The organism is Paenibacillus sp. fava2, from assembly GCF_058313675.1.
This window is the reverse complement of the sequence record NZ_CM177755.1, coordinates 6,300,172-6,355,000: the sequence shown is the minus strand read 5'-3', so window position 1 is coordinate 6,355,000 and position 54,829 is coordinate 6,300,172. Positions and strand designations below refer to the sequence as shown.

Below are 54,829 nucleotides of genomic sequence, written 5' to 3'. Positions count from 1 at the left end.
CCCTATTTTTGTTGTCCATAAGCATTTCCTGCAAAATCTTCATTTTGAAAAACTGCTTAAATTTATCGGAGGTTAATAATTTGTCTTCCGGATTGGTAAGCATGTTAAACAGCGTTTTGTTTTGATAAATATAATCCGTAAGTTTATTTATAAAATGCATAATATCATGATGCTCCTTGATGGGAAAGGAATCATCATAAAACTGATTTAACTGATCAAACATCTCTGCTTCAATTTCATTATATAAATCGTAGATGTCCTGATAATGCAAATAAAAAGTACCTCTGCCGATATCAGCAAGCTCCGAGATTTCCGAAACGGTTATTTTAGAAATAACCTTAGTATTTAACAAGGTCAAAAATGCTTGTTTAATCGATGCTTTTGTTCGAATAGATCGTCTATCTCCCACAATTAACCCCGTTTCTGTACAATTAGCTTCCACCTGTTCATTAATAAACAAATCAAAAGAATTGACTATATTTTATTATGTGACTGCTTATTACAATAAGAAAAACAATAAAGGTAAAGGAGGTTCGTATGAAGTCATTTCGTTTGGCTAAAAAAGAGGAGTTGCGTGAAGTCGCTACCTTGTTTACTGAATCCTTTTTAGAGTATCCGTTGTTTTCGCTTATCTTACCAAAGGGCAGGGACTACAAGGATCACTTGTTTAGACTTAATTATACTAATACAAAATCGTATTATCAGCAAAATGCATGCTTTGTAGGAATCATGAATGGGAAAATTGTTTCTGCTGTTTTGTTGAAGAAAAGCGGGGCAAAGGGGCCTGGCTTTGTTCAGTATTTGTTTAATGGAGGGCTAACACTGGCGGGTCAGATTGGCATTAAGCGAATTTTTCATATACTGAAGACTCTGGATAAAATGAAGGAGGCTTGTAATCGTTACTGGAAGGAGAGCTGGTACATTGATTCCTTTGCCGTTGCGAAGGGCCATCAGGGAAAAAATCTGGGGAGTACATTGTTTAATGCGTTTCTGTTCCCTTTTATCAGTGAGCATGGGGGCGGCCGGATTACACTCGTTACCCACACCGAACTGAACAAAAAGTTTTATTGCAAGAACGGTTTTAAGGTTTTTAACGAATTTGGCATAGGACCAGGGGATAATTCATTAACCAATTATAGTTTCGAGCTGGTTGTAGAGCCAGGTTGAAGATCCATGAAGTACTTTGTTTTATCTGATCTGTTTATAGGTGTTCCAGCTTACAGTAAGATGTCCAATGGCAAAGACTACGGCAGCTGCAGCAAAGAGAAGAGAATTCATCCATAATGCCAGCAGACTGAAATACAGAACCGGGAATATGGCCAAAGGTAAATGAAGCGGGCCCAGCGGTTTATATAACATGCTGAATGCTCTGCCGGAACAGTAGTAGCGTACCCAGCACATATAATAAAAGATTAAGCAGATTAACATTAACCAGCTTAAAGAGGTTACGGGCTGAACAGCAATTCTGTGTCCAAACAGGATGGGCAAAGTAAAGCAGCTAATCTGACCGGCCCGTTCCAATATAGTAAAGATTACAGGCGGAGCAGTGACTGATGACGGGACATAACGCGGAGCAAAAAAGATAAACAGCAGATTCGGAAGCAAAATTAAAAGCGGCAGTATAAATCCTATATAATGTAGTCCCATTATCAGGCTCCGTTCTCCTATTGAATAATGAGTTAAAAATAGCGTATTGGACCGCAGGCTGTCAAAGCATTCTGTCACTGCCGTTAAAATGGAGCAAAGCAAAGAGTACTCCACCTGCCCCGGGGCTGGTAAGAGTACTCTTATTTTTATTTATAGGGGTGCTAAAGGGGCTTGTCCGCTGCTTAAGGCAGCTTGTTGCCGGCGGCACGGTAAATTTCGTACCATTCCTGACGGGTCAGGGTAATGTCTGAGGCCTTGGCAATGTCGAGCAGGCGCTGTGTATTGGTTGTTCCGACAATCGGCTGCATGCTGGCGGGATGTCTTAACAGCCAGGCGATGGCGATTGCGGTGTCAGCGACTCCTTTTTCAGCTGCCAAACGGTCGATTACTTCATTCAGCTCAGGGAATTTGTCATTCCCCAGGAATACGCCTTCAAAGAAGCCGTACTGGAATGGGGACCAAGGCTGAATTGTCATGTCGTGCAGACGGCTGTACTCCAGAATGCCGCCATCATGCACTACAGAAGCGGAGTTGGTCATATTCACATTGAAGCCGGCATCAATCATTCCGGACACCATGATGCTAAGCTGCAGCTGATTGAAGAGCAGGGGCTGCTTAACATTCTTTTTGAGCAGCTCGATTTGCAGCGGGTTCAGGTTGCTGACACCAAAGTGCTTGACCATGCCTTTTTGCTCCAGGTAATCAAAGGCTTCAGCGACCTCCTCAGGCTCCATCAGGGTATCCGGACGGTGCAGCAGCAGTACATCTACATAATCGGTCTTCAGCCGCTTCAGGCTGTTCTCAACCGACTGTACAATATGCTCCTTGGAAAAGTCGAAGAACCCGTGACGGATTCCGCATTTGGTCTGGATCATCAGCTGTTCACGCATACCGGGGCTGGCCGCCACGACATCTCCAAACACCTCTTCAGCTTTACCGCCGGCATAGATATCCGCATGGTCAAAAAAGTCGATTCCAGCTTCAATTGCACTGTGAATATGGACATCCGCTTCCTGCGGTGAAAGCTCGGTAATCCGCATGCACCCGAGCGAAATTTGTGCTACCTCAAGCTGGCTGCTGCCTGCTTTGATTTTTTTTACCACTGTACATTCACTCCTCATTTGTAAGGTTCCTCATTCAGTGTAGACCTTAGAGTTAAGTGTAAGTCAAACAGATTTTTGGAGCGCTTTTAATCGCAGAGAAATGGTGTTACCTTAGAGATGGGCCGTAGCCTTACGGCAGAAGGGAGCTGCAATCTTGGGATACAGCATAAAGACAATAGCACAAAAAAGCGGACTGAGCCAATATACACTGCGTTATTACGAAAGAGAGGGTGTACTGCCTGAAGTATCCCGGGACGAGCACGGAAACCGTTGTTTCCATGATGAGGATCTGGAGCTGATTTCGCTGATCTGCTGTCTGAAGGACACCGGGATGCCGATTGCCGATATTAAACAGTTCATCTCGCTCTCTAAGGAAGGGCATAGCTCACTACCCGAGCAGCGCAGACTGCTGCAGGAGCACAAAGTGCATATTGATGAGAAGATCAAATTTTTTCAGACCTTTGCGGAGAAGGTGGAGCATAAGATTGCTTATTTTGCTTCGCTGGAGGAGCAGGCAAAGGCAGAAAACAATTAATTCCAGAACGTGATGAATGTCGCTGATATGCTTGGAAATATACCGGGAAAAGCTTGATTTGTTAGGTAATATAACATATAAATTGGCTTTTTAATGACGAACGACTCAGATATCTTGACGATAATCCATCTGGTGATATGATTAGGGTAATTAAGAAAGGGAATTCAAGTTAATTACGTTACTAAACATAACATTTGCTTGAATAACCTTCCTGGATGTACTAACAGAATAAGCTCTTGTATAAGCTCATTAATCGGTTTGAGCGTTTCGACCAGGCGACCGTAAATTGCCCCAGGCTACAAGAGGTGCAGGAAAAAGGATTTACTGTTCTGTGTTAGGCAATTATGCCCGGCGCATGTATGGTGTCTGCCCTGTACCTTTTGTGACCTGGGGTTTATTTGTTGTGCGCAGATTTTAAAGAGCCGTGATGTTAGTACAGTCTAACGGATTACCCTATAAACTTGAAGAAGAGGTGCGTATTCATGAGTTATGATCTGATCATTAAAAATGCCAACATTCCGCAAGGCGACAGACAGGTGCTGACAGACATTCTGGTGAACAATGGTGTAATCGTGGGTTTTGCCAAGGATATTGAGGCGGATGCGGCCGAGGTCATAGATGCCGGGGGCAAGCTGGTGCTGCCGGGCGTTATTGATTCGCATACGCATTTTAATGATCCGGGGTTTACGCACCGTGAGGATTTCGTGACCGGAACGGCCAGTGCCGCAGCCGGCGGGGTTACGATGATTGTAGATATGCCTTGCTGCAGCGTTCCGTCAGTACGTTCAGCGGATAACCTGTTTAACAAGCTGAACGCGCTAGAAGGCAAAGGGATTGTCGATTACGCGATGTGGGGCGGTATTACGGGTGAAGACGTGCGCAACAACGTGCTGCCGGAGATTATCAGTGAGCAGGTAGCTAATGGGGTAGTTGCCTTTAAAGTATATATGACGCCATCGGTACCGAGCTATCCGCGTGTGACCGATCCGGAGATGCTGGAGGCTTTTGCCGCTGTATCGCCTACGGGGCTGCCGATCGGCATTCATGCCGAGAACTTTGCCATCTGCGATTATTTCACTAATAAGCTGAAGGGTGAAGGACGTCTGGACTACCCGGCCTGGGCAGAAGCGCGTATGGCGCTCGCGGAAAAAGCGGCGATCCAGCTCGGTATCAGCTTCGCTGAAGAGACGGGCGCCCGGCTGCATATTGTGCACATGAGCACAGGAGCAGGCAACGAGCTGATCCGTGAAGCCAAGCTCAAGGGAACTAAGGTGACTGCGGAATCCTGTCCGCATTACCTGACGCTGAATGCGGTAGACGCAATGACCGAGTTCGGTACGTTCGCGAAGATTGCACCGCCGCTGCGTACGGCAAAGGATAATGAAGTGCTGTGGCAGGGGCTGGCGGATGGAACGATCGATTTCATGGCTACTGACCATGCCCCGTATGAAATTGCCACTGAGAAGGATGCGCCGGGGATGGATGTCTGGACTTCTTTTCCGGGAATTCCGGGGGTAGAAACACTGGTGCCGATAATGATCAGCGAAGGCTATAACAAAGGCAGACTGAGCCTGTCCCGGCTGGTAGAGCTGCTGTGCACAAATCCGGCAGTCCACTACGGCCTGTATCCGAAAAAAGGTGCGCTAGAGATCGGTACGGACGCTGACTTCACCATTGTAGATCTGGAGAAAGAATGGACGCTGGATAAAGACCAGATGCACTGCAAGCCGAAATATACACCGTTCCACGGGATGAAGCTTAAAGGCAAGGTTGATAAAACCATCGTCCGCGGCACGCTTGTATACGACGAGGCACTGGGTGTTGTCGGCAAGCCGGGTCACGGGGAATATGTGAAACGCCAGATGATCAGCGAGCTTCCGCGCCTGCTGAAATACTAATCCGAAAGGAAAGTGATTAATATGGGAAAACATGCAATAGTGATCATAGATATGTTAAATGATTTTATTCATCCGGACGGAGCGCTGACTTGCCCGAATGGAGCGGGGATCGTACCTGCGCTGCAGGACCTGATAGCCTTCAGCCACGAAAATGAGATCCAGGTGATCTTCGTGCAGGAAGCGCACCGCAAAAACGATGCTGATTTCCGCGTCCGCCCGGTTCACGCCATCAAAGGCAGCTGGGGATCCGATTTCATCGCCGAGCTTACACCGGATGAGTCGAAGGGCGACTATGTGGTGCAAAAGAGACGCCATAGCGCGTTCAGCTACACGGATATGGATCTGTTCCTGCGGGAAGAGGGGATCGACACGGTAGCTGTCACCGGCGTATGGACCAATGTCTGTGTCCGCTCGACGGCGTCGGATGCGATGTATCACACGTACAAGGTAGTGTGCATCAGCGATTGCTGCGCCTCTAAGGATGAGGAGATGCATCAGTCGGGGCTGCGCGACATCGGGATCTTTGGCGAAGTGGTAACGCTGGAGCAGTATAAAGAGAAGTATGCGGTGGTAAAAGGCTAAACATAGAACAGTGGTGAAGCTGATCTGTTAAAAACAGCCCCTGTATCTCCCGGAGTGGATTCCGGAGATGCAGGGGCTGTATTGCGGTTCAAGAGAACCGCTGCCGGTACTGGCGCGGCGAAATGCCCTCTAGCTTCATGAAGCTGGAGCTGAAGTAAGGCGCCTGATTGAAGCCGACCTCCTCGGCGATCCGGGCAATGGGAAAGCTGGTCTGCATCAGCAGCAGCTTGCTCTGCTCGATCCGGTAGCGGAGCAGGTATTCCATCGGCGAGCAGCCATACTCCCGGTTCATGCAGCGGGCGATGTATACCGGATGGAAGTTGAGGCAGTCGCCCAGCATGCCGGTGGTGATCTCCTCGCGGTAGTGGGCGCGGAGGAAGGAGGCCGCCTGCTCCGCACAGGCGGTCGATTGAGACGCGGACCGCTCACGGTGCACGGAGGCGGAGAGCTGTTGCAGCACCTCCTGGAACAGCATCTGCTGCTTGAAGCGGACGGCATCCAGGTGGGCGTTAACCTTAAGGAGCTCAAGCTGGGCGAGCAGCTCCTCCATCCTGGCCGGCTGCAGCAGCGTCATATACTGCGACAGCCGGAGGCTAAAGGTACGGGCATTATACAAGCTGTAATGGGCCGACTCCTCCGTGGTATCCCGTTCACGGGGGGCTTCAGCATGACAGCTTACAGAGCACCACGGACCCGGGGTCTGAAAGTGGAGCCAGTAGTAGGAGCCGTCCTCACGGCAATCTGCGGTCCCGTAATGATGGCAGTCCGGACGGAGAATCAGTGCTTCTCCTGCCCGGACTTCATAGGTTCTGTCCTCTTCGCCAAGATAGAGGCAGCCCTCCCGGACGACCAGCAGGTCGAACACTTTGATGTTATGGCGGTTCACATGACGGAAGCCCTGCGAAAAATTTGTGAATCCGCTGATAATGTAATGCGGCAGCGGCGGGCTGGAGAATTGAAGCAGACTCATGGCATCCTCCTGCGGATCAGGTTTAGAAATTGAAAGTTTAGGTTGGGAATTTGGTACATTTCCCAGAGTATATCACCTATAATTTACTCCTAGCAAGGTAATCTGCAGGCAGGTTACAAGGATACTATCTAAGAGTGCAGCAGGATGAGGGGGAGTTCATTTAGTGAAACCCAACGTGAAATTGAAGACAGGGAATGTCGGGCTCTGGGTGCTGGCCTGGCCGATATTTATTGAGATTTTTCTGCAGACGCTGCTGGGAACCGTGGATACCATTATGGTCAGCCGCATTTCGGATGATGCGGTGGCGGTCGTCGGGATATCGAACCAGCTGTTCGGGGCGCTGACGACATTGTTCACCACCTTTGCCGGCGGGGCGGGCATTCTGATTGCCCAGCGGCTCGGATCAGGACGGCAGGAGGATGCGCGAGCCATAGCAATAATGGGGGTTACAGCAAGTACGGTGCTGGGACTTATCGTCAGCATCATTATGTTTCTGTTCGCCGATCCGATTGGCGGTGCGCTGAACATTTCTGGAGCACTGATCCCGCTTGCTCATGTTTATCTGACCTATGTCGGCGGCGGATTATTTCTGGTCGGACTGACCGCTTCCCTGGGCTCGGCTATCCGTAATACGGGTAATACCCGGGGGCCGATGTATACAGGGGTTGCAGTCAATGTGATCCACATTATTCTGAATTATATTTTTATCTTTGGCATGTTCGGACTGCCGCAGCTGGGACTTGGCGGAATCGCCATTTCCAATGTAATCAGCAGAGGGCTTGGCGCGATAGTCTTGCTGGTGATGTTCTGCGGCGCCTTTGAACGCAGAATCAGGCTGCGGGACTTCGCTACCTTCAAGCGGAAGCTGTTCGGGGAGATTGTGAAGATCAGCTGGCCGCTGGGGCTGAATTCTTCTGCCTGGGTAGTCTCGCAGCTGGCGATTTACTCCTTTCTGGCTATGCTGGGGGCAAAGGAGCTGGCGGCACGCACTTATCTGAACACGCTGGAATCCTTCTGCTTCACCCTGGGCTATGCGGTAGCCATGGCAGGCCAGATCCGGATTGCCACTCTGTTCGGCGCACGCCAGCTGTCCGAGGTCTACCGCAGCGCCTTTCGGACGCTTTATATCGGACTGGCGATTGTCAGTGCGAATGTGGTGCTGCTGTTCGCTTTTGGCAAAACGCTGCTTGGAATGTTTACGGTGGACGGGGAGATCATCTCCATCGGCGTGGCACTGCTGGCGCTGAACCTGCTGCTGCAGCCGTGCAAAATGCTTAATATGGCCATGGGCAACGCACTTAACGCCATCGGCGATACCCGCTATACGATGACAATCTCGCTGATCTGCATGACAGTAATCGGAATCGGCGGCTCTTACCTGCTCGGAATCAGCTGGGGCTGGGGGCTGGTCGGCATTTACTGCTGCATGATCGCCGATGAAGCGGCGAGAGGGCTCTTGGTGCTGCGGCGCTGGCGCGGGCGGAAGGTGCTGTATGCGGCAGAGTCGCAGGATGGAGGCCGGCAGGCTGTCCAGTGCAAGGCGGCAGAGGCTTCTTTTTAAATAAGTAAATCTAATATTTACCCCGGTGCTTTCTTCTGCGGAAGCGAGGCCGGGGCTTTTTGGCGTGCGTATATAGGCCATTATCCTGTGATCCTGCACAAAAGTTGTAAAAGTTCACCCGCGGAACCGCAACATAATGCAGGAATACCTTGAACGGCTACTGTCCGGGCGGACGGGGCTTTTCTATACTTGGGGCATATACAGGCATAGGAGAGTGAGGGCTTTGAGACAGAGCAAACGCAAGACCGGAACACCGCTGGCCATAGAGCTCCCTTTACAGGGAGGCACTCCGGCGGCTTCACCGCTGGGGGCTGGTACCATAAAGAAGAAAAAGAAGGGCTTTCTGCACGAGCTGATCCATAACCGGGTGTTATTCCTGATGCTGCTCCCGACATTGCTGTTTTTCCTAGTAAATTCGTATTTTCCGATGGTAGGCGTCTATTATGCGTTCACCCAGTTTGACTTCAATTCCGGGCTGTTCGATGCACCGTTCGTCGGGTTCAAGAACTTCGAGTTCTTATGGAAATCCGGCACGCTGGTGAAGCTCACCCTGAATACAATCGGCTACAATCTGGCTTTTATCCTGCTGGGCAACGTTCTGGCGATTGTCTGTGCAATCCTGCTCAGTGAGCTGCGCGTCAAATGGTTCAAAAAGCTGACCCAGTCAATCATGTTTCTGCCGTACTTTGTATCCTTCGTTATCCTGAGTGTTATCGTCTACAACGTATTCAATTATGATAGCGGTTTCCTAAATACGCTGCTGGCCAGGTTCGGAGCGGGTCCGGTCGATGTGTACAATAAGCCGCTGGTGTGGATTTTCCTGATCATTCTTTTTTACCTGTGGAAAAATCTCGGCTACAGCATGGTTATCTACCTCGCCGCCATTACCGGAATCAGCGATGAATACTACGAGGCAGCCAAAATCGACGGTGCGCATATTTTCCAGCGGATCTGGTATATCACGGTGCCGATGCTGAAGTCGACCTTCGTGGTGCTGCTGCTGTTCTCGCTCGGCAGTATTATGAAGGGGCAGTTTGACCTCTTTTACCAGCTGATCGGCAATAACGGGGTGCTCTACAATACAACGGATATTCTGGACACATATGTGTTCCGTTCACTCAAGGTGACGTTTGACATCGGGATGGCGACGGCGGCGGGGCTCTACCAATCCCTGTTCGGCTTCATTCTGATCATGACCGTAAACTACATTATCCGCAAAATAAACGATGACTACGCGCTGTTCTAGGAGGGGTGAAGACATATGCATATCAAAGACGATCATTATACAAGGCTTCTGCAAGGGCTGGCGTACGCGGTCATTATTATCTGCTCCCTGGCCTGCCTGATTCCGTTCCTGCTGATTATATCCGCCTCCCTGACGGCCAATGAGTCGATCATTAAGGATGGCTATCATCTGATACCGGCACAGTTTTCGGTCGAGGGCTACAAAACGGTATTCACCTTCCCGGACGAGGTGCTGCGGGCTTACGGGGTTACGCTGTTTACGACGGTGACGGGCACGCTGCTGGGGCTGTTTTTTATGACAATGGCCGGGTATGTGCTGGCCCGCAAGGATTTTAAATACCGTAATACGTTCTCCTTCTATATCTACTTCACGACGCTGTTCGGCGGCGGGCTGGTGCCCTGGTACATCATGATTACCAAGTACCTGCATCTGACGGATTCGTACGGGGCGCTGATTTTTCCGGGGCTGATGACCCCATTCCTGATTATTCTGATGAAAAACTTCATCCGTTCGGCGGTTCCCGAGGAGCTGTTCGAATCGGCCAAAATCGACGGGGCCGGCGATTTCCGGATCTACTGGCGCATTGTGATTCAGCTGTCGATGCCCGGTATCGCTACAGTTGGTTTGTTTCTCGCTCTGGCGTACTGGAACGACTGGTTCTCCTCCTCACTGTTCATCAATGATCCGCATAAATATCAGCTGCAGTTCCATCTGTACAATGTCATCAACTCTGCGGCGTTTATCGCCAACATGGGCGCGGGCACCGGGGTCAGCCTGGGCAGTGACCTGCCGACGGAATCCACCAAGATGGCCATGGCCATTGTGGTCACCGGACCGATTCTGTTCCTGTACCCGTTTATCCAGCGGTATTTCGTAAAAGGCTTGACGATCGGGGCGGTAAAAGGTTAGAACCGAATAGTGGAGCATGCTCTCACGGGTGTGCCTGTTGTCCGGCTGACATATAGGGAAGTTTGTAAATCAGGAGAACAAAACTTTTAGGAGGGTTCATGATGACAAAGAAAGCAGGCCGAAGATCTCTGGTTACGCTTACAACGGCGGCGCTGGCTTTATCGCTCCTTGCAGGCTGCGGAGGCAACAACAATGGCGGTAACAGTGCAAACGGGGCAAACAGCGGAGAGGGCGGCAATGCGGCTACTCCTGCGGCAACAGAAAGCACCAGTACAGCGGCCCCGGCAGAGACCGGAATCGATACGTCGAAGAAAGTGGAGCTTCAGTTCTATATGCTTGGTGACGCGCCAAAGGATCTGCCGATCATCCAGGACGAGATCAATAAAATGGCGCAGGAAGAGCTGAACGCCACCGTTAAATTCAACTACACCAGCTGGACGGACTGGGATCAGAAATATAAGCTGCTGCTGTCCTCCGGGCAGGCGATTGATCTGATTTTTACGGCGGACTGGACCCAATACCAATCGTATGCAAAACGCGGCGCCTTCCTGGCGATAGACGACCTGCTGCCTAAGGCTGCTCCTGAGCTGCAAAAGTTCGTTCCGGAATCGATGTGGGAGGATGTAAAGGTAGACGGCAAAATCTACACGGTACCTGCCACTTACAAGGAGTATGTAACTAACGGCTTTGTGTACCGCGAGGATCTGCGCAAGAAATATGATCTGCCGGTGCCAAAGGATCTGGCCAGCTATGAGGCTTACATGGACGGCATTGTCGCGAATGAGCCGGATCTGATGCCTATGTCCCTCAACAGCGATATCGGCAATAATCTCCACTACATTTATACCGAGCTTAACAAAATGGTTGGAGCGCTCCCTTACGGCATGGGCGTGAAGTATGAATCCCCGACTACGGTATATTCCTACTGGGGCTCGGATGAACAAAAAGAAGAGCTGAAAACAATGAAGCGCTGGGCGGACAAAGGCTTCATTCCTAAAAACGTGCTGAACATCAAGGATACGATGCAGGACCCGATTACATCCGGCAAAGCGGCCAGCATGTTCGGGGATAACCCGACCCGCTATAATGACATGAAGATGAAGATCAGCACGACCCATCCCGAGTGGGAGCTGGCGTATTCCCCGTTCGGTCTGACTACCGGTTATGCTACGCCTGTGCATCCGATTCATAACGGTTTTGCGATTCCGAAGAGCAGCAAGAATCCGGAACGCGCGCTGGCCTTCTATGAGAAGCTGGTGCTCGACAAGCGCTACAACCTGCTGACCCAGTACGGTATTGAGGGCAAGAACTACACCGTTGAAAACGGCTATTACAAGCTGGTCGGCACGAGCACCAGCAACGGCTTCTCCCGCGAAGGGATGAACGGCTGGGCCTGGCGGAATCCGGAGTATATGCTGTTTGACCAGGGCTTTGACGGGGTGAAGGCGATCTTCGATGAGTTGGACAAAATCCAGAAGCCGGACCTGTTCCTCGGCTTTGCTGAAGACTACTCCTCTTACCAGGCAGAAAAAGCGGCACTTGAGCAGGTTGAGAAGCAGTACCTCTTCCCGCTGCAGGCCGGACTTGTAGAGGACATCGACAAGGGGCTGGATACCTTCCTGCAGAAGGCCAAACAAGCCGGCCTGGAAAAGATCCAGGCGGAGTGGACGAAGCAGTGGAATGCGTACGTGGCGGAAAAAGGAATTAAATAACGGAGGATGCCCCGAAGGCCTATGGCTTTTGGGGCTTTTTTGTTGCCGGGTGCGTGCGGGATTATTGCTTAAGCGGTCGCTCCGGAGAGAGGCTTAAGCGGTCGCTCCGAAAATAGAATGTTGTTCCACCCGCTGTTGTGTCCAGATTTTCTGATTATACCTTGGCGGTAAAAATCCGGACACAAAGGCGGCCGCTGCCGCTGTTCCACAATCATTCTATTTTCTCCGCTGCTTTAAGCGTGGAATGACCAGCACAACCCGAACTAGCGCAGCCCGTCAGCCAACAGCCTCCGGGGCAGGAGGAGGGGGTAGCAGGAAAAGCCAGCCTCCGGTTACTTGGAGGCTGGATTAGGAAAAGTTGGTTTGGCTGTGGATGGGGAGCTTGGTTGGAGGTGGTATGAGATGCGTCAGAAATTGAGCAGAGGATAATGTTTGTAAGAGAAGGCGGGCAGCTCAAAGACAAACAGCTAATCTACGATTGCTTTTGAGGACTGGCCCAGATCAGGTGCACCATGCCCTGCCAGTGGCTCTCCACCTTGTTGATGGTGAGGCCCGACTCACGGACCAGGCTAAGAATGTCACGGGTATGGTGGCAGCCGTAGATCCGGTAGAGCAGGGGGTTAAGTGACCTGAGGGCCAGGGCTAGGGCCCGATTGGAGCTGATCCCGTGCTCCATGAGCAGGATTTGCCCGCCCGGTCTACACCAGCGGCTGAGTTGTTCCAGTACCGGTAACGGGCGGTCATAGCTGCAGAAGGATAATGTGGACACGATGGTATCATAAGAATTATCCGGGAAGCTTAGCTCTTCTATGTCTGAGCAGATAAAGGTGCTGTTAATCCGGTAGTGGGCTGCCGCCTGCCTGGCCTTCTCCAGCATCGCCCCGCTGAAGTCTGCAGCGGTAAGCTGTATGCCCGGAGGATAAAACGGGAAATTCGCGCCTGCTCCTACAGCCAGTTCAAGGACTTCGCCGCGGGCATGGCCTATGAGCTGCCGGCGCCAGCGCGTTTGCTGCGCATCTTCTCTCTGGTTGCCGTACCGGGCAGCCTGCTTGTCGAAGATCCGGATCAGCTTCTGCTTTTCCACCTGCCAGTCACCCCGTTCCAATGGTCTATCCATTTATTGTGCTGCAGGTAAACTTAAACGGCAATAACGTTCGTTACACTAAAAGGGGCGTGCGTCCAAGAGCTGCCTTTAGGCGTTCTTGGCACGCCGGTAATCACTCGGGGTCGTGCCGAAGCTGCGCTTGAACATCCTGTGCAGATAGGAGCTGCTGGTGAAGCCGCAGCGCTCTGCGATGACGGTTACCGGCAGGTCTGTATTTTCCAGCAGGCTGCATACCTCACGCATCCGTACTTCCAGGATTACATCAACTATGCTGTTCAGGGTCTGCTGCTTGTAGAGACGGCTGATATAGATCGGCGACATGTCCAGCTCATCAGCGATCTGGTTGAGGCTGAGATTCGGCTCCCGGTAGTTATCCTCAATTTTTTGATTAATCAGGCGGATCAGATCATGCTGCTTGGCATTCTTTTTCTCGGACAGCTGCTCCCGCATCTCACTGAACAAGGCAAAGAAGGCAGCCTCCAGCTCGTTTACGGTCTCTATGGAATCCAAGGCAGGCAGAGCAGGCGTACCGTCACCTTGTAAGCGATTACGTTTCTGTACAGTGCTGATGATTTCTTTTATCGTCACACTGAGTCTTGATACGGCAAGCTGCACGGTATGGTAGGGATAGCCCTGCGTTTCACGGATAATGGAGCTGAAATGCTCCATAGCTTCCTCTACTTTGCCGCACATCAGCGCATCGGCGAGGCGTTTTTCTTTATCCGTCGGATAATGGTACGTATGAGCCTGAAGCGCACTTATGGACTGCGCACTGATTATACACCCGTGTCCATAAAACAGGCGGTGATTTGAGGCGTCTCTCACCTGCTTATAGAGCTGGTGCAGCTGCTGGGCATTCCGGTCAATATGGCTGTAGGTGAGCGTGAGGCTGATTTTCAGATAATCGGAACAGGCCTGCTGAAGCTGGCGCAGGAGCGTCTCTATCAGCCCGGTATCGGTGTATTCGCTCGGATCAATGATGTTCAGAAGCACCAGGATGCCGTCATCGTTCATATCAACTGTTTCGACCCGGTAGGTCTGGCCGCAGATTTCCGAGGCAATGTTCATAATTGCAAATTTGTAAGCCAGCAGGTAAGAGGAGCGTTCATCCCTTAATTCCCTGTAATTATCTATCCGCAGCAGGATCAGCCGGTAATCGTCATTAAAAGTGAAATGGATGCCAAGCTGTCTCAGCTTCTCCATTTGCTGAATGGACTGCAGCGGCTTCAGGCCGAGAACGAGATCGCGCATTGTATTTTGCCTGATCGTGAACATGCTGTCCCTTTTCTCGGATTCCAGAATATTCATCTCCTTAACAATCCGGCTGATCGGCAGATACAGCGTTCTGGAGGTGATCCAGGATAAACCGACTCCCCCGATGAGGATCAGGGCGGCAATAAGCAGGGTGGCATTACGAATACTGTCCGTCTGCCTGGTGATGACGTCATACGGCGTGATCCGGACATACTGCCAGCTTAATGCGTCAGGTGCAGTGTAGGAGATGAGTGAATTAACACCCGCAAAGGTTCCGATAAAATAGCCCTCAGCGTCTCCCTTGATCTGCTGCTTCACCCACAATGCTTCTTCAGGACCGAGCTCCTGCTGCTCCAGGCTGTTTCCGGACAGAAAGGATCCGTTATCAGACAGAATAAAGGTAGCGCTTTCAGAATTTGCCGGAGTATTGATCTCCTTGTTGATCCAGGGTGCAGAGATGTTAACAATAACCGCTGAATTAATGGAACGGTCCCAGCCGATGGCGTCATAGCACAGAAAAGTATAGGCACGGACCTGGTCATTCTCCTTGGCGCCGTTTGAATAGACGCGGGGAATCGGGGTGAATGGCTTATATTCCTCATAATGGTTCAAAATATCGAGAATGCCCTTATCCACCAGCTCACGCTCGGTAAACACACCGTTCTGGCCGTGGGAGGAGGCAAGGTATAGCTTGGCGCTTTTCGGATTGTAGACATAGATGGACTCAATGTAAGGCATAGAGCTTAAGTAATTCCCGAGCTCGGACATGGCGGCGGTGACGTCGTAGATGTCGGGCTTGTCGTATAGAACGATTTTGGAGATGGTGCTGTTGCGGTAAATTTGAAAAGAAAGGGACTGTGCAGCCTCGTTCATGTTCACCACCTCTTTGCTGGTCTGGGTGAGATTACTGAGGTCAGAGCGGAAGGCCTGGGTTTTCTCGACGCCGATGTAGTAGTTGTAATAAATGATGGTGGAGGCAAGGAAGGTTAAGGATACGCAAAGCGTCATGCTGACCAATATCCGGCTGTACAGCGCTCTCCGGCTGCTGAGCTTGTTCAGTCTCATTGTCATCCCCCTGAATTCAATCTGTGTACCGGCAGCGAGGCTGCATCTGTATTGTTCACAGTACTAAGTATAAGCTTCACAGGGTGAACAGAACAGTGCAGCAAGCTGACAACCGTGCACAAACCGGAATTCCGGGGGTGTGAACAAAAGTGATATTCCTGTACAAAAGCGATTATACAAGCTGAACTTAAGTATGAAGCCTGGAGGAATCTTAAGCTGACTCTGTTTAACCGGTAATCTGCATCAAAAGCGGCGTGACCTTGAACCCGTTGACCGGAGCCAGGTCTTGCGAGCAGGAGGAGAGGGCGACGATCACATCTGTCAGAGCGAGTAGGGCGACATAATCACCGGGCCTCGAGAGCGGCTCTTCAATGACATAGTCGAGATTGTCGTCGAGCTTATTGTTCATGAACCAGTTGATCGGATCGGGCAGCTCGCGGTTCCCCAGGCCATATTTCTGCAATGCCTGCTGCAGGTTATCATGGCAGTTCGGATGCTCCTCCAGCCCGAAATCCACTTTATAACGGTAATAATCACACGCCGGGAAAAAGAAATCATGCCGCCCCACCGTATCCTGGGTCAGCTGCATCAGCGGCTGCCGGCGGTTACTGTACAGGCCGTCGCCGATCTTCAGGCGGATGCTGCTGAGCGAAGCCCGCATATGAACAGGGGAGACATGCTCATCCGGATCAGCGGCATTAAAGCAGACAAAATCACCGACCTGCTTGCCCTCCGCGTCGATAATATAGAGCGTCTGGCCTTTGCGGACGAGTGCGCTTCTGCCCTCGTAGGCCGGGACAGGGATTTCTTCGATTAATGTTCTGTTGCTCATCTGCTTCACCTGCTTCATCATTTATTCAATGAATACTGCTACAGCCCTTATGGGGGAGCCGGTGCCTTTGCGGATTTTGAGCGGGAGCCCGAAGTAGAGGAAGCGCTTCTGCGCGATTAGGTCGAGGTTGCACAGGTTCTCGGTGTTGGTCAGCTTGTATTTACGGCAGATCAGATGTCCGGCAAAGGTAGTGTCCAGCGGATTATCGATCGAAGGGGCATCAATGCCGATGTTGACAACGCCCTGCTGTGCCAGCCACTCAGCCGCAGTATAATCCAGCCCGGCGTGGCGGGTGAGCCATTCGTCCGTACCATACGCGCGGTTATAGTGGCCGGTGTAGAGCAGTACGATATCCCCTTTGTCGAGGTGGAGATAACCTTTGCTTAGCGCCTGCTCCAGATCGCTCCGGGTAATATAGGCATCCGGTGAAATATGCGAGAGATCGAGGCAGACAGCCGGGCCGTAAAAATACTCCAGCGGCATTTCGTCAATCGTTGCCCCCTGCGGGTCATATTCATAGACGGCGTCGCTATGGGTCGGTCCATGCTCGTTGATAATCAGGTTATTCGTAGCAAAAGCAAAGCCGAGCTTCTGGATGCTCTCCTCATGGCTCATATTCGGAAAGATCATGGTCTTCTGATGCGGCGGAAACACCGGCATCCCCTGATAGATTTCCTGGGACAGATCAATTACCTGGATTCCCATGGAAGATGCCTCCTTTTGTTTGTTATGGCAAAAGCAATGAGCCTGACCGGCCGGTGCCGGCGGGTAAAACGCTGCTTGAGCAGAGATGGGAAACAGCGGAAAGCACAGGTACCGGTCAGGCCAGCGGCGGCAGAACAGTAAAGGCATCCGCATCGATCAGGCCGATGTCAGTGATCTTCCATGCCGGGCTGGTGACGAGTGAGAGGAAGGAGAGGTGCATGAACGGGACATGCAGCGTACAGCCCAGCTCCTCGCGGGCCAGCCGGTGCAGCTCGGTGATTCGCGCGCTCATCTCTTTGCCGGTCAGCTCATCGGTCATCAGGCCGCCGATCCGCAGCGGCAGGTCACCGACCACCTTGCCGCCCTCAATCATCGCAATTCCACCGTCCATGGCAATAACCCGGTTGACGGCTGTCACCATATCGGCGTAATTGGTGCCGGTGACAATGATGTTGTGGGTGTCATGGGCCACGCTTTCGGCGATGGCCCCGGCCTTCAGCTTCATACCGCGGACAAAGGTTTTGCCGATTTTGCCGCTGCGGCCGTGCCTTTCAACGACAAGCAGGGGCAGGAGGTCATTTTCGACCGACGGCTGGACGACACCGTCTGTGACTTGGGCGGTGTAAATGCCGGCTCCGGTCAGATTCTGGTCCGGAATCACCTCAATAGCGCGGACCTGTACGCTGCCGTGCGCACCGCCGGAGGAGAGCTGCAGGTCCGTAAGCTTGACCGGCTTCCGCTTGACCGATTTTTTGACGGATTCAGGGTAGATATAGGACGGAATGTCACGGGTCAGCTCACCGTTCTCGGCCAGCTTGACTCCGCTGATATAGACCTGGGCAATGGTCATCTGCGCCAGGTCGCTGATGACGGCGATATCGGCTTTTTTGCCGGGAGCAAGCAGTCCGATATCCTGAAAGCCGAAATGAGTGGCCGGATTAATCGTTACCATCTGGATGGCTTCAACCGGATCAATGCCTACGGCGATCGTCCGGCGGACAATGTCGTTCATATGCCCGTACTTTAGCAGGTCCTCAGGGACCATATCGTCGGAGACGAGGATTGCACGCCGGGAGTCCATTCCTTCCTCGGTTATGGCGCGGATGCATTCGGCCATGTTGCGCTGCGAGGAGCCTTCGCGCATGAACACGCTGACCCCGTAGCGCAGCTTCTCCATCATTTCTTCTTTGGTGGTTGTCTCGTGGCAGGAGACATGGCCGCCGCCGCAGATGATGTGGGCCGCCAGCTCGGGACCTGACAGGCCGGGGGCGTTGCCCTCAATGGTTTTGCCGATAGACTTGGCGTAAGAGACAGAAGCCAGCAGATCATCTATCAGATAAGGTGCATTGTTATACACCGGATGGACATTGCTGAAGCCCTGCAGCTCACCGATGCCCTGCACGTAATCGTCATTCAGCAGGTCCTGCATATCCTTGGAGGTAATATCTGCGCCTGCTGTTTCCAGACCCGGCACATCGGGAGTGAGGCAGGGGACGGTGAACAGAACACGGTTAGGCAGCGTACGCGCCTCATCAATCATCGCCTTCATGCCGGGCACACCCAGGACGTTGCCGATCTCATGCGGGTCAGCCACCAGGGTGGTTGTCCCTGTAGGAATGGACAGCTTCGAGAATTCCGTAACCGTCAGCATTGCGCTCTCAAAGTGCATGTGGGAATCGATGAAGCCAGGGCTGATATACTTGCCGCTCACATCCTCGACGACAGTTGCCGGGCCGATCAGCTTATCGGCTGTGCCGACTAGCAGGATCCGGTCGCCTTTGATGGCAACATCGCCGGGATAGATTTCACGGGTAATCACGTTAATAATATAGCCGCCCTTCAGCACCAGGTCGGCATAAGCGCTGCCGGAGAGCAGCACATCAATCATCCGCCGGCGCTGGACAGCATCTTTTATTTCAGTTGTTAGCATCGGCTACACACCTCCTGGCTTGGCGCAATCTATACTGTCTACGATTCCGACAATCGCGGCATCAACCGGGGCATTCGGATGCTGTGCTGCTCTTGAGGCCACGCTGCCTACCGCATAAATGATCGTTTCGCCGATCCCCGCGCCCACTGTATCAACTGCAATAACCGGCTGACCAGAAGTTGTCCGGTCGGGTAGCACTGGCTGAACGATCAGCAGCTTGGCGCCGATGAGATTGTCATCTTTTCTCGTTGCAACGACATGCCCCGTAATGATTCCCAGCTTCATGTGATTGTCACCTCGTATGCTTGATGGTTGAATCTAAAGGATAATCTCAATGCCATATTGCCTGGCGAGATCAGCGGCCAGCGGAGTGATTACTGCCGGGGCTGCGGCATGGATGGACGTCCGGCCGAGCTTTACTGCGTTATGAATGTCCTCAGCGGTCAGTACCTGCTTGTGCAGCCGTGACTGTGCAGAGGTTATCCAATGGTCCACCTGATCCGGTTCAAGCAGTGTGATACCGAAGCCTTCAATAGCTTCCAGCTTGTGCTTCATTGCCTCCTTTAGCCCGGGAGGGGCATGCAGCAGGCCTTGTTCCCCCCAGCGGTAATGGCCCGGTTCGGCCCCCAGGGTCAGTGCCCCGGCAGGCCTGCCGGCACAGATAAAGCGGATCAACAGCTCCACGTAAGGATCACCGGCATCCAGCACGGATAAGCGGGATAGCAGGGGCAGTGAGAGAACCGGTATGAACAGAAGATCAGCAGCGTCCGGTGCAAGTGAGTGGAGCGCTGCGGAGGTGGTGATATCGTCGATCCCTGTTTTTGCCGCCAGCTGCTGAGCTGTGTACTTCTTGAGGAGCTGCTCATCTGCGGCAAGCTTCAGCCTCAATCCGGAACGGTTCAGCTGGCGGATGGCGGTATAGCCTTCCTCCATGCCGATGAAGTGGCCGGCCAGCAGAACGAGAACCCGGGGGAAGTTCTTATTCAGCTCCTCTTCTCTGGACCGGTAGGCCAGGCTGAGCAGGGTATTGGCCGCAACCGTACTATGCCGGCTGTCCACGGCCTTGATTATTCAATGCCCTTGGACAGAAGGGCACGTTCAACTTCACTGTGCGGACGCGGAATAACATGCACCGACACCAGCTCTCCGACACGTTTGGCTGCGGCTGCTCCTGCATCAGTGGCTGCCTTTACTGCACCGACATCTCCCCGGACCATGACGGTTACGAGACCGAAGCCAATTTTTTCGTAGCCGCAAATCTCTACGTTAGCTGCCTTTACCATTGCATCCGCAGCCTCAATTGCGCCTACCAGACCTTTTGTTTCGATCAAGCCGAGTGATTCTCCCATGTGAATAACCTCCGTTAATTTAGATTTAGGGTTAATGCGTTCTGAATCTGCTGAATTGGTTAGTCCGGTGAGTCCGGTGAGTCTGAAGATATATCTGCATCCTGTGAGTCTGGTGCTGTATCTGTTCCGGCTGCCTGGTCCGGTTTATCGGAGCCTGCAGCGGACGGCTGCGGAAGTGTAGCAGTGGCCGGGGCAGCAGTGGCCGGAGCAGCGGCTGCAGAAGTATCCATAACAGTTGCAGTGGAAGTGGAGACGGAAGTGCCATCAGCAGCCGGGATAGCGGTACCCTCCGGCAGCAGATAGTTGCCCAGTATTTTGCCGGTCACATCACTGTGCGCCTTGGCAATGACATGGGCGGATACGACGGTTCCTATCCGCTGTGCCTCCAATTTGCCGGCTTCAACGGATGAGGTTACGGCAGCAACATCGCCGCTGAAATGCAGGGTAACGCCCAGCGAGCCGCCGACTCCGATGACCCTCTCAACAGCTACGAGCTGCACATTTGCTGCCTTGAGTGCGGCATCTGCCGCCGAGACGGCGGTGGTGAACCCCAGCGTCTCGATTAAACCAAGTGCTTGCATACAGGGTGCCTCCTTGTTCTTTGATCTGCTGTGCGGCACCGGCTAAGCTCACCGGTGCGGAGCGGACAAGCCGGCAAGCCCCGGTGCAGCAGCAGCCATCTGTCCGGCGGTACCGGTGAGAATGCAGTAGCCGCGCTCCATGCTCAGGCGCAGGCCTGAGCCGGGGTTACGCTGCAGCCACTGCTCGGCGATGCCGATGCTGTTCCAGCGGGACGAACCGGCCACTACGGCAACGGCTTCCTGCGGTCCGCCGCTGAAGTAGCGGCGAAGCAGCCGGCCGGGCTCGCGGCTGATCCAGACCCGGATGGCTGAGCCTGAGCCATCTTGCATCCGGGTGCTGAGCTGCTTAAGCTTATCAGCGATCACAAGGTGGTCCGCGCCGAACAGCTTGAGCTCAAAGCCGCCGCCGTCTGTGCTCCAGCTGATATCGGCCTCCAGGCCAGAGTCCTGCGGGAGCAGCTCTTCGGCGGCAAACAGCTGGCCGGGGTGGCAGTTCGGTGCGCTGATGACCCCGGCTGCACTGTAATTCCGGCCCGGGCTGCCAAGCAGGGGGCGGAGTTCATCGCGGATGCGGGGGAACAGCCAGACCTCCATATCTGCGGCAGGGAGTCGGAGCGGCTCCAGCGGGTCCTGCGCTTCCGGCGGAAGGGAGGAGCGTGAAGGCGGGCTGCCTTGTGAGCTGTTATCCTGCTGCTCCGGCCAGGATAAGGTTCGCTGGAGCAGCGGAGACAGGTAGCGCTCCGCGAATTGTTGTCCCGGTTCGGGCGATTCACTAACCGATGTATGCACCGGAGGGGCGGGCTTTCCTGCTTGAGCTGCTGCAGCGGGGATAGACCCTGAGGCCGGCAGTGCCCTCTCAGCTCCAGCGGCTTTAGCCATGGTGGCGCCGCCAGAAGTCTGCTGCTGCACACTCCCGATAGCGGCAGCTGCTTCGGCACCCATTGAGGCCAGCCGCTTGGCCGCCTGCTCCTTCTGGTAATTGGTCCGTTTAAGCGGGAGCGTCAGCCCCGGCTTGGGGCAATTCCCGGGAGTAGAGCAGGTATGCCGGCAGTTTTCTTTGCTGGCGGCCGTGCAGGCTACAGCAGAAGCAGTAGCCGGGCCTAACGGAACCGGATTCGCAACTCGGTTCCGCTGCAGCACCTCGGACACAACATCTTTCATAAAGCTTGACAAAGGTAATCACCTCCCTGATGACTTGAATGCCGCTTAGAAGTTAAAGGAGCATTCTGGCGAGATCGGCATGCGGGCGCGGGATAACATTGGATGATACGAGCTGCCCGCCAGTCTTCGGATAAGCGGCAAGGCCGGCATCAACAGCAGCAGTTACCGCTGCGACATCACCTTCGACGATAACGGTAATCAGGCCGGAGCCGACCCGCTTGAACCCGGCCATCCGCACATTGGTGGCTTTGCACATGGCATCCAGCGCTTCCAGCGCCGGGGTCAGACCGCGTGTTTCGATTAAACCGATTGCTTGCATGATCCACCTCCTATACGTATTGGAGCGTAACTAACCTGATCTGTGAGCCTGTTAATCAGACTTTTGGATGAGAAGGGGACGGCGGATTTGAGCAGATAATCTAAGATTCTCCTGGAATGGGAAGATCGCAGATTTTAGCTGGATTCCGCCACTTCATTCTGCAAAATCCCGCTGTTTCTAATCACTAGTTGGAAAATCAACACTTATTTTAGAACGTAACCTCCATCGTGGACAAAATCGGCAGAAATAAGTGACGTTTATCCAATTAGAATCCTTTTTTCGGGCAGTTAGCCAAAAATAGATAACAATTTTCCACTTAGCTTAATCGGCCGCACAAGGTAGAACCAGCGCTATAAAGCAGCTACTCAAAAGCTACTCAAACTCTGTATAATTGCATTCCATACAACCAAAAAGGCTGTTTTTTCGCCCTGCATAGCCTGGTCGCTGCACATCCCCGCTCTGTATAGTCTCATCCCAGCCCATAACCAGTCGCTGCACATCCCGCTGCTACAAATAATCCGCCAGCCGGATCTCATCCTGGCCCGGGATGTGTGTTCTCCGGTAGTGCTCCTTATGGGCGAGCGGGCAGGTGGCGTCGATGCCCATTTTGGCCGATACGCCGCGCAGATTGTGTGAGGGCTCCAGCGGCGAGCCTTTGGCTCCCGGCACGATGAACAGGTCGAGATCGGCCTGCACCCGGGTAGCGATGGCCCACTCCACATCAAGCGGGTCCAGCAGATTGACATCCTCATCGACCACCACAACATGCTTGAGATCCTTATCCCCGGCAAAAGCGGCCAGCAGCGCTGTCATGCCGTCGCCCTCCTGAACCTTGCGGATCTGGATGACGGCATGATAGCGCCCGACACCTCCCATTGTGATGTGGACGGCCTGCACTCCCGGGACGACCTGGCGGACGGAGCCGAGCAGGGCGACCTCGCGGGCGATGGCCATCGGTAGCTTCTCCTCATAGCTGGCCGGCAGGATCGTCTGCCAGATAGGCTGGCTGCGGTGGGTGACGGCCGAGATTTCGACCACCGGCTGCTCGGTCCGCGGGCCGTAGTAGCCGCCCAGCTCGCCGAACGGACCCTCCGGCTGACGTACCCCGGGCAATATCCGGCCCTCGAACACAACCTCGGCCTCCGCCAGCACCTCCAGATCGACCGTCCGGCACCGGACGACTTCAAGCGGCTGCCCGAGCAGGGTAGAGGCCACCTCCAGCTTGTCGGTGTGGAACAGATGGGTGCTGATCTGCGAAGCCAGCACCACTGCCGGGACCACCCCGAACATAAAGGCACACTCCAGCGGCTCGCCGCGCGCTTCGAAATCCCTATACTGCTGGAACAGCTCCGGCGATGAGATCAGGATGCCGGTCCGGTTCCCGTCCAGCAGCTGCATCCGCCGGATAGAGGTGTACCGCTTGCGGCCGTCCTCACCCTTGACCACCATGACGCCGGAGACATAATAAGCGCCGCTGTCCTCCGCATGATACGTACAGACCGGGAACAGCTCCTTCAGGCTGATGCGGCTGGTGATCACCTGCTCCTGCACCGGAGCCTGCTGCACCAGCCGGGTTGGCGTAGGCTGAACGATCGCAGCTATCAGCCTGGACAGCAGCTCCTCCGGGGCCATATCCATGCTGTCAGCAAGCAGCTCCTTGGAGCCGCCAAGGCCGGCAGCCATCGGTCCGCTGTAGCCTTTAACCTTCTCGAACAGCAGTGCCTGTTTACCGCAGACGGCCTTCACCACAGCGCCAAGCTCGAAGCGCGGGTCAACCTCGCGGCGGATCCGCAGCAGCTCTCCGCCAGGCTCCCAGCGGTGAAGCAGTTGCCTGATATTGACGGCTGCCATTAGCTCTCCCCCCATCTTTTCATCAGCTGATGCTCAATGCCGAATGCATCCAGCACCCTGGCATTCATAAAATTGACCAGCTCCCAGATTTCGGTCGGGTGATTATAGAAGCCGGGAGAGGCGGGCACAATGTCTGCACCCGCCCGGGCCAGCCGCAGCATATTCTCCAGATGGATCAGATGCAGCGGTGTCTCGCGCGGGACGATGACCAGACGGCGCCGTTCCTTCAATACGACGCTGGCAGCCCGGTTCAGCAGGGTGTCACCCATGCCGTTCGCGATCGCGCCAAGCGTATTCATCGAGCAGGGGATAATGACCATGCCGTCAGTTTTGAATGACCCGCTGGCTACGGGAGCGAACAGGTCTGTGTTGGATAACACCGTTCCATATTGCTCCAGCTCCTGCAGCTTGATGCCGCATTCGTACCCGAGCACATTCTCTCCGGCACCGGTGGCGATGATATAGGTTTCCACACCAAGCTGGTGCAGACTGCGGATCAGGGAGTAACCGTAGATGGAGCCGCTGGCCCCTGTGATAGCTACTACAATTCTCATAAGCGGAATCTCCTTTGACCAAGGACTGGATATGGGGGCTTGCTTGTGTAAATAACAAAAAGAAGCCGCTGAAATAGAGAGGGGTCTCTAATCAACGGCTTCCTGCAATCTGTGAACAGATATAGGGCTAACCTTAGTTAACATGCGGCGCATCAGGATAAATCGAAATGCAGCCTGACATTCTGTTATTTAATTTACTTTCAAAAGATAACGGCAGCCGTAAATCCGCAAGATAAATCCTGCATCATTGTTCAGCCCCGGTATCACAGATAACAACGGTGCAGGCCCAGGCTGTCTGGGGATCGTAATCCCTGAGTACGCCGGCAACCGGCAGCTCCAGCTCTTCGGCCAGCTTCTTCTGGATGCGCCGCTTGAATTCCTGATGCAGCGCAGCATCCACAGACTGTTTAAGTTCCGGATAATGCTCCTCCAGAGCGCGAAGGGCGGCAACCCGTTGATGCTTCACCAGAAACATGATCATCGTATCGTTGGCAGCCTCCAGACGGAGCTGATTTACCCCGACGCCGTACAGCTCCTTATGGACCTCATTATAACAGCGGGACAGCTTCTTCTTGTATTCGTTGGAGGAGAGCAGCAGCGGGATATTCAAGAAGATCACTTCCCTGTAATGATATCTAACGCGAAATCACGCTATTTAATAGACAAGCTTCACTTTTTCAATAAGTTAAACTCCATTATAGAGAAAACTCCTCCAAAGTAAGTGACTTATGTTACATTACATAACTTTACTGCGGACGCGGAAGGTCCGGGGCGAGAGGCCGACCTCTCTTTTGAACATATTGCAGAACTGCGCGTCATTCACGAATCCGGCCGTGGCAGATACCTCGGAAATATGCATTTGGGTATGCAGCAGGAGAGATTTGGCATAATTAATGCGTTTCAGTAAAAGATAACGGTGGGGCGACTCGCCAAAGCGCTCTTTAAATAAATGCCGGAACCGGTCGTAGCTGTACCCTGACATTTCCGCCAGCGATTGGACCGACAGCTTGTGCCGGTAGTGCTCATCCATATAGTTGAGGACATACTGCATCTGGTCCTGTGCCGGGGACTGGAAGCCGGAGCCGCCCAGCAGCCGCTGCAAGTGTACTGTAATTTCGCTCATCTGCAGATTTAAAAGCTCGGAGAAGCCGTCTCGCTTGCGCTTGAACTCCTCATTCATCCGCACCAGCGTCTGCAGCACCGTATGTTCCTTGTCATCCTCAAATACGCCTGATAATGTGCTGATCGCCGGATTCTCGCAGTGAAAGCCGACGAACAGTACCTCGGAGCGGGGCTGGTGGTTCTCGTCATGTTTGAAATTGGGCGGGATCAGCGCAAAGGAGTGCGGACGGAAGTGATAGCTGCGCTGCCCTATGCTGCATGTGCCAAGCCCGTGAATGTAATAAACCAGCTCGAAGCATTCATGCTGATGGCGCGGGATATGGGTGTCCGCTTCATGCTCTGCATTTACAATATATAGGACTCGATCCATGTTGATCCTCCAACTCTTTTTCATTTAGCCGAATCGTGTAAAAAAATGACCGAAAGTATATAAAAGTTTGCTGCCGTATTTGCTATGATCGTATCAATTAAACGAAAGATTCGCAACTTGACTGGCCATCTTGTTCGGGAATTGACCGTTTAATTGACGAAAAATCACAGTTTTTATCATCGAATGTAAGCTATTCATTAATTTTCAGTCGTTTTATGGATTTGCATAAAATCTATTGCTGCATGACAACAGAACAAAACGTGTAATTGGGGAAGTCAGCCGTTTTAAAGTGGTCCATCAATATCAAACAGGGGTGTGAACAGACAAAATGAAAAAGAATGTTCTTGCATTATTGCTGCTCATGGTAATGGTACTCGTCACTGCTTGCGGAAACAACACAGCTAACAATGGAAATGCGGCGGATGCCGGAAACGATGCAGCAAATAGCGGAAACGCCGGTTCAGGCGACAAGCTCAAGGTTGTGCTGCTGATTCCGGGAACGCTTGGCGATAAATCCTTCTTCGACGCTGCCAACAGCGGCCTGCAGAGAGTGCAGACAGAGCTGGGCGCGGAAACCAAAGTAATCGAGATGGGCACCGACAAGACGAAATGGGAGCCTACTTTTAACGATATTGCCGCTGAGGACTGGGATGTTGTTATTTCAGGCGGATCAGAAATTACGGAAATGTTCAATATGACAGCCGAAGCGAATCCGGACAAAAAATTCATCAACTACGATACGGACATCGAGGAAGCACCTGCCAACATGTACAACATGTCTTACTCCACTAATGAAGTCTCTTTCCTGGCCGGCGCTGTTGCGGCACTGGCTACACAGTCGGATATGCCGAATGCGAATCCGGATAACGTGATCGGTTTTGTCGGCGGTATGGATATTCCGGGCATCAACGCATTCCTGGTCGGCTATATCCAGGGTGCCCAATATGTTGATCCCGATGTAAAAGTGGCTGTTTCCTATGCGGGCGACTTCGTTAACCCGGCTAAGGGTAAGGAGCTGTCGCTGATCCAGTATAACTCGGGTGTAGACGTGATCTTTAACGTAGCCGGCGGTACAGGCCTTGGTATCTTCGATGCTGCAAAAGAAAAAACAAAGTATGCAATTGGTGTCGATTCCGACCAGGCTATGCTGCTTAAAGATACAGACAGCGAGAAAGCCAACCTGATTGTCACCTCGGCGATCAAAAAAATCGACAGCGCCATTCTGGGCGCCGTAACCAAGCTTCAGGATGGCACTCTTGAAATGGGTAAACGCGATGTCCTCGGCTTCGTGGAAGACGGCGTAGGCATTGCCGAAAATGACATCTACACCAGCGTATTCCCGGCGGATCTGCAGGCCAAGGTTGAAGAAGTGAAGCAGAAGCTGATCAACAAGGAAATCACTGTAGACAACGCAATGGGCATGGAAACTTCAGAGGTTGAAGCGATCCGTAATGCTGTTAAGCCTTAATTAAATTAAACACTAACCGGTACGCCGTATCTCCTGCAGTTGGGATTCCTTCAGCCAAGAAGAATTCCAGCTGCCTATTTTTGCAGAAAACATAGTCTAGTTGAAAGGCGTTGATAACCCGTGGAACACGCGCTGCTGGAAATGCGGGGAATAACCAAGGTATATCCCAATGGCGTCGTTGCCAACCATGATGTCCACTTTAGCCTGCGCGAAGGAGAGATTCATGCCATAGCGGGAGAGAACGGGGCAGGCAAGTCGACCCTGATGAAGATCATGTTCGGGATGGAGGAGCCGAGTGAAGGCGACATCAGCATCCGCGGGGAAAAGGTAAAGCTGCAGTCCCCGCAGGATGCGATCGACCGGGGCATCGGCATGGTCCATCAGCATTTCATGCTGGTGCCTTCCTTTACGGTAGCCGAGAATATGGTGCTTGGCATGGAGCCGCGCAAAGGGGTGGGCTTCAACTACAATGAAGCGGTCCGCCTGACGGAAGAGACGGCGCGCAAATACAATCTGGCTGTAAATCCCAAGGCAAAGGTCGAGGATCTTACTGTCGGGATGAAGCAGAAGGTGGAAATCCTGAAGGCACTCGTACGCGGCGCCAAAATCCTGATCCTGGACGAGCCGACCGCCGTGCTGACTCCGCAGGAGACAGAGGAGCTGTTCGTGGAACTCCAGCATTTGAAGGAGCAGGGACATACGATTGTGTTCATCTCCCACAAGCTGAAGGAAGTCAAAGCCATCTGTGACCGGATTACCATTATGCGCGGAGGCCGGAGCGAGGGGGTCTTCCAGACCCGGGACGTAACCGAGCAGGAGATTTCACGGCTGATGGTCGGCCGGGATGTCGTGCTGAAATACGATAAGGACAATGTGCCATTCGGCAAGCCGGTGTTATCAGTAGACAAACTGTCCGTCCATGACAGCCTGGGCAAGGCTTTACTGGAAGAGGTCAGCTTTGCGGTCCGCGAAGGCCAGATCGTCGGGATTGCCGGGGTTGAAGGCAACGGCCAGAATCAGCTGGTCGAGGCGCTCACCGGCGGGCTGCACGCGGTATCGAGCAGCGGGTCGGTAAAGGTTAATGCTACAGATATTCTGGCAGCTGATATTCTCCGCATCCGCAGCCTGGGCGTCTCTTATATCCCGGAAGACAGGATGCGCCAGGGGGCTGCGGGAGATGCCAGCATTTCCGACAATCTGATCTCCACCCGTTACCGCTCCAAGGACATGAATAAGGGGCCGCTGCTGAACGGTAAGCGGATTGCCGCACTGGCCGCCTCGCTGGTAGAGGAATTCAAAGTAAGATGCTCAGGACCGCAGCAGCCGATTGGCATGCTCTCCGGGGGCAACATGCAGAAGGTCGTTGTGGCCCGGGAATGCTCCACCAGCCCGCAGCTGCTGATTGCCGAGCAGCCGACCCGGGGCGTGGATATCGGTGCAGCCCAGTTCATCCACCAGAAGCTGCTGGAGCTGCGCTCCGCAGGCAGCGGTATTGTACTCCTGTCGGCGGATCTGAACGAAATTCTGGAGCTGAGCGACAGCCTCCTTGTCATGTATGAAGGAGAGATTGTGGCCTACTTTGAGAATCCTTCCAAGGTAAGCGAAGAAGAACTCGGCTTATATATGCTGGGCATTAACCGGCAGGACAAGCAGCAGATCGGGAGGGCCGTAAACCATGTTTAAAGTCAAATATTTTGAGGTGATCCGGACGACAGCGGTCATACTGATTGCGCTGGCCATCGCCTTTATCATTATTTCACTGGTCAGCGACCAGCCGCTCAAGACGATCGGTATTTTTCTGTGGGAGCCTATTTCCACCAAGGGGCATATCGGCAACGTGATTGAAATGGCGATTCCGCTGATGTTCACCGGTCTTGCCGTGTCCCTGCTGTTCCGGGCCAATATGTTCAATCTCGGGGCAGAAGGTATCTTCTATTTCTCTGGCGTAGTAGCTTCAGTACTGGCCATTCATCTGAGCCTGAACAGCTGGTTTCATCCAATCGTTGCGATTGCGGCGGGCTCCATTGTCGGAGCGCTGCTGTCGGCGATTCCCGGTATTCTCAAAGCCAAGTGGAACGCAAACGAACTGGTAACTTCCCTGATGTTCAACAACATTTTGTTCGGAATCGGACTCTATCTGCTTAACTATCATCTGCGTGATGCGAAGGCTTTTGCCAATGTATCCTACAAGTTCCAAGAGACAGCCCAGCTGAGCAAAATATTCACCGGCACACGCATCCACACCGGACTGATTATTGTACTTGTGATGATCGTTCTGGCCCACCTGTTCCTGTACCGGACCAAATGGGGCTACGAGCTGCGGATGACCGGGGTGAACCGTGATTTTGCCCGTTACTCCGGGATGAAGACAGCAAAAGTAATCATTCTGGTCCATCTGATTGCCGGCTTTATCGCCGGAATGGGCGGGTCAGTCGAAGTATTGGGAATGTACAACCGGTTCCAGTGGGCTTCCCTGCCGGGGTACGGTCTCGACGGTGCGCTGGTAGCGATGCTGGCCAAAAATAATCCGATATCCGTCATCGGCTCAGCCCTGTTCCTGGCGTATATCCGCATCGGCGCCGATATGATGGCCCGTCTGTCGGATGTACCCTCCGAGATGATCTCGATCATCCAGGCGGTTATTATCCTGCTGATCTCCGCGGAGCAATTCCTGAAATTCTGGAAAAACCGGATGCTGCTGAAGGAGGCGAAAGCGAACGCATGAACAGTCTGCTGAATGTTATTTTTACGACGGACTTTGCCTTTTCGCTGCTGCGTGTAACGACGCCGATTCTGTTCGCCGCGCTGGGGGCGCTGATCTCCAACCGGGCCGGCATTATTAATATCGGGATGGAAGGGATCATGCTGGTGTCGGCCCTGGCCGGCGTCATTGTCAGCGCCTATACCCAGAGTGCCTGGGTTGGACTGCTTGGCGCAGTATTATCGGGAACGCTGATCGCCGGGATACTGGCCTTTTTCACCCTTAAATTCAAGACGCATATTATTCTTGGCGGGGTAGCCATTAATATGTTCGCCTCAGGCGGTACCGTATTTATCCTGTATCTGCTGAGCGGGGACAAGGGCTCCTCAACATCGCTTGCGAGCAAGGTGCTGCCAAGTGTTCAGATTCCGCTGATCAAAGATATTCCCGTGCTTGGACCGATTCTGTCCGGTCACCACATTCTGACTTACGTCTCCATTCTGGCCGTACTGGCCGTGTATTATCTGCTCAACCGGACACCGCTTGGACTGCGTATCCGTTCAGTCGGGGAGAACCCGCATGCCGCCCAGTCGGTCGGGGTCAGTGTAGTCAAAATCCAATATACCGCGCTGCTGCTTAGCGGATTTTTTGCCAGCCTGGGCGGGGCTTACATGTCCATGGGTTATCTGTCGCTGTTCACGCGTGATATGATCGCCGGCCGGGGCTGGATTGCGATTGCCGCAGAATCCATGGGCCGCAGTACGACAATCGGAACGGCGCTGACCTCCCTGCTGTTCGGGGCGGCGGATGCATTGTCCAATGCGCTCCAGGTGCTGAAAATTCCGGCCGAGCTGATTGCTACGCTGCCTTATGTGGCGACTGTGATCGGTCTGGTCATCTATGCGGTCTCAGAGACCCGGAAGAAGAACAAGAAGGTTAAGAGTCCTGTGGCAAAGTAGCGGGGAGCTGCTTCAGACAAGGACAGGCTGCTGAGAAAGACATAAGGGGGAGAACAACAATGCCAAGACCCATAATTATTGACTGCGATCCGGGGCACGATGACGCGATAGCGATTCTGCTGGCGCTGGCCCATCCGGAGGAGCTAGAAATCCGGGGGATTACAACGGTAGGCGGGAACCAGATTCTTGATAAAATTACGGATAACGCCCTAAAGGTGCTGAGCTTCGTTAATGCAGATATTCCTGTAGCCAAGGGGGCAAAGGGACCGCTGTTCGGCAAGCTGGTGACCGGAGAGGAAGCACACGGGGAATCGGGAATGGATGGTCCTGTGCTGCCGGCCAGCAAGTTTAAGCCGGTGGAGCAAGGCGCGGTTGAGTTCATGCTTGAGATCATCCGTGCTTCGGAGGAGCCGGTCACACTGGTACCGATGGCACCGTTGACCAATATTGCGCTGTTAATTACTGCCTACCCTGAAGTAAAGGACAAGATTAAGGAAATCTCGCTGATGGGCGGGGGCCTGGCTTACGGGAATGTGACCAGCACGGCTGAGTTCAACATCTTTGTAGACCCGGAAGCTGCACGGATCGTCTATGAATCGGGTATCCCGATTGTAATGAGCGGTTTGGATGTGACGGATAAGGCGGCGATTTTTGAGGAGGAAATCCTTGAATTGAAGCAGAAAGGCCCTGTATCTGTTATGGTCGGGGAGCTGCTGGACTTCTATTCGATCTATGGCAAAAAAATGGGCTATGTCGGCAACGCGCTGCATGATCCATGCGCCGTAGCCTGGCTGTTGCACCCGGAGCTGTTCCAGTCGGAGCATCTTTATGTGACGGTAGAAACCGAGGGTAAGCTGACCCGCGGGATGACCGTTGCAGACCGCAGGAAGAAGCCGGACCGCCAGCCGAATGTACAGGTGCTGACCGGCGTTGACCGTGAAGCATTCATGAAGCTGCTGTTCGATTCGCTGGAACGGCTGGACCGGGAGCTGCTGGCTGCGGCCGGAGGAAACAGCTGATGGCCGGCTGGGAGAACCTGCTGGAGACAGTAAAGTTCGAGCTGCAGCAGCGGAATGAGGAAGGCTGCCGGACGGACGGAATCGCTGAGAAGCTGGCTGCTGCGGGAACAGATGAAGGCAGGCTGATGGAAATCTACCGCAAGCTGATGGAGCTTCAAGTAGCGGAGGATTTCCCGTATCAGGAGCCTTCCGGGCTTGAGGAAATCCGCGCCTTGCGGCCGGAGGGTCCGCGCATCCTTGCTCCTTCATGGACACCAGAGCAGTGGAGAGACAAGTTCCACGGGGCCTGGCTAGGCAGAAGCGTCGGCTGCGCGCTCGGCAAGCCGCTGGAGCACTGGGATTATCTCTACGGGAAGGATGGCCGTCCGGGCTGGGAAAATATCGAGCTCTGGTTCCAGGGTGCGGATGCCTGGCCGATCAAGGGCTATACGCCGGATAACTCCCGAGCGGAAGCGGAGTATGGCCTCGGTCTTAGCGCCTGGTCCTTCACCAGTACCCGGGAGAAGATCAGCTACATGGAGAGCGATGATGATCTCCGTTACACGGTCCTCGGGCTGCTGCTGCTGGAGCAGAAGGGGCTTTCTTGGGATGCCTGGGATATCGGCAAGCTGTGGCACGGGAATTTGACCTATGCTCAGGTGTGTACCGCCGAGACACAGACCTATATGAACTTTGCCGCCGAAACCTCCCACATGCACAAGGAGAAGCCGGCTGACTGGCAGCAGCGTCTGGAGCGGGTGCGGATGCATCTCAATCCGTACCGCGAATGGATCGGTGCGGCCATCCGGGCTGACGGGCTGGCTTACGGTGCAGCCGGCCAGCCGGAGCTGGCCGCCGAGCTGGGCTGGCGCGACGCATCATTCTCCCATGTGAAGAACGGGATCTATGGCGAAATGTTCAATGCAGCCATGATTTCGGCCGCCTTCGTCGAGCAGGACAACGAGCGGATTCTGGAGATTGGACTCAGCGAAGTTCCGGCTAAGAGCCGGCTTGCCGAAGCGGTGCTCCAGGGTATCGATATTGCCCAATCGGCCAAGAGTGAACGCGAGCTGGTCAGCCGCATCTGGGACAAGTTCAGCCATTATGATCCGGTGCATACGGTCAATAATGCTGCACTTGTTGCCGCCTCGCTGGTTTATGGCGGCAATGATTTCGAGAAGGCTGTAGTTACCTCGGTCTACGGCGGAATGGACACGGACTGCAACGGAGCTACCGTAGGCTCAATCATGGGGGCAAAGCTGGGGGCAAGCCAGCTGCCGGCAAGCTGGACTGCACCGCTGAACGATACGCTGTATGCTGACCTTCCGGGCTTCCATCCGATTGCGATTTCGGCTTGTGCGGAGCGGAGCTACCAGGTATTCCTGAAGCTGCGCGCGGAGTCTGGACTGGTGTAAGCTGCCGTTGTCACATCTATGAAATTTATAAGAATCGCTCTTTGCGAGCAGGGGACGCAGTAGTGTCCCTTCCGGCAAAGAGCGCTTTTTTTATGGCCGGAACTTTAGGCTGCTGCTCATCCCCGAACGAAATAGCAACGGAAATAAGTCACAGAAATAGTGAACTATGTTAGCATAATCTATAGTTATTTGTTGGGCAGTTAAGTGAAAATTGCTCACGGAATCAATGGGGAGGGATGCGGTTCATGCTGAAGGCTATTGTTGTTGACGATGAGCCCTGGGTGCTGGAGGGGCTGCGGACGATGGTGGACTGGGCGAAGTACGGATTCGAGCTGTGCGGTGAGGCCATGAACGGCAAGGATGCGCTGCGAATGATTGAGCTGCATCAGCCTGACCTTGTACTGACCGATATTAATATGCCGGTCTTTAGCGGGCTGGAGCTGATATCCAGGGTGAATGGAACGATGGCGAAGCCGCCCCGGTTTATTATTTTGAGCGGATACGATGACTTCCAGTACGCCAGAGTGGCCCTGCGCGAACGGGTGGAGCAGTATTTGCTGAAGCCGGTCGATGAGGAGGAGCTCGAGCTTCTCCTGGGCCAGCTAAGTCATTTGATACAAAATGAAATCGCTTCCGAGAATGAGCGGCAAAAAAAGCAGTCAGTCATTATCGGCGGCATGTTAAGCCGTCTGATTCTGGGGGAGAACGAGGAAGACGTCCGCTTGATGGCCGCCAACCTGATGAAGCTTAGCGGAGATACAGAGTTGCTGGGCATTCTGATTGATCCGCCTGCAGCGGCAGCGCATCTGCATCCGGTGCAGTCTTTATTCACTCCTGAACCGGTGTGCAGCAGCTTCCAGGACAGTGCCGGACGGACCGGCCTGCTGCTGCAGTCAGCAAGCCTCACACGGGACAGCCTGAAGGACGGTGCCCGGCGGCTTCAGCAGGAGCTGACAGGGCTGCTGCAGCAGCCGGTTACGGTAATGGTCAGTGACCGGATGACAGGTATTGAGTCTCTTAAGGGCATTTATCTGCAGCTGCTGGATATGTGGAAGCTTAGGTTCGGCAAAGAGCAGGGCGGCGTGTTCTTCCATTGTGATTTCAGGAAATGCAGTACAGAGGCAAGCCGGGAGCAGTCGGCTTTTGCAGAGCTGCCGGAAAAGGTAATGGCCGGTGATCCGGAGGGGATTGAATCCTGTGTAAAGGATATCTTCATGTCCTATGCCCGGCAATTGTCTACTGTGGAAGCTGTTCAGGCCGGCATCGCCCATCTGGAAATGACCCTGTGCCGGCTGGTGGCAGAGCATAACGGAGAACCTGGCACCATGATGAACGGGCACCAGGCGAAATACGGGAGTCTGGGAGACCTCGGTGACTACACCCGGTTAAGCCGTTATGTAAGCGGTCTCTGTAATACGGCGGCGGACTATCTGGGACAGCTGCAGGAGGCAAATGAAGGTAACACCATCTATAACGTCATCCGGTATGTGGATCAGGAGTTCCGCAGCAAGCTGCAGCTTCAGGAGCTGGCCCGGCAGTTTCATATGAACCCGGCCTATCTGGGGCAGTTATTCCGCAAGGAGACAGGACGCAGCTTCAGCGAATATTTGAACGTTAAGCGAATTGAGGCAGCCAAGGCGCTGCTGAAGCGGACAGAGCTGAAAATTTCCGATGTGGCCGCACAGGTCGGCTTCAGCAATACGGATTATTTTATCGACAAATTCAAGGGAATCGCGGGTGTTCTGCCCTCTGTATACAAGAACTCAGACCACAGCAAGCAGCTCTAGGAAAGCCGGGTGCACAATCCATGCTCAAGAAAAGACTCCGCTTCACCAATATCGTCAACGACATTCCGCTGAATTATAAGTTTTTCCTGATCTACATCGTCGGTGTGCTTCTGCCTATCATGATTATTAACCTGGTGTTCCTGGGCCGGATTACGGACCTGATCAAGTCAAGAGAGGAGCAGAACCTGGAGATTTCTCTGGAGCGGGCAAGGAAGGACATTCATGATTTCATCGAGGGCGGCGTTGCCGTCGGCTATACCCTTTCCACAGACAAGAACCTGTATGAAATGCTGGACCGTCCCTATAAGGATTCCATTGATTTTTACGGTGCCTATGATGAGGAGCTGCGCGACCGGCTGTACAGCTACATGCCCGTGAACAACCAGATTGAGCGTATTACGGTATTCACCGCCAACCAGTCTATCGTATCCGGTGGCAATTATCAGGCTATTAACGCCAAGATCCGGACAAGCGGCTGGTACAGGCAAGCCGAGTCTTCAAGCAACCAGGTGGTTGTAACCGCCTACCGGATAAGCGAGAACAGTAACTCTTCCACACCGATGCTGAGCATCATTGACTGGATGGATCACTACAGCTCGTTCAACACTTATGAAAAGCTGTCGCGGATCGATCTCGATCTCAGTGAAGTGTACGACATCATTGTGCGGGAAAAGGATTACCTCAGCCTGTACCTGGTCAATGAGCAGAATCAGATTGTCATGTCAGAGGCAAGCGGCTATCAGCATGTAACGGATGAGCCTTACCCGCTGTTTACGCAGCCTGAGGACGGAGACCAGGAGGTGCATATTCTGCCTATCGGTACGGCCAATTATCTTAAAGGCTGGCGGGTTATCGGCATAACACAGTGGGAGCGGATTGCCCAGGCTGTTCTGGATATCCGGCTGTATGCGGCGGTGCTGGCGACCACTGTCACGCTGCTGACTTCGGCTTTTATCTATGTGATGCTGCGTTCCTATAATTACCGGGTGAAGCGGCTGGCCCGGCATATGCAGAAGGTGAGCAACGAGAAGTTCGAGCTGATCCGGATCGATGAGGGCCGGGATGAGATCGGCGGACTGATTCATAATTTCAACCGGATGACTTCGCGGATCAATTCGCTGATTAACGATGTGTACAAGCTGGAAATCCAGAGCAAGAACCTTGAGATGGAGCGGGTGCGGGCCGAGCTGAATTTTCTGCAGAGCCAGATGAATCCGCATTTCCTGTTCAATACGCTGAATGCCATTCTCGTCGTCTGCACCAAGAACAAATATGACGATGTGACGGATATTATCAAAAGCCTCTCCAAGCTGCTGCGCAGGCTGCTCAGGTGGAAGGAGGACCTGGTGTCACTACAGGAGGAAATGCAGTTTATTGAAATGTATCTGAAGATCGAGAAATTCAGGTTCCGCGACAAGTTCGATTATCAGTTTGAAATTGAAGAGCAGGCGCTGGCTTACAAAATACCTAAGCTGAGCATGCAGCCTCTTGTTGAAAACTCCTGCAAGCACGGCCTGCAGACCATAGAGGGCCTCGGTGTAATCCGGATCAGGGCGGCTGTCCGGGAGGACCGCCTGCAGATCACCATTTCTGACAACGGCAAGGGCATGGAGGCAGTGAAGCTCAAGGAGCTGCTGCACAATATCCGCACAGAGGATTCCTCCGGGCAGAATATCGGGATGCGCAATGTATACCGCAGACTGGAGCTGTACTATGCCGATCAGGTGACCTTTGAAATGGTCAGTGTACCGGGTGAGGGGACATCGGTTTCGTTCGGAATACCGCTGAAGCTGCTGGAGAAAATTCATTTGCCGGGAGGTGAGGGGAAACTGTGAGAATGTATAAAGTTCTGTTAATTGATGATGAGCCCAGTGCCCTTGAAGCGATGCTGCTGTGGATCGACTGGCAGGCGCTCGGATATGAGATAGCCGGAACCTGCACCAACGGCCAGGCGGGACTGCAGCTGATCCGGGAGCTTGCGCCGGATCTGGTCATTACGGATGTGAATATGCCGCTGCTCAGCGGCCTTGAAATGGTTGATGCCTGGCAGCAGGGAGGGGGCAGGGAGACCAAATTTGCTATTCTCAGCGGCTACAGCGAGTTTGAATATGCCCAGACGGCAATCCGTTACGGCATCCATCACTATCTGCTGAAGCCGGTATTTCCGGAGGAGGCCGGGGAAGAGCTGCGCCAAATCCGGCTGGAGCTGGAACAGGAGGCGCACAGCCGCAAATGCCGGCAGCTTGCCGCCCTGGAGGAGACCGCAGCAGTCATCAAAGGGCTGCTCTATGGCCAACCGGAAGAGCCTACGGATGCCGGTTATGTGGCTGCGCTGTCCGCCGGGTTCAGCTGCTGGAACGTCATTCTGATTCAGACTGAACAGCTAAGCTATACCGAAGTCAGGGCGAAAGCGGCCGCCTTGTCTGCCGGGGAAGCCGGGATGGTGCTGGCTGACCTGGAGGCATACACCTGTGCGATTGTCTACGGAAGTGCGGTGTCCGGGGAAGGGACCGCTACAGCTGCCCGGATTGCGGAGGGGCTGCGGCAGGCTTGTCCCGGCATCCCCTTGTTTATTGCGGCCGGGGACAGCGTATCGGAACTTAGCAGCATTGCGGGGAGCTATCTGACGGCAAAGGAGACCCTGCAGTATTGTTTTTACAGCGAACCTTCCGGTGGCCTGCTGATGTTCCACGAAATCCGCGATACGCCCTTAAGCAGAGATTACGACCATATCCGGCTGGCAGATGTGCTGATCGGATTAGTAAATACGCTGGATCTTCCCGGCTTCCGCCGGGAGGCTGAAGGTGCGGCATCAAGCTTCCGGGAGAAGCTGGTATCTCCGGACACTGTAAAGAAATTTGTGATTCATCTGGTCTATAAAATGAGGGAGCTTGTACCGGCTCCGGAGGCCGGACAGCTGCAGAGGAATGGTACAGAGCCGCGGGCGGATTTTAATTATCACATGCTTACACTTGGCGGACTCATGGAGTATCTGCTGGCCTTTGCCGAAGAGGTGGTTCGCCTTCTGCTGCAGGAGCGGGGCAACCGGTCTCAGAATGTTGTCCGGGATATTAACCGGTATATTCAGGAGCACTACCGTGAGAGCCTGACGATCCAGAGGCTTGCGGAAATCTTTTACCTGCATCCCGTCTATCTGGGCCAGCTTCTGATCAAGAAGAACGGAATCGGCTTTAATGAACTGCTTCATAATCTGCGGATTGAGGAAGCGGCAAGGCTGCTTGCGGAGCGTAACCTTAAGCTGTCGGAAATAGCAGAGAGGGTGGGATATGCCAATTACGGGCAGTTCCTGAAGCAGTTTGAGAAGAAAATGCACTTGTCCCCGAACGAATACCGGCAGGCAAAGTCCTAAAGTTTTTGGGGTTACACCTTTAATTCAGCTGTATTTAGAGCCAAGGATCACCTCTATAATTTATTAATGTAAGTGCTTACAAAAAAGCGTAACCAAAAATATGGAGGTGCTTTATGGGGGGCAAGTCAAAACGGACGTTCAAGGCTTCACTGATCACGCTGTTATCCCTGAGCTTTGCACTCGCCGGCTGCGGCGGCAATAACAACGGCAACAACGGCAATACCAAGGATAATGCCAAGGCAGAAGAGACCAGTGCGGCGCAAACTGCAGGAGCTGCGGACACGGGCGACAAAATTGAGCCGTTCAATATCAGTGTGTTTCTGGGCGAAGCCGGCCAGCAGCCGACACCGGACAATAAAATTTACAAGAAAATTAAAGATGAAACGGGCGCCAGCTTCAATTTCGAATTTTTGGCAGGCGACATTAACCAGAAGCTGGGGGTTATGATTGCCGGCCAGGATTATCCCGATATGATGACAGGAAATACGAAGCTGACAGCAGCGGGGGCATATATTCCGCTCGAAGATCTGATTGAAGAGCATGCTCCGAATTTGAAAGCGCATTATGCGGAGTACTGGAACATGATGAAGGACCCAAATGACGGACACATCTATATCCTGCCTAACTATGGGGTATACAACGGCAAGGTGAACAGCGCCTGGTATTCGGGCCCGGCTTTCTGGATTCAGAAGGCAGTGCTCAAGGAATTTGGCTATCCGCAGGTCAAGACACTGGATGAGTACTTTGACCTGATTGAGAAATACAAAGAGAAATATCCGAAAATTGACGGAAGTCCGACCATCGGCTTCGAAATACTGAATTATGACTGGAAAAACTGGGGACTGTTCAATGCGCCTCAGCACTTGATCGGACATCCGAACGACGGCGGGGTCGTGGTCAAAGACGGTGTGGCTGAGATTTTTGCAGACAAGGATTATGCCAAACAGTACTACCAGAAGCTTAATGAGATTAATAAAAAGGGTCTGATCGATAAAGAGACCTTTGTGCAGAACTACGACCAGTATATGGCGAAGCTGTCCAGCGGAACCGTTCTGGGTATGTTCGACCAGCACTGGAACTTCAACGCGGCCGAGGATTCCCTGACCACCCAGGGCAAAATTGAACGCACTTATGTAGGGCTTCCACTCGTATACGACAAGGCTACCAAAGACTACTACCGTGACCTTGCGGTTCTGAACCTTAATAACGGCTTCGGTATCAGTATCAACGCCAAAGATCCGGTGAAGATTATCAAGCTGCTCGATACCCTGATTCAGGAAGACTGGCAGAAGACCTTCTCCTGGGGGATTGAGGGCGAGGATTATATCGTAGAGAACGGCAGATTCATGAGAACACAGGAGCAGCGTGATAATGCAGCCGATGCTACCTGGCAGCTGGCCAATAAAGCCAAGTCACTCTTCAGCTACCTGCCTAAGATGGAAGGAAGCTTCAGTGACGGCAACTCTACCGACGCAGCAGCACAGCCGGAAGAGTATAAAGCAGGGCTGAAGCCTTTCGATAAGGAAGTGCTTGATGCTTACGGCTACGATACTTATGTGGACTTCTTCAGTGAGCCGCCTGCCAACCCGGTTTACTACCCGGCCTGGTCCATCGACCTGGTTGAAGGCTCCGATGCCAAAATTGCCAGCACCAAATTAAATGAGCTGCAGACCAAATTCCTTCCTAAAGCGATCCTGGCGAGTCCGGAAGAATTCGATTCCGTGTGGACCGATTATGTCGGACAGATCAAGAAAGCCAATGTGAAGGCTTACGAAGACAAGATCAATGAGCAGATCAAATGGAGAATTGATACCTGGAGCAAGTAATGAAGCTGCAATGAAACAGCAGGCGGAGGGCCGTTCCGGCCTTCCGCCTGCTCCAATAAACGATGGAGCGGGGAGACAATTACTATGGCTGAGACCTTAGAAACAGAAATAGCCGTCCGGCATTCCAACCGCCGCAAAAAGAAGAAGCGGCCGGTTACCTGGTCGCTGATCAAAAGCCAGAATCAGCTGATCTGGATGTCAGTGCCTTTAATGCTCTACATTATTCTTTTTGCCTATGTGCCCGTCTGGGGCTGGACTATGGCTTTCCAGAATTACCGGCCTGCCAAGTCTTTCAGTGAACAGGAATGGGTAGGTTTCAAGCAGTTCAAATTTCTGTTTACCGACGACAATTTCCTGCGTGTCCTGCGCAATACCTTGTCGATGGGGATCATTAACCTGGTGCTCGGCTTTGTAACGGCAATTGTGCTGGCGCTGCTGCTGAATGAAATCAAAAATGTGCTGTGGAAAAGAACGGTCCAGACCATTTCCTATCTGCCGCATTTCCTGTCGTGGATTATCGTTACCGGCATTGTGGCGACCTCACTGTCGATCAATGACGGGATTATCAATATTGTGCTGATGAAGCTGCACCTGATCAAGGAGCCGATTCTGTGGCTCAGTGAGGGCAAGTACTTCTGGGGCATTGTCGGCGCCTCCCATGTGTGGAAGGAAGTCGGGTGGAATACAATTATTTATCTGGCAGCTATTGCATCGATCGACCCGGCGCTGTATGAGGCTGCGGAAATCGACGGGGCGAGCCGTTACAGAAAAATGCAGTTTGTCACGCTGCCCGGAATTAAAGCGACCATCGTCATCCTGATGATCATGTCCATCGGGCATGTGCTGGAGGCAGGCTTTGAGGTACAGTACCTGCTTGGTAATGGGCTTGTCGTCGACTGGGCGGAAACAATTGATATTTTTGTACTAAAATACGGTCTGGCGCAGGGCAACTATTCCCTCGCAACCGCAGGGGGCATATTCAAAACAGTTGTCAGCGTAACACTGCTGCTTATGGCTAACGGCATTTCCAAGCGGCTTGGGGAAGAGAGGTTGTTATAATGATGGATAACCGGCAGATTAGCCCCGGGCACAACACAGGCATGAGAGTGAGAAGAAGCATCGGCAAAGGAAAGCTGGAGCCTGTGCTGTTCACCACCTTTAATACGGTATTTATGATTTGTCTAGTGATTGTTACCTTATATCCGTTCCTGAATACCATTGCCGTTTCGTTTAACGCGGGGAATGACACAATCCGCGGCGGCATTTACTTATGGCCGAGAGCCTGGACCGTCCAGAATTACAAGGCGATCTTTGCCTCCGGTACGATTTATGATGCCTTTCTGGTTTCTGTAGCGCGGACGGTGCTGTCGACAGTGCTGAATATTTTCCTGACGACCATGCTGGCCTATACACTGAGCCGGAGGGAATACGTCTTCCGCCAGCCGATCACGGTGATCTTCGTGCTGACGATGTATTTCAGCGCCGGTCTGATCCCGAGCTATTTCCTGATCAAGGATCTGAACCTGATTAACAGCTTCTGGGTTTATATTTTCCCGTCGATGATTAGTGCCTTCAATATGATCGTTATCCGGACTTATATCGGTACCATTCCTGAAAGCCTGATGGAGTCGGCGAGAATTGACGGAGCCGGAGACTTCAAAATTTTCATGCGGGTTGTCTTCCCGTTGTGTAAGCCGGTGCTTGCTACCATTGCCCTGTTTGTTGCGGTGGGTGCCTGGAACTCCTGGTTCGATGCCTTTATCTACACCTCTTCCCGGCAGCACCTGAGTACACTGCAGTATGAGCTGATGAAGCTCTTATCCTCAACGATGAACTCCAACAGCAACCCTAACGTTGCCGCCGGGGTAGGGATGGACCAGGATTCAGCGCGGGCGCTGGTGACACCGCTGTCGATCCGGGCCGCCATTACAGTAGTCGCCTCGGTTCCGATCCTGCTCGTGTATCCGTTTATGCAGAAGTATTTTGTGGTCGGTCTGAATGTGGGGAGTGTTAAGGAGTAGGGGCAGTAATTACAGGTACCTTTAACGAGTAAAAGGAAGGTTGTTTGCATGGAGATGAAGCGATCCCTAATAAAGTATACGAACCCGGTGCTGCCGGGTTTTTATCCTGATCCGAGCATTACCCGGGCGGGAGAGGACTATTATCTGGTCTGCAGCACCTTTGAATATTTCCCCGGTGTTCCGCTGTTTCACAGCCGCGATCTGATTCACTGGGAGCAGATCGGCCATGTGCTGGACCGGATCAGCCAGCTCGACATCCGCAATTGCGGCAGCTCTGACGGGATATATGCGCCGACAATCCGGTATCATGACGGAATGTTCTATATGATTACAACGGATGTGCGGGGACGGGGCAATTTCTATGTAACTGCGGCTGATCCGGCAGGAGCCTGGTCCGATCCGGTCTCCGTTCCTTACGGCGGTATTGACCCATCGCTGATGTTCGATGAAGACGGCAAGGTCTATGTGACCGCCCAGCAGGGGGCAGGCTATGATTCTCATATCATCCAGTATGAGATTGACATTGCCACCGGAGCTGCGCTGACTGAACCCGTGGTGATCTGGACCGGGGACGGCGGGCCATGGCTCGAAGGCCCGCATTTGTACAAGATTAACGGGATGTACTATATCATGGCGGCCTCAGGCGGTACGGCCAAGGAGCATCGCGAGATCATCGGGCGCAGCAGTTCGCCGTACGGTCCGTTTGAGGAGCTGGCCGAGCCGATTCTCACCCACAGGGGAATTGAGCACCCGATTCAATATCTGGGACATGCCGATCTGATCGAAGGCCCGGACGGCGGATGGTGGGCGGTCTTTCTTGGTGTACGTCTTGGGGACGGCGGCTTCGGGGTACTTGGCCGTGAGACGTATCTTGCGCCGGTGAGCTGGAGTGAGGACGGCTGGCCGATAATTGACAACAATGACGGTACCGTGGGACTGGAGATGTGTGTGGGGCGGTCTAATGTGCAGGGGAAGAGCACTGAGCGTTCGGACAGCAGCGTGAAGGAAGTTGTACAGGAAACCGGTTATACGAGCGGCCGGCATGATTTTGACCAAAGTATGCTTCCGTATGATCTGGTCTTCCTGCGGAATCCGGCTGAACACAGCTGGACATTGGAGGAGCGTCCGGGCTGGCTGGCGCTGAAGGGCCAGCCGGCCGGACTCAGCGATGCCGGGCAGACGGCCTTCGTCGGCCGCAGACAGCAGCAGTTTACCGCAGAGTGGAGCACGCTGCTTGAGCTGGAAGCTCAGGAGGACGGTGCGGAAGCCGGATTGTGCGTCAGAATGAATGAGCGGGCCCATTATGAGGTGGGGATGATCCATAGGGACGGTCGGCCTCTGGTGTTTGCGCGTCTGACGCTACAAGGCCAGTCCCGGCTGGCGGCGGAGGTTCCGGTAAGCGGGTCTGCTGGCAGAGTTTTTCTGAAGATTGCCGCGGATTACGAAGAGTACCGTCTGCTATATTCCATGGACGGTGAGGCGTGGACCAGACTGGCTGCAGGCCCGGCCTATGAGCTGTCGCCGCAGGCGGCGGAAGGGAATGCTTTTACCGGAGTAGTAGCCGGCATGTATGCGGCGGGCAACGGGCGGCTGCTGCCGGGATTTGCTTATTTTGACTGGTTTGAGTGGAGGGCTTGAGAGGCCGGTGTCCCGTATCTGCATGGAAGTAAAGGGTGACGGTATTAGAGTAAACTTTTTTGTGGGAGGCTATTAGGATGGGAGATAAGGGCTTCAGCGGACCTGCGTTAAAGGACATGTTCTCTGATGATTTCAAAATCGGCGCAGCGGTAAACCCGCTGACGATCCGTTCCCAGGAGCAGCTGCTGGCGTATCATTTTAACAGTATCACTGCAGAGAATGAAATGAAGTTTGAGAGTGTGCATCCGCAGGAGGAGGTATACACCTTTGATCAGGCGGACGAGCTGGCGGCTTTTGCCCGGAAGCACGGGCTGGCAATGCGCGGTCATACTCTGGTGTGGCATAACCAGACAACCGACTGGCTGTTTACGGACGGAGCTGGTACGGCGGTAAGCAAGGAGCTTCTGCTGGCGCGTATGAAGTCGCATATCGATACGGTTGTTGGACGTTACCGGGGACAGATCTATGCCTGGGATGTGGTCAATGAGGTGATTGCCGATGAAGGCCTGGAGCTGTTGCGGCCGTCCAAATGGCTGGAGATCGCCGGACTTGAGTTCATTGCGCGAGCATTCGAATATGCTCATGAGGCTGATCCGCAGGCCTTGCTGTTCTACAATGATTACAATGAATCGCATCCGCAGAAGCGCGATAAAATCTATACCCTGCTCAAGTCGCTGCTGGATCAGGGAGTGCCGGTCCATGGCGTCGGCCTGCAGGCGCACTGGAACCTGTACGATCCTGCGCTGGATGACATCCGGGCAGCGATCGAGAAGTACGCTTCGCTCGGGCTGCAGCTGCAGCTTACCGAGCTGGATATGTCCCTGTTCCGCTTCGACGATAAGCGGACGGACCTGGCAAGCCCGCCTCCGGAGCTGCTTGAGCTCCAGGCGGAGCGCTATGATGCGGTATTCCGGCTGCTCCGGGAATACCGGCAGGTCATTTCGTCCGTCACCTTTTGGGGGGCGGCGGACGACTACACGTGGCTGGACAACTTCCCTGTCCGCGGACGTAAAAACTGGCCGTTCCTGTTCGATGAACAGCACAGGCCGAAGCCTGCGTTCGAGCGGCTTGCTGCGCGCAGCCGCTGAGCTGTAAAAGAGCCGAGAGAATACAGTTGTCTTAGCTCCGCTATTCTCTGATTGAATCAGAACTGGTTTGTTAAAGTAACCGTTTGGAGTTTATCCACGTACTGACATCCGCATACTGCTATCCACACAATGGTATATCTCAGAATGAGATGCAATACGGATTTGTTAACAAACGTACAGGCCTAATCTAAATTCCGCCTATACTCCGAGTGAGACTCATTGGATTCAGTTAAAGTAACTATACAAGCTAAGCGGCGGTCTCCCGTTATGGGGGCCGCTTCTTTGTTTATGTAGTTAAGTAACTTAAAACCGGCGGTGGGACGATATCAGAGGCAGAAATGCCCCATAATTAGCCAAATACCAGATTAAGGCCCGCCAATAAAGGGGAAAATCCCTTTAATGGGCGGGAAACCCGGCCCCAAGCCCGCCAATAAAGGGAAAAATCCCTTTAATGGGCGGGAAACCCGGCCCCAAGCCCGCCACTAAAGGGAAAAATCCCTTTAATAGGCTAGAAACCCGGCCCCAAGCCTATCATTAAAGGGAAAAATCCCTTTAATGGGCTAGAAACCCGGCCCTAAGCCCGCCAATAAAGGGAAAAATCCCTTTAATGGGCCGGAAACCCGGCCTCGGGCCTATCATTAAAGGGAAAAATCCCTTTAATACCCCGGCCCCGCTCCCTGGCCAGCCTATGATGAAATAATCCTGTCTAATGGACGGCCCCGGCTTCGTCCGTCCACGAACAACTCGCATATCACAGCGAATATTTGCAGGACGAAGAGATATATGGAGAAGCTTAACCACAGCTACCTGCTAAGCAGGAGACATAGGATGAAGCCGGGCTGCGCACTGAGGTTTGATCGCTGCCTTGGGCAAAGCGCCGCGCGCCGGGAGACGCCTGCGCTGCGGAAACCGTCCATTCTCCAAAGCAGCAGGATAATTTTAACTCCAGCCGCACATGCTTAGAGGAGGGGGAATCCTTCCATAGGTCTGATATATCATTTTAAAAATAAATGATGACACAGTGAAGGTTATGCCTTATTATTTAAAGAGATTTTTAATAAAACAGTTTTAAAATAGTTGTAGTACACTTTACGGGGGAACAAGCTTTATTATCAGCAGGTCCGGAGAGGGGCGGAGTACGATTTTAGTGCTGAGCGGAGTAAGTAAGAGCTTCGAACTGAAGGAAGGCAGTCACCACGCGGTCCGGGACGTATCGCTTACAGTAAAACCTGCTTCAATCCACGGTATTATCGGGGCAAGCGGAGCCGGCAAGTCGACGCTGCTGCGCCTGATGAATCTGCTGGAGCGACCTGATAAGGGCACTGTAACAGCAAGCGGCAAGGAGCTGACAGCATTAACAGAGACAGAGCTGCGCCGGGAGCGGCAGAAGATCGGGATGATCTTTCAGCATTTTAACCTTGTCGCCAATGCTACTGTCAGCCGCAATGTGGAGATACCGCTCGAGCTGGCACGTGTGCCGAAGGGAGAACGCCGGAAGCGGGTCGCCGAGGTGCTCGATTTTGTCGGCTTGACCGACAAAGCAGAGCAGTATCCGGCCCGGCTCAGCGGAGGGCAACGCCAGCGGGTAGCGATTGCCCGCGCCCTCGCGAACAGCCCGCAGCTGCTGCTGTGCGACGAGCCGACCTCCGCGCTGGACCCGGTGACTACGGCGGATATCCTCGGCGTGCTGAAGCATATTAATTCCGTGCTCGGCGTTACGATCGTGATCGTCACCCATGAGCTGGATGTCGTGCGCAGCATCTGCACTGAGGTATCCGTCATGCAGGACGGAAGAATCGTGGATGCCTTTTCCCGCGAGGAGCACGGGTTCCTTCCTCCTTCGGGGCATTCCGGCTCCTACCGCGAGCAGATTACCGGCAAGGCAGGTGGGCGATAATGTGGGAAAGCATGCTGAAATACCAGGATCTGATGTGGCAGTCAATCGGAGAGACCTTTGTCATGGTCGGAATCTCCATCCTGGCAGCGCTACTGGTCGGGCTTCCGCTGGGTACACTGTTGTACTTCTGCCGCAAGGGCCAGCTTTATGAGAACCGGAGCCTGTCGCTGATGCTGAACAGTATCGTTAACGTGGTCCGCTCCTTCCCGTTCCTGCTGCTGGTGGTGGCGCTCATTCCGGTGACCCGCTTCCTGGTTGGAACGTCCATCGGAACATTGGCCTCGACGGTGCCTCTGTCCGTGGTCGCCATTGCCTATTATGCACGTCTGGTGGAGCAGTCCCTGCTGGAGGTTCCCAGAGGGACGATTGAGGCAGCCTTGTCCATGGGATCATCGAAGCTGGAGCTGATTTTCAAGTTCTTGTATGTAGAAGCGCGGTCGGGACTGGTGCTCGGACTTACGGCCTCGACGATCAGCTTTATTTCGTTTTCAACGGTCATGGGTGTCGTGGGAGGCGGGGGTGTCGGCGATTTTGCCATCCGTTACGGGTACCAGCGGTTTGAGACGGAAGTGATGGCCTACGCCATCGTCGTTATGATTGTGCTCGTGCAGCTGATCCAGTTCACCGGAAGCACGGTGGCGAGACTGCTGGATAAGCGCTGATTTAAGGAAAGACTGAAGTCGGAATGTGCAGGCTGTACTATTTTGAAATCCAAATATAAACACCGGGGGTTATTGAAAAACAATGAAAAAGTCCATGATTGCGATGCTGATGCTGTTCGTCCTGATTGCCGCAGGCTGCGGTAACAACACTAACAATGCTCAAAATGCCGCTGAAGCTACGGAAGCACCGGCAGCAACGGAAACAAGCACCGAGCCCGTAAAAATCAAGGTAGCGACACTGATTCCCCCGATGACCGATATTCTTGATATTGTAAAACCTCTGCTGCTGGAGGATGGAGTAGATATGGAGATCGTTGTGCTGTCCGACAATGTGCAGCCGAACGAGGCACTGGCGAACAAGGAAGTGGACGCAAACTTCTTCCAGCACGTGCCTTACATGACGCAGTTCAATGAGAGCAAGGGCTCGAAGCTCGTTCCGGTACAGCCTGTGTATGATGCAATCTACGGCGGCTATTCCAAAAAGTACAAATCCATTGAAGATCTGCCGGAAGGCGCGAAGCTGGTAATGGCCAATGACCCGTCGAATATCGGACGTTCGCTGCAGATGTTTGCCGACGCCGGTCTGATCAAGCTGAAGGATGGAGTAGGCATCACAGCAACCCAGGCGGATATCACCGAAAATCCGAAGAACTTCAAGTTTGAGGAAGTCGATCTGCTGATGCTGGCCCGGATGATGGATGACGGCGACCTGGTAGCAATGACCCCGGCGTACGCCAGTCCGCTCGGCCTGACCCCGAAGAAGGATGCGCTGATTACCGAGCGTGAGGATTCCGAATTTACAATTACTCTTGTGGCCCGTGAAGACAACCAGGATTCCGATGCCATCCAGAAGCTGGCGAAGCGGATCAGCGGCCCGGAAGTGAAGAAGTTCCTGGAAGACAATTATGCTGAGATTGCTCTGCCGGCTTTTGAATAATAAGCATTAAAAATAGACAGTATTTCATCCGGAAACGAATGAGATACTGTCTTTTCTATGAGTTAGCCCATTGTTTTCAGCAAAACAGGAACCTCAAAGCATGCCGATTCAATCCACGTTCCAGTGGTAAAATCGCGTCCGCGCACCAGCACCTTGTCCCTGAACACTTCTACATACAATCCCTGGCTGCCGTCGATGTGCACATCCTCATTGTTCCAAAGATAGGCTACCGAGGCTGCATTGAACATCGTGGCCGTCTCCCCGTTACCGGGGAACATCGTATGCTCTGATTCCAGCTCCCAGTGGGTATGGCCGGTAAACAGCAGAGTCTGCGGGAATCTGTCCAAAATAGCGCGTAGCTCCTTGTCTTGTGTTACCCCGTACCATTCCTGCGCTTCAAGTGAGCCGGCTACGGTGTTCATCAGCGGCTGATGCAGGAAGAGGAAGACCGGCTGTTCTGCTGCAGCAGGTCCGCCGTCAGGCCGTTCGCCTAGCTTCTGCTCCAGCCACTGGAGCTGTTCTTCTGACAGACTGCAGAAAATCGGCAATCCTTCTTCGGTTCCCAGGAAAATAAAATGATACCCGCCGATCCAGTGATCGTGATAAGGTCCCGGCGAACCCATACGGGAGGTATACATCCCGAGGCGTGATTCCCAATCGCCCAGCCGGGCCTCCGCCAATTTCGGCTGCCAGTGGCCGATGCCGACATCGTGATTGCCCAGCGTATAACGGATTTCCGGCAGAACCGTCTGGTATTGGCCGAGAATCCGCTGAACCTCTGCATATTCCTCCGGGAAGCCGTGGTCGGTAATGTCGCCAACGTGCATGATTCCGCTGCTGCCTTGGGCATGGATAGCCAGATCCTGCAAGGCTAGTTCAAAGTTCCGGTTATACTCATGGGCAGGGTCAGCGGTGACATGGGTGTCGGTAATAATCTGAAAGGTGAGCAGCGGCGTTTCTCCGCCCGTTAACTTGGTCTCCATCTGCAAAGACTCGCCTCCTTGAGTATGATTTCTTATTTATTGAAAAGCCAGCTCCTCATAAGACTGCACAACGGCATCGGCATCAGGCAGCAAATGATCAAGCAGCGCTTTGCCTGAAGAATCCCCCGGCACAGCAGTTACGGCGTGCGGTGCAATGGAAACCGCAACAGCCGCACCCGCCGCCTTGGCCATGCGCATATCGCCGTTCGTGTCCCCGATTACGGCGGAAGCGGAAGGCTGCACCCCAAGCTGCCTGCAGGCCAGCAGAGCCATATCCGGGAACGGCTTGCCGCGCTCTACCTGATCGGTGCCGATTACGGCCGAGAAATAATGGCGGATGCCGAGCCAGCGGAGATGCTTCTCCGCGGCTTCGGTATCATCCGCCGTCACCACGGCCATCTTTACGGCTCTGGCTGCGCACTCGTCCAGGAAGCGGAGCAGGCCGGGCAGCGGAAGGACGGGGCGGCTATGCTCCAGCATAGCGTCCGCCTCCCGGCGGCAGGCTTCCACCAGCTCCATAGACGCTGCCCAGGAGAGGCCCAGCAGATAGCCCTGCCAGGCAAGGATCGCATACAGGTCATTCATCGTACCCATGGCGAGCGGACCATTGCGGTCGTAGCCGGTAATCCGGCCCTCACCGTTATGGACCGTTCCCAGCAAATTGTTCAGGTAGGGCTCAGGAAAGGTAAGGCCGCGCAGCTTCAGCTGCCGGGTAAAATGCGTAAGCAGGCATTCACTCCAGCTTCCCCAGAGGGAGACGAAGTCGAGCAGGGTGCCGTCCTTGTCAAACAGGATTGCGGATATGTCGTAATTCCCCTGCGGGGTAACCAGCTCAGGCATGGCTGCGGCCTCCTTCATAGTAAATTCACGTCATTTATGATTCATATCGTAGTATATTTACGGGATTAATCACCGGATGAAGCCAGTCCGTTCCGACCCGCAATTACTTCACCTTATCCAGTGCAGCCTGTGCAGTTTCCTGTGCTTCTTTGAGCGCTTCGGCAGCCGGAATGTTTTCGATCTGCACCTTATCTGCAGCGATTTTCAGTGCATCATTAATTTTGCCGCCCGTAGGGTCCTGGAACGGAGCGGAGGCATGGGAGGCCTGCTGCAGCGGGATTTTGATCTGCGGGTTGGTCTCGCTGAACGAGATGAACGCCGGATCTTCCAGTGCAGACTGACGGACCGCAATGTATCCGGTGTTGATCGACCAGAATGCGGTATTCTCGGAATTAGTAAAGTAAGCCAGCCATTTCAGCGCGGCCTGTTTCTCTTCATCGCTTGCTTTGGCAGGGATACCGGCCTGAATAGCTTCAGCTACCGGTTTGCCTTCGCCGACTCCGGCCCAGCCGGGCTGTTCCATTGCCGCTACGATGCTGAAGTCCAGATCGCCCTGGTCACCGCTGGAGCCGGTATAGCCGGCCGCCTGGCCTTTCATTACGTCATCAATCGTTTTGTACCAGTACTCCCAGCCCTGTCCGCCGGAATGAATACGCATGATCTGGTCTTCATGAATCCATTTGCGGAACAGATCCCACGTTTCGCTCCATTCAGGGGAGTCGATAGTAACGGTCTTGCCGTCTTCGCTCAAAATGCTGCCGCCCTTGCTCAGCACCGCATCGATCATATTGCCGGAGCCCCACATCGGCTCCCAGCCGTAAACGCTCGTTTTACCGCCTTCTTTAACCGTCATTTTCTCGGCTGCTGCAGCGAGATCCTCCCAGGTCTTGATCTGGCTGGCATCAATGCCGATCTTCTTAAAAGCATCCTGACGGTAATACATCACCTGCGTTGTGCCGTACATCGGCAGGAAATACTGCTTGCCGTCCACCTTGCCCTGGTTCAGGAAGGTCTGGACGAAATCCTCCGGCTTGAAATCCGGCTGTGCCGCAATCAGCTCATCCAGCTCGGCAAAATAGCCCTTGCGCGCCCAGTCCACATTGGAGGACAGCACGGCTGCCGGAACCTGTCCGGTAGCAATCGCCGCCTGGAGCTTCTGCTGGGTTTCGGTATAATCCGCCTGCACGATGCCTTTAACGATAACCTCCTGCTGGGAGGCATTGAATTTTTGAATGAGTGCTTCCATATTTTCGCCCAGCTTGCCGCCGAGGCCGTACCAGAATTCAATGGTTACCGGTTCGCTTTGGGCGGCAGGAGCTGCTGCGGAGGGAGCTGACGATGCGCCGCTTGCCTCTGTAACCTGATTGGCAGCGCCGTTTGCGCCGCAGGCTGTTAGTACAGTCATACCGGCAATCATGGATAGTGCGGACAACCTTTTCAATACGTTCATCATCATTCTCCTCTTAATAAAAAGTAGTATTTTAGCCTTTACTGGAGCCTGCCGTCATGTTGACACTTTGCATAATTGTTTTCTGTGCCAGCACAAAGACAAGCAGCAGGGGGGCGATGGTGAAGGCGCTGGCGGCCATGATTAGCGGCCATTTCAATCCGTAAGCACCTCCTTCCACGAAGAAGCTGCGAAGACCGGCTGAGACCAGCTGCAGGGCAGGGTCCTTGGTAATCAGCATCGGCCAGAAATAATTGTTGTAATGATCGATGAAGGTGATCAGTGCCATTACGGCAAAAGAGGACCGGGTCACCGGCACCAGCACCGTCCACAGAATCCGCATATGCGATGCCCCGTCCACCTCACCGGCCTCGACCAGCTCGTGGGATACCTGCAGGAAGGCCTGCCGGATCAGGAAGATCGCAAAGACGCTGACGCAGTTGGAGAGAATCAAGCCGCCGTAGGTGTTGAGCAGATTCAGCTCGGACAGCACAAGATAGCTGGGCAGGTAGACTGCCGTAGCAGGCACCATGTAACCGAACAGGATGACTCCGGAAAAAACACCCTTCAGGCGGAATTTCATATGGGTCAGCGCATAAGCCATCATGCCGGAATTAAAAATCTGCAGGATGACGATGCTTCCGGCGACCAGAATGCTGTTGCCCATATATCTGGCGAACGGCGCTTCATTCCAGGCCGCGGCAAAGTTACCCCAGAGCGGAGCCGCAGGCCAGAGCGTAGGCGGGGAGGCCCAGATTTCATCATTGGTTTTCAGGGCGCTGGTGACCATCCAGTAGAACGGGAAGGCCATCAACAGCGCCAGTACAGCGAAAAAAGCATGGCGGGCCGGTCCGCCCAGCCGGGAGAGCATACTCGTGCGCAAGTGGAAAGACCTCCTTATATAACGGTTTATTGATAGTGCGTCGTCCGTCTGCTGATGCTGAGCGACAGCACCGACAGCAGCATACAGATGAATACCAGTACTACAGCCACACTGGAAGCCTCGCCGATCTGGAACGACTCAAAGGCAGACTGGTAATACAGGTACAGCAGCGTACGGGTTGAACCGGACGGGCCGCCTTGTGTCAGTACATTAATCTGGTCGTAGGCCTGCAGCGCCTGAACCATCTGCACCACGAACAGGAACAGCGTGGTCGGTGAGATCAGCGGCAGTGTGATCCGGATGAATTTTTGCACAGCCCCGGCCCCGTCAAGCTCGCCTGCCTCCAGCAGATCAGAGGGTACATTCCGCAGAGCTACAAGATAGAAGATCATCGCCCAGCCCGCCGATTTCCAGACGGTTACGAGCAGTACACCCGCAAGTGCCCAACTGGGATCCTGCAGCCAGCCGATCGGTTCAAGGCCGAGAAAGTCCAACACTGTATTGGCCAGTCCGACTTCTGGCTCGTAGATCCAGGACCAGACGATCGAGACAGCGACAGTCGGCGTAACCCATGGCGAGAAGAGCAGCGCCTGATAGAGTCCGGAGCCTTTCAGCTTGCGGTTCATCAGCAGTGCCAGCCCCAGGCCAATGGCGATAACCGGCAGCACACTGCCGATGCAGAACAGTACAGTGACCCGCAGCGCTTTGTAAAAAGCCGGATTGCCAAACAGGTCGATATAATTCTGCAGCCCGACAAAGGTTTTGGTTGGACTCATGAAATCCCATTCTGTAAAGCTGAGATACAGCACATAGATCAGCGGTGCCAGCCAGAACAGTACAAAGGGTATCATCGCCGGCAGCGTAAAGAGTACGGGCTTTAAACCGCTAATTAACTTATTTTGTGTCATTTTTGTTCCGATACCCCATTCCGTCAGCTTAGTTTTGCGGTATAATGCAGGTGAATATGTCCTCTGTTCAAAAAAAATTGTACACTGGACAAGTCAGCGTGTGGTCAACCGGAAGTAAAGCAGGCTCGGAAATTGTGTAAAATTTGTTGGAATTCACCCCGCTTATTCCCGTTTTATGTAATGCTAAGGCAACAAGACTAATGAAAAGTGAAGGTGCAGCGAATGAAGCAGGCCGCATTTGGTGAAGACAACGGGCAGCTATCTCCACGGGAGCAGCTGCTGCGCAGGGTGATTGATGCAATCGCGCAGACGATGGATTTGTACGGGGCCAATTATTCCTTTGGACAGCTGTACGGGATTATGTTCTTTGAGGACAAGCCGATGACGCTGGAGGAAATGAAGCACGTGATGAATATGAGCAAAAGCAATATGAGCTACGGTGTGCGTTCCCTGATGTCCTCGCAGATGGTAACCAAGCTCGAAGAGAAACGGGAGCGGAAGGATCTGTATGTGGCGGAGACGGATTTTTTCCAGGCGTTCCGGAACTTCTTTACCCTGAAGCTGCAGCGGGAGATTGATGTGATGCAGGAGGCGATGGGGGCGGTGATTCCGCAACTGGAGGTATTGATGCAGGCGGGAG

Annotated in this window: 49 protein-coding genes and 1 riboswitch (2 of these 50 running past the window's edge); of the genes, 26 read left to right on the top strand and 23 right to left on the bottom strand. The window is 53.5% G+C overall.

All coding sequences use genetic code 11. The annotated features are described in order from the left end of the window. A protein-coding gene (locus tag AC4G46_RS27905) for a TetR/AcrR family transcriptional regulator (protein ID WP_491125564.1) crosses the window boundary here: on the bottom strand, positions 1-460 show its 5' portion. It extends 152 nt beyond the left edge of the window; 460 of the gene's 612 nt are visible here — the first part of the coding sequence; the start codon lies at positions 458-460; its stop codon lies off the left edge, out of view. Between the two features lie 77 nt (positions 461-537). Between AC4G46_RS27905 and AC4G46_RS27900 the strand changes: the two genes are divergently transcribed. Further along, a complete protein-coding gene (locus AC4G46_RS27900) occupies positions 538-1,167 on the top strand; it encodes a GNAT family N-acetyltransferase (RefSeq protein ID WP_491125563.1) in 630 nt (209 codons plus the stop codon). Positions 1,168-1,829: 662 nt separating this feature from the next. Here the strand turns inward: AC4G46_RS27900 and AC4G46_RS27895 are convergent. After that, a complete protein-coding gene (locus tag AC4G46_RS27895; protein WP_491125562.1) occupies positions 1,830-2,768 on the bottom strand; it encodes an aldo/keto reductase in 939 nt (312 codons plus the stop codon). Positions 2,769-2,904: 136 nt separating this feature from the next. Here AC4G46_RS27895 and AC4G46_RS27890 point away from each other — a divergent pair, with 136 nt between their 5' ends. The 3 genes from AC4G46_RS27890 to AC4G46_RS27880 all read left to right on the top strand — a co-directional run bounded on the left by AC4G46_RS27890 (position 2,905) and on the right by AC4G46_RS27880 (position 5,765). After that, positions 2,905-3,285, top strand: a complete 381-nt coding sequence (locus AC4G46_RS27890; protein ID WP_491125561.1) for a MerR family transcriptional regulator — start codon at positions 2,905-2,907, stop codon at positions 3,283-3,285. A 216-nt stretch (positions 3,286-3,501) separates the two neighbouring features. Next, positions 3,502-3,604, top strand: a riboswitch (purine riboswitch). A 163-nt stretch (positions 3,605-3,767) separates the two neighbouring features. Next, positions 3,768-5,183 (top strand): allantoinase AllB, encoded by a 1,416-nt coding sequence (gene allB / locus AC4G46_RS27885; RefSeq protein ID WP_491125560.1) that lies wholly within the window; start codon positions 3,768-3,770, stop codon positions 5,181-5,183. A 21-nt stretch (positions 5,184-5,204) separates the two neighbouring features. Further along, the gene (locus tag AC4G46_RS27880; RefSeq protein WP_090718888.1) at positions 5,205-5,765 is read left to right on the top strand and encodes a cysteine hydrolase family protein; all 561 of its coding nucleotides are present in this window, start codon (positions 5,205-5,207) and stop codon (positions 5,763-5,765) included. Between the two features lie 88 nt (positions 5,766-5,853). Here the strand turns inward: AC4G46_RS27880 and AC4G46_RS27875 are convergent, their stop codons facing one another. Beyond that, positions 5,854-6,735, bottom strand: a complete 882-nt coding sequence (locus AC4G46_RS27875; protein WP_491125559.1) for an AraC family transcriptional regulator — start codon at positions 6,733-6,735, stop codon at positions 5,854-5,856. A 163-nt stretch (positions 6,736-6,898) separates the two neighbouring features. Here AC4G46_RS27875 and AC4G46_RS27870 point away from each other — a divergent pair, with 163 nt between their 5' ends. From AC4G46_RS27870 to AC4G46_RS27855, 4 genes are all read left to right on the top strand, one after another. Then, complete coding sequence (locus tag AC4G46_RS27870; RefSeq protein WP_491125558.1) at positions 6,899-8,296, top strand: MATE family efflux transporter; 1,398 nt, start codon at positions 6,899-6,901, stop codon at positions 8,294-8,296. Positions 8,297-8,519: 223 nt separating this feature from the next. After that, a complete protein-coding gene (locus AC4G46_RS27865) occupies positions 8,520-9,542 on the top strand; it encodes an ABC transporter permease (RefSeq protein ID WP_491125557.1) in 1,023 nt (340 codons plus the stop codon). A gap of 15 nt (positions 9,543-9,557) precedes the next feature. Further along, entirely contained in the window at positions 9,558-10,451 is an 894-nt protein-coding gene (locus tag AC4G46_RS27860) for a carbohydrate ABC transporter permease (protein ID WP_491125556.1), read from the top strand. Between the two features lie 101 nt (positions 10,452-10,552). After that, positions 10,553-12,163, top strand: a complete 1,611-nt coding sequence (locus tag AC4G46_RS27855) for an extracellular solute-binding protein (protein WP_491125555.1) — start codon at positions 10,553-10,555, stop codon at positions 12,161-12,163. A gap of 472 nt (positions 12,164-12,635) precedes the next feature. On the opposite strand, the gene AC4G46_RS27850 is transcribed toward AC4G46_RS27855, so the two are convergent. From AC4G46_RS27850 to AC4G46_RS27780, 15 genes are all read right to left on the bottom strand, one after another. Continuing rightward, positions 12,636-13,280: a class I SAM-dependent methyltransferase gene (locus tag AC4G46_RS27850; RefSeq protein WP_491125554.1), complete on the bottom strand. Its 645-nt coding sequence runs from the start codon at positions 13,278-13,280 to the stop codon at positions 12,636-12,638. Between the two features lie 75 nt (positions 13,281-13,355). Then, on the bottom strand, positions 13,356-15,587 hold the full coding sequence (locus tag AC4G46_RS27845; protein ID WP_491125553.1) for an AraC family transcriptional regulator: 2,232 nt from the start codon (positions 15,585-15,587) through the stop codon (positions 13,356-13,358). 226 nt (positions 15,588-15,813) lie between these two features. Then, positions 15,814-16,419 carry a DUF1989 domain-containing protein gene (locus AC4G46_RS27840; protein ID WP_491125552.1) on the bottom strand — a complete coding sequence of 202 codons (606 nt, stop codon included), beginning with the start codon at positions 16,417-16,419 and terminating at the stop codon, positions 15,814-15,816. Between the two features lie 21 nt (positions 16,420-16,440). Further along, a complete protein-coding gene (locus AC4G46_RS27835; RefSeq protein WP_491125551.1) occupies positions 16,441-17,124 on the bottom strand; it encodes a cyclase family protein in 684 nt (227 codons plus the stop codon). Between the two features lie 115 nt (positions 17,125-17,239). Then, a complete protein-coding gene (ade, locus tag AC4G46_RS27830; RefSeq protein WP_491125550.1) occupies positions 17,240-19,054 on the bottom strand; it encodes an adenine deaminase in 1,815 nt (604 codons plus the stop codon). A gap of 3 nt (positions 19,055-19,057) precedes the next feature. Then, on the bottom strand, positions 19,058-19,339 hold the full coding sequence (locus AC4G46_RS27825) for a EutN/CcmL family microcompartment protein (protein WP_491125549.1): 282 nt from the start codon (positions 19,337-19,339) through the stop codon (positions 19,058-19,060). A 33-nt stretch (positions 19,340-19,372) separates the two neighbouring features. Beyond that, complete coding sequence (locus AC4G46_RS27820; RefSeq protein ID WP_491125548.1) at positions 19,373-20,113, bottom strand: hypothetical protein; 741 nt, start codon at positions 20,111-20,113, stop codon at positions 19,373-19,375. A gap of 8 nt (positions 20,114-20,121) precedes the next feature. Then, positions 20,122-20,403, bottom strand: a complete 282-nt coding sequence (locus AC4G46_RS27815) for a BMC domain-containing protein (protein ID WP_019908484.1) — start codon at positions 20,401-20,403, stop codon at positions 20,122-20,124. A gap of 59 nt (positions 20,404-20,462) precedes the next feature. Beyond that, positions 20,463-20,984 carry a BMC domain-containing protein gene (locus tag AC4G46_RS27810; protein ID WP_491125547.1) on the bottom strand — a complete coding sequence of 174 codons (522 nt, stop codon included), beginning with the start codon at positions 20,982-20,984 and terminating at the stop codon, positions 20,463-20,465. 48 nt (positions 20,985-21,032) lie between these two features. Beyond that, complete coding sequence (locus AC4G46_RS27805; RefSeq protein WP_491125546.1) at positions 21,033-22,157, bottom strand: hypothetical protein; 1,125 nt, start codon at positions 22,155-22,157, stop codon at positions 21,033-21,035. 40 nt (positions 22,158-22,197) lie between these two features. Beyond that, on the bottom strand, positions 22,198-22,464 hold the full coding sequence (locus AC4G46_RS27800) for a BMC domain-containing protein (protein ID WP_491125545.1): 267 nt from the start codon (positions 22,462-22,464) through the stop codon (positions 22,198-22,200). Positions 22,465-22,971: 507 nt separating this feature from the next. Continuing rightward, positions 22,972-24,315, bottom strand: coding sequence for a UbiD family decarboxylase (locus tag AC4G46_RS27795; RefSeq protein WP_491125544.1), 1,344 nt, complete (start codon positions 24,313-24,315; stop codon positions 22,972-22,974). After that, positions 24,315-24,902: a UbiX family flavin prenyltransferase gene (locus tag AC4G46_RS27790; RefSeq protein ID WP_491128996.1), complete on the bottom strand. Its 588-nt coding sequence runs from the start codon at positions 24,900-24,902 to the stop codon at positions 24,315-24,317. The genes AC4G46_RS27795 and AC4G46_RS27790 overlap by 1 nt, the downstream gene beginning before the upstream one ends. A gap of 211 nt (positions 24,903-25,113) precedes the next feature. Then, positions 25,114-25,479: a DUF2294 domain-containing protein gene (locus AC4G46_RS27785; RefSeq protein WP_491125543.1), complete on the bottom strand. Its 366-nt coding sequence runs from the start codon at positions 25,477-25,479 to the stop codon at positions 25,114-25,116. 126 nt (positions 25,480-25,605) lie between these two features. Next, the gene (locus AC4G46_RS27780; protein ID WP_068725661.1) at positions 25,606-26,361 is read right to left on the bottom strand and encodes an AraC family transcriptional regulator; all 756 of its coding nucleotides are present in this window, start codon (positions 26,359-26,361) and stop codon (positions 25,606-25,608) included. Positions 26,362-26,689: 328 nt separating this feature from the next. Between AC4G46_RS27780 and AC4G46_RS27775 the strand changes: the two genes are divergently transcribed. The 17 genes from AC4G46_RS27775 to AC4G46_RS27695 all read left to right on the top strand — a co-directional run bounded on the left by AC4G46_RS27775 (position 26,690) and on the right by AC4G46_RS27695 (position 49,128). Beyond that, the gene (locus AC4G46_RS27775; protein ID WP_491125542.1) at positions 26,690-27,829 is read left to right on the top strand and encodes a BMP family ABC transporter substrate-binding protein; all 1,140 of its coding nucleotides are present in this window, start codon (positions 26,690-26,692) and stop codon (positions 27,827-27,829) included. A 120-nt stretch (positions 27,830-27,949) separates the two neighbouring features. Beyond that, entirely contained in the window at positions 27,950-29,512 is a 1,563-nt protein-coding gene (locus AC4G46_RS27770) for an ABC transporter ATP-binding protein (RefSeq protein WP_491125541.1), read from the top strand. After that, a complete protein-coding gene (locus tag AC4G46_RS27765) occupies positions 29,505-30,554 on the top strand; it encodes an ABC transporter permease (RefSeq protein WP_342563004.1) in 1,050 nt (349 codons plus the stop codon). The genes AC4G46_RS27770 and AC4G46_RS27765 overlap by 8 nt, the downstream gene beginning before the upstream one ends. Beyond that, positions 30,551-31,489 (top strand): ABC transporter permease, encoded by a 939-nt coding sequence (locus AC4G46_RS27760; RefSeq protein WP_491125540.1) that lies wholly within the window; start codon positions 30,551-30,553, stop codon positions 31,487-31,489. The genes AC4G46_RS27765 and AC4G46_RS27760 overlap by 4 nt, the downstream gene beginning before the upstream one ends. 59 nt (positions 31,490-31,548) lie before the next feature. Then, positions 31,549-32,508: a nucleoside hydrolase gene (locus tag AC4G46_RS27755; protein ID WP_491125539.1), complete on the top strand. Its 960-nt coding sequence runs from the start codon at positions 31,549-31,551 to the stop codon at positions 32,506-32,508. After that, a complete protein-coding gene (locus tag AC4G46_RS27750) occupies positions 32,508-33,902 on the top strand; it encodes an ADP-ribosylglycohydrolase family protein (RefSeq protein WP_491125538.1) in 1,395 nt (464 codons plus the stop codon). Before AC4G46_RS27755 ends, AC4G46_RS27750 begins: the two co-directional genes overlap by 1 nt. Before the next feature lie 245 nt (positions 33,903-34,147). Beyond that, a complete protein-coding gene (locus AC4G46_RS27745; protein ID WP_491125537.1) occupies positions 34,148-35,689 on the top strand; it encodes a response regulator transcription factor in 1,542 nt (513 codons plus the stop codon). A 20-nt stretch (positions 35,690-35,709) separates the two neighbouring features. After that, on the top strand, positions 35,710-37,524 hold the full coding sequence (locus AC4G46_RS27740) for a cache domain-containing sensor histidine kinase (RefSeq protein ID WP_491125536.1): 1,815 nt from the start codon (positions 35,710-35,712) through the stop codon (positions 37,522-37,524). A gap of 2 nt (positions 37,525-37,526) precedes the next feature. Then, the gene (locus tag AC4G46_RS27735; protein ID WP_491125535.1) at positions 37,527-39,059 is read left to right on the top strand and encodes a response regulator transcription factor; all 1,533 of its coding nucleotides are present in this window, start codon (positions 37,527-37,529) and stop codon (positions 39,057-39,059) included. Between the two features lie 113 nt (positions 39,060-39,172). After that, the gene (locus AC4G46_RS27730) at positions 39,173-40,885 is read left to right on the top strand and encodes a type 2 periplasmic-binding domain-containing protein (RefSeq protein WP_491125534.1); all 1,713 of its coding nucleotides are present in this window, start codon (positions 39,173-39,175) and stop codon (positions 40,883-40,885) included. Positions 40,886-40,969: 84 nt separating this feature from the next. Then, positions 40,970-41,944, top strand: coding sequence for an ABC transporter permease (locus AC4G46_RS27725; RefSeq protein ID WP_491125533.1), 975 nt, complete (start codon positions 40,970-40,972; stop codon positions 41,942-41,944). 2 nt (positions 41,945-41,946) lie between these two features. Further along, positions 41,947-42,906 carry a carbohydrate ABC transporter permease gene (locus AC4G46_RS27720; protein ID WP_491128995.1) on the top strand — a complete coding sequence of 320 codons (960 nt, stop codon included), beginning with the start codon at positions 41,947-41,949 and terminating at the stop codon, positions 42,904-42,906. A 54-nt stretch (positions 42,907-42,960) separates the two neighbouring features. After that, complete coding sequence (locus AC4G46_RS27715) at positions 42,961-44,544, top strand: glycoside hydrolase family 43 protein (RefSeq protein ID WP_491125532.1); 1,584 nt, start codon at positions 42,961-42,963, stop codon at positions 44,542-44,544. Between the two features lie 77 nt (positions 44,545-44,621). After that, positions 44,622-45,632, top strand: coding sequence for an endo-1,4-beta-xylanase (locus tag AC4G46_RS27710; protein ID WP_491125531.1), 1,011 nt, complete (start codon positions 44,622-44,624; stop codon positions 45,630-45,632). A gap of 1,141 nt (positions 45,633-46,773) precedes the next feature. Further along, complete coding sequence (locus tag AC4G46_RS27705; RefSeq protein WP_491128994.1) at positions 46,774-47,529, top strand: methionine ABC transporter ATP-binding protein; 756 nt, start codon at positions 46,774-46,776, stop codon at positions 47,527-47,529. Then, complete coding sequence (locus AC4G46_RS27700) at positions 47,529-48,191, top strand: methionine ABC transporter permease (protein WP_491125530.1); 663 nt, start codon at positions 47,529-47,531, stop codon at positions 48,189-48,191. The genes AC4G46_RS27705 and AC4G46_RS27700 overlap by 1 nt, the downstream gene beginning before the upstream one ends. Before the next feature lie 82 nt (positions 48,192-48,273). After that, positions 48,274-49,128, top strand: a complete 855-nt coding sequence (locus AC4G46_RS27695; RefSeq protein WP_491125529.1) for a MetQ/NlpA family ABC transporter substrate-binding protein — start codon at positions 48,274-48,276, stop codon at positions 49,126-49,128. Positions 49,129-49,190: 62 nt separating this feature from the next. On the opposite strand, the gene AC4G46_RS27690 is transcribed toward AC4G46_RS27695, so the two are convergent. The 5 genes from AC4G46_RS27690 to AC4G46_RS27670 form a co-directional block, all read right to left on the bottom strand. Continuing rightward, the gene (locus AC4G46_RS27690) at positions 49,191-50,111 is read right to left on the bottom strand and encodes a metallophosphoesterase family protein (RefSeq protein WP_491125528.1); all 921 of its coding nucleotides are present in this window, start codon (positions 50,109-50,111) and stop codon (positions 49,191-49,193) included. Positions 50,112-50,147: 36 nt separating this feature from the next. Then, positions 50,148-50,951 carry an HAD family hydrolase gene (locus AC4G46_RS27685; RefSeq protein WP_491125527.1) on the bottom strand — a complete coding sequence of 268 codons (804 nt, stop codon included), beginning with the start codon at positions 50,949-50,951 and terminating at the stop codon, positions 50,148-50,150. Positions 50,952-51,054: 103 nt separating this feature from the next. Continuing rightward, on the bottom strand, positions 51,055-52,401 hold the full coding sequence (locus AC4G46_RS27680) for an ABC transporter substrate-binding protein (protein ID WP_491128993.1): 1,347 nt from the start codon (positions 52,399-52,401) through the stop codon (positions 51,055-51,057). Between the two features lie 31 nt (positions 52,402-52,432). Beyond that, positions 52,433-53,269, bottom strand: coding sequence for a carbohydrate ABC transporter permease (locus AC4G46_RS27675; protein WP_491128992.1), 837 nt, complete (start codon positions 53,267-53,269; stop codon positions 52,433-52,435). Between the two features lie 38 nt (positions 53,270-53,307). Then, the gene (locus tag AC4G46_RS27670) at positions 53,308-54,189 is read right to left on the bottom strand and encodes a carbohydrate ABC transporter permease (protein WP_491125526.1); all 882 of its coding nucleotides are present in this window, start codon (positions 54,187-54,189) and stop codon (positions 53,308-53,310) included. Between the two features lie 222 nt (positions 54,190-54,411). Here AC4G46_RS27670 and AC4G46_RS27665 point away from each other — a divergent pair, with 222 nt between their 5' ends. Next, positions 54,412-54,829: the 5' portion of a GbsR/MarR family transcriptional regulator gene (locus AC4G46_RS27665; protein ID WP_491125525.1), read on the top strand. Its footprint extends 146 nt past the window's final position; only the first 418 of its 564 coding nucleotides appear in the window; the start codon lies at positions 54,412-54,414; its stop codon lies off the right edge, out of view.

What these genes read in the sequence shown, in the direction of transcription:
- AC4G46_RS27765 (WP_342563004.1), top strand. Translation starts at nt 29,505, where the DNA reads ATGTTTAAAGTCAAATATTTTGAGGTGATCCGGACGACAGCGGTCATA.
- AC4G46_RS27700 (WP_491125530.1), top strand. Translation starts at nt 47,529, where the DNA reads ATGTGGGAAAGCATGCTGAAATACCAGGATCTGATGTGGCAGTCAATC.
- AC4G46_RS27680 (WP_491128993.1), bottom strand. Translation starts at nt 52,401, where the DNA reads ATGAACGTATTGAAAAGGTTGTCCGCACTATCCATGATTGCCGGTATG.
- AC4G46_RS27745 (WP_491125537.1), top strand. Translation starts at nt 34,148, where the DNA reads ATGCTGAAGGCTATTGTTGTTGACGATGAGCCCTGGGTGCTGGAGGGG.
- AC4G46_RS27875 (WP_491125559.1), bottom strand. Translation starts at nt 6,735, where the DNA reads ATGAGTCTGCTTCAATTCTCCAGCCCGCCGCTGCCGCATTACATTATC.
- AC4G46_RS27760 (WP_491125540.1), top strand. Translation starts at nt 30,551, where the DNA reads ATGAACAGTCTGCTGAATGTTATTTTTACGACGGACTTTGCCTTTTCG.
- AC4G46_RS27900 (WP_491125563.1), top strand. Translation starts at nt 538, where the DNA reads ATGAAGTCATTTCGTTTGGCTAAAAAAGAGGAGTTGCGTGAAGTCGCT.
- ade (WP_491125550.1), bottom strand. Translation starts at nt 19,054, where the DNA reads ATGCTAACAACTGAAATAAAAGATGCTGTCCAGCGCCGGCGGATGATT.
- AC4G46_RS27860 (WP_491125556.1), top strand. Translation starts at nt 9,558, where the DNA reads ATGCATATCAAAGACGATCATTATACAAGGCTTCTGCAAGGGCTGGCG.
- AC4G46_RS27815 (WP_019908484.1), bottom strand. Translation starts at nt 20,403, where the DNA reads ATGGGAGAATCACTCGGCTTGATCGAAACAAAAGGTCTGGTAGGCGCA.
- AC4G46_RS27735 (WP_491125535.1), top strand. Translation starts at nt 37,527, where the DNA reads ATGTATAAAGTTCTGTTAATTGATGATGAGCCCAGTGCCCTTGAAGCG.
- AC4G46_RS27810 (WP_491125547.1), bottom strand. Translation starts at nt 20,984, where the DNA reads ATGCAAGCACTTGGTTTAATCGAGACGCTGGGGTTCACCACCGCCGTC.
- AC4G46_RS27740 (WP_491125536.1), top strand. Translation starts at nt 35,710, where the DNA reads ATGCTCAAGAAAAGACTCCGCTTCACCAATATCGTCAACGACATTCCG.
- AC4G46_RS27800 (WP_491125545.1), bottom strand. Translation starts at nt 22,464, where the DNA reads ATGCAAGCAATCGGTTTAATCGAAACACGCGGTCTGACCCCGGCGCTG.
- AC4G46_RS27825 (WP_491125549.1), bottom strand. Translation starts at nt 19,339, where the DNA reads ATGAAGCTGGGAATCATTACGGGGCATGTCGTTGCAACGAGAAAAGAT.
- AC4G46_RS27845 (WP_491125553.1), bottom strand. Translation starts at nt 15,587, where the DNA reads ATGAGACTGAACAAGCTCAGCAGCCGGAGAGCGCTGTACAGCCGGATA.
- AC4G46_RS27685 (WP_491125527.1), bottom strand. Translation starts at nt 50,951, where the DNA reads ATGCCTGAGCTGGTTACCCCGCAGGGGAATTACGACATATCCGCAATC.
- AC4G46_RS27775 (WP_491125542.1), top strand. Translation starts at nt 26,690, where the DNA reads ATGAAAAAGAATGTTCTTGCATTATTGCTGCTCATGGTAATGGTACTC.
- AC4G46_RS27670 (WP_491125526.1), bottom strand. Translation starts at nt 54,189, where the DNA reads ATGACACAAAATAAGTTAATTAGCGGTTTAAAGCCCGTACTCTTTACG.
- AC4G46_RS27730 (WP_491125534.1), top strand. Translation starts at nt 39,173, where the DNA reads ATGGGGGGCAAGTCAAAACGGACGTTCAAGGCTTCACTGATCACGCTG.
- AC4G46_RS27780 (WP_068725661.1), bottom strand. Translation starts at nt 26,361, where the DNA reads ATGGATCGAGTCCTATATATTGTAAATGCAGAGCATGAAGCGGACACC.
- allB (WP_491125560.1), top strand. Translation starts at nt 3,768, where the DNA reads ATGAGTTATGATCTGATCATTAAAAATGCCAACATTCCGCAAGGCGAC.
- AC4G46_RS27715 (WP_491125532.1), top strand. Translation starts at nt 42,961, where the DNA reads ATGAAGCGATCCCTAATAAAGTATACGAACCCGGTGCTGCCGGGTTTT.
- AC4G46_RS27710 (WP_491125531.1), top strand. Translation starts at nt 44,622, where the DNA reads ATGGGAGATAAGGGCTTCAGCGGACCTGCGTTAAAGGACATGTTCTCT.
- AC4G46_RS27750 (WP_491125538.1), top strand. Translation starts at nt 32,508, where the DNA reads ATGGCCGGCTGGGAGAACCTGCTGGAGACAGTAAAGTTCGAGCTGCAG.
- AC4G46_RS27850 (WP_491125554.1), bottom strand. Translation starts at nt 13,280, where the DNA reads ATGGATAGACCATTGGAACGGGGTGACTGGCAGGTGGAAAAGCAGAAG.
- AC4G46_RS27840 (WP_491125552.1), bottom strand. Translation starts at nt 16,419, where the DNA reads ATGAGCAACAGAACATTAATCGAAGAAATCCCTGTCCCGGCCTACGAG.
- AC4G46_RS27695 (WP_491125529.1), top strand. Translation starts at nt 48,274, where the DNA reads ATGAAAAAGTCCATGATTGCGATGCTGATGCTGTTCGTCCTGATTGCC.
- AC4G46_RS27880 (WP_090718888.1), top strand. Translation starts at nt 5,205, where the DNA reads ATGGGAAAACATGCAATAGTGATCATAGATATGTTAAATGATTTTATT.
- AC4G46_RS27720 (WP_491128995.1), top strand. Translation starts at nt 41,947, where the DNA reads ATGGATAACCGGCAGATTAGCCCCGGGCACAACACAGGCATGAGAGTG.
- AC4G46_RS27675 (WP_491128992.1), bottom strand. Translation starts at nt 53,269, where the DNA reads ATGCTCTCCCGGCTGGGCGGACCGGCCCGCCATGCTTTTTTCGCTGTA.
- AC4G46_RS27795 (WP_491125544.1), bottom strand. Translation starts at nt 24,315, where the DNA reads ATGGCAGCCGTCAATATCAGGCAACTGCTTCACCGCTGGGAGCCTGGC.
- AC4G46_RS27835 (WP_491125551.1), bottom strand. Translation starts at nt 17,124, where the DNA reads ATGGGAATCCAGGTAATTGATCTGTCCCAGGAAATCTATCAGGGGATG.
- AC4G46_RS27855 (WP_491125555.1), top strand. Translation starts at nt 10,553, where the DNA reads ATGACAAAGAAAGCAGGCCGAAGATCTCTGGTTACGCTTACAACGGCG.
- AC4G46_RS27755 (WP_491125539.1), top strand. Translation starts at nt 31,549, where the DNA reads ATGCCAAGACCCATAATTATTGACTGCGATCCGGGGCACGATGACGCG.
- AC4G46_RS27725 (WP_491125533.1), top strand. Translation starts at nt 40,970, where the DNA reads ATGGCTGAGACCTTAGAAACAGAAATAGCCGTCCGGCATTCCAACCGC.
- AC4G46_RS27690 (WP_491125528.1), bottom strand. Translation starts at nt 50,111, where the DNA reads ATGGAGACCAAGTTAACGGGCGGAGAAACGCCGCTGCTCACCTTTCAG.
- AC4G46_RS27895 (WP_491125562.1), bottom strand. Translation starts at nt 2,768, where the DNA reads ATGAGGAGTGAATGTACAGTGGTAAAAAAAATCAAAGCAGGCAGCAGC.